Source organism: Microbulbifer aggregans (assembly GCF_001750105.1).
GTDB lineage: Bacteria > Pseudomonadota > Gammaproteobacteria > Pseudomonadales > Cellvibrionaceae > Microbulbifer > Microbulbifer aggregans.
Window position 1 is genome coordinate 3,137,231 of record NZ_CP014143.1, and the last position, 57,671, is coordinate 3,194,901.

49 protein-coding genes (2 of these 49 running past the window's edge) are annotated in these 57,671 nt (G+C 58.3%); 16 read left to right on the forward strand and 33 right to left on the reverse strand.

All coding sequences use genetic code 11. The features are described from left to right. Positions 1-1,450, reverse strand: partial view of an arylsulfatase gene (locus tag AUP74_RS13630; RefSeq protein WP_083260997.1) — the 5' portion only. It extends 107 nt beyond the left edge of the window; the window shows 1,450 of its 1,557 coding nt (coding positions 1-1,450); the start codon lies at positions 1,448-1,450; the stop codon falls past the left edge of the window. 102 nt (positions 1,451-1,552) lie between these two features. Then, positions 1,553-2,557, reverse strand: a complete 1,005-nt coding sequence (locus tag AUP74_RS13635) for an HAD family hydrolase (protein ID WP_069948049.1) — start codon at positions 2,555-2,557, stop codon at positions 1,553-1,555. Positions 2,558-2,927: 370 nt separating this feature from the next. Between AUP74_RS13635 and AUP74_RS13640 the strand changes: the two genes are divergently transcribed. From AUP74_RS13640 to AUP74_RS13665, 6 genes are all read left to right on the forward strand, one after another. After that, the gene (locus tag AUP74_RS13640) at positions 2,928-5,183 is read left to right on the forward strand and encodes a tetratricopeptide repeat protein (protein WP_226999799.1); all 2,256 of its coding nucleotides are present in this window, start codon (positions 2,928-2,930) and stop codon (positions 5,181-5,183) included. A 151-nt stretch (positions 5,184-5,334) separates the two neighbouring features. Then, entirely contained in the window at positions 5,335-6,339 is a 1,005-nt protein-coding gene (locus AUP74_RS13645; RefSeq protein ID WP_069948050.1) for an AraC family transcriptional regulator, read from the forward strand. Positions 6,340-6,583: 244 nt separating this feature from the next. Continuing rightward, positions 6,584-7,582 (forward strand): AraC family transcriptional regulator, encoded by a 999-nt coding sequence (locus AUP74_RS13650; protein WP_069948051.1) that lies wholly within the window; start codon positions 6,584-6,586, stop codon positions 7,580-7,582. 101 nt (positions 7,583-7,683) lie between these two features. Then, the gene (locus AUP74_RS13655) at positions 7,684-9,189 is read left to right on the forward strand and encodes a flavin-containing monooxygenase (protein ID WP_069948052.1); all 1,506 of its coding nucleotides are present in this window, start codon (positions 7,684-7,686) and stop codon (positions 9,187-9,189) included. Between the two features lie 190 nt (positions 9,190-9,379). Then, positions 9,380-9,904: a hypothetical protein gene (locus AUP74_RS13660; RefSeq protein ID WP_069948911.1), complete on the forward strand. Its 525-nt coding sequence runs from the start codon at positions 9,380-9,382 to the stop codon at positions 9,902-9,904. A 291-nt stretch (positions 9,905-10,195) separates the two neighbouring features. After that, complete coding sequence (locus AUP74_RS13665; protein ID WP_226999800.1) at positions 10,196-11,764, forward strand: phospholipase D family protein; 1,569 nt, start codon at positions 10,196-10,198, stop codon at positions 11,762-11,764. Positions 11,765-11,818: 54 nt separating this feature from the next. Here AUP74_RS13665 and AUP74_RS13670 read toward each other — a convergent pair whose 3' ends face one another. From AUP74_RS13670 to AUP74_RS13700, 7 genes are all read right to left on the reverse strand, one after another. Further along, a complete protein-coding gene (locus AUP74_RS13670; protein WP_069948053.1) occupies positions 11,819-12,268 on the reverse strand; it encodes an OsmC family protein in 450 nt (149 codons plus the stop codon). Positions 12,269-12,498: 230 nt separating this feature from the next. Further along, positions 12,499-14,493, reverse strand: coding sequence for an alkyl/aryl-sulfatase (locus AUP74_RS13675; protein WP_226999801.1), 1,995 nt, complete (start codon positions 14,491-14,493; stop codon positions 12,499-12,501). Positions 14,494-14,549: 56 nt separating this feature from the next. After that, positions 14,550-15,845 (reverse strand): OmpP1/FadL family transporter, encoded by a 1,296-nt coding sequence (locus tag AUP74_RS13680; RefSeq protein WP_069948055.1) that lies wholly within the window; start codon positions 15,843-15,845, stop codon positions 14,550-14,552. A gap of 29 nt (positions 15,846-15,874) precedes the next feature. Next, positions 15,875-16,669 carry a hypothetical protein gene (locus AUP74_RS13685; RefSeq protein WP_069948056.1) on the reverse strand — a complete coding sequence of 265 codons (795 nt, stop codon included), beginning with the start codon at positions 16,667-16,669 and terminating at the stop codon, positions 15,875-15,877. 255 nt (positions 16,670-16,924) lie between these two features. Then, positions 16,925-18,082 carry an acyl-CoA dehydrogenase family protein gene (locus tag AUP74_RS13690; protein ID WP_069948057.1) on the reverse strand — a complete coding sequence of 386 codons (1,158 nt, stop codon included), beginning with the start codon at positions 18,080-18,082 and terminating at the stop codon, positions 16,925-16,927. A 17-nt stretch (positions 18,083-18,099) separates the two neighbouring features. Next, positions 18,100-19,023 (reverse strand): DMT family transporter, encoded by a 924-nt coding sequence (locus AUP74_RS13695; RefSeq protein ID WP_069948913.1) that lies wholly within the window; start codon positions 19,021-19,023, stop codon positions 18,100-18,102. Between the two features lie 66 nt (positions 19,024-19,089). Next, positions 19,090-19,599 carry an Lrp/AsnC ligand binding domain-containing protein gene (locus tag AUP74_RS13700; protein ID WP_067080512.1) on the reverse strand — a complete coding sequence of 170 codons (510 nt, stop codon included), beginning with the start codon at positions 19,597-19,599 and terminating at the stop codon, positions 19,090-19,092. A gap of 140 nt (positions 19,600-19,739) precedes the next feature. Between AUP74_RS13700 and putA the strand changes: the two genes are divergently transcribed. Next, positions 19,740-22,886, forward strand: coding sequence for a bifunctional proline dehydrogenase/L-glutamate gamma-semialdehyde dehydrogenase PutA (gene putA / locus AUP74_RS13705; protein ID WP_069948058.1), 3,147 nt, complete (start codon positions 19,740-19,742; stop codon positions 22,884-22,886). Between the two features lie 548 nt (positions 22,887-23,434). Here putA and AUP74_RS13710 read toward each other — a convergent pair. The 8 genes from AUP74_RS13710 to AUP74_RS13745 form a co-directional block, all read right to left on the reverse strand. Further along, entirely contained in the window at positions 23,435-23,827 is a 393-nt protein-coding gene (locus AUP74_RS13710) for a hypothetical protein (protein WP_069948059.1), read from the reverse strand. Positions 23,828-24,037: 210 nt separating this feature from the next. After that, positions 24,038-24,733: a hypothetical protein gene (locus tag AUP74_RS13715; RefSeq protein ID WP_069948060.1), complete on the reverse strand. Its 696-nt coding sequence runs from the start codon at positions 24,731-24,733 to the stop codon at positions 24,038-24,040. Continuing rightward, positions 24,726-25,241 carry a DUF2878 domain-containing protein gene (locus AUP74_RS13720; RefSeq protein ID WP_069948061.1) on the reverse strand — a complete coding sequence of 172 codons (516 nt, stop codon included), beginning with the start codon at positions 25,239-25,241 and terminating at the stop codon, positions 24,726-24,728. The genes AUP74_RS13715 and AUP74_RS13720 overlap by 8 nt, the downstream gene beginning before the upstream one ends. A 23-nt stretch (positions 25,242-25,264) precedes the next feature. After that, complete coding sequence (locus AUP74_RS13725) at positions 25,265-26,548, reverse strand: SAM-dependent methyltransferase (RefSeq protein ID WP_083261001.1); 1,284 nt, start codon at positions 26,546-26,548, stop codon at positions 25,265-25,267. After that, positions 26,545-27,318 carry a DUF1365 domain-containing protein gene (locus AUP74_RS13730; protein WP_083261002.1) on the reverse strand — a complete coding sequence of 258 codons (774 nt, stop codon included), beginning with the start codon at positions 27,316-27,318 and terminating at the stop codon, positions 26,545-26,547. Before AUP74_RS13730 ends, AUP74_RS13725 begins: the two co-directional genes overlap by 4 nt. Further along, positions 27,318-28,568, reverse strand: coding sequence for an NAD(P)/FAD-dependent oxidoreductase (locus tag AUP74_RS13735; protein ID WP_069948063.1), 1,251 nt, complete (start codon positions 28,566-28,568; stop codon positions 27,318-27,320). The genes AUP74_RS13730 and AUP74_RS13735 overlap by 1 nt, the downstream gene beginning before the upstream one ends. After that, positions 28,559-29,344, reverse strand: a complete 786-nt coding sequence (locus tag AUP74_RS13740; RefSeq protein WP_069948064.1) for an SDR family NAD(P)-dependent oxidoreductase — start codon at positions 29,342-29,344, stop codon at positions 28,559-28,561. Before AUP74_RS13740 ends, AUP74_RS13735 begins: the two co-directional genes overlap by 10 nt. A gap of 3 nt (positions 29,345-29,347) precedes the next feature. Further along, positions 29,348-29,785, reverse strand: coding sequence for a nuclear transport factor 2 family protein (locus AUP74_RS13745; RefSeq protein ID WP_069948915.1), 438 nt, complete (start codon positions 29,783-29,785; stop codon positions 29,348-29,350). A 228-nt stretch (positions 29,786-30,013) separates the two neighbouring features. Here AUP74_RS13745 and AUP74_RS13750 point away from each other — a divergent pair, with 228 nt between their 5' ends. Together AUP74_RS13750 and AUP74_RS13755 are read left to right on the forward strand one after the other, a co-directional pair. Next, positions 30,014-30,595: a sigma-70 family RNA polymerase sigma factor gene (locus AUP74_RS13750; RefSeq protein ID WP_226999802.1), complete on the forward strand. Its 582-nt coding sequence runs from the start codon at positions 30,014-30,016 to the stop codon at positions 30,593-30,595. Between the two features lie 7 nt (positions 30,596-30,602). Then, a complete protein-coding gene (locus AUP74_RS13755) occupies positions 30,603-31,301 on the forward strand; it encodes a ChrR family anti-sigma-E factor (protein ID WP_083261004.1) in 699 nt (232 codons plus the stop codon). A gap of 81 nt (positions 31,302-31,382) precedes the next feature. Here the strand turns inward: AUP74_RS13755 and AUP74_RS13760 are convergent, their stop codons facing one another. Then, on the reverse strand, positions 31,383-34,973 hold the full coding sequence (locus tag AUP74_RS13760; protein WP_083261005.1) for an indolepyruvate ferredoxin oxidoreductase family protein: 3,591 nt from the start codon (positions 34,971-34,973) through the stop codon (positions 31,383-31,385). 312 nt (positions 34,974-35,285) lie between these two features. Here AUP74_RS13760 and AUP74_RS13765 point away from each other — a divergent pair, with 312 nt between their 5' ends. Continuing rightward, positions 35,286-35,771, forward strand: a complete 486-nt coding sequence (locus tag AUP74_RS13765; protein ID WP_069948065.1) for an Lrp/AsnC family transcriptional regulator — start codon at positions 35,286-35,288, stop codon at positions 35,769-35,771. Positions 35,772-35,848: 77 nt separating this feature from the next. On the opposite strand, the gene AUP74_RS13770 is transcribed toward AUP74_RS13765, so the two are convergent. After that, a complete protein-coding gene (locus tag AUP74_RS13770; protein WP_226999803.1) occupies positions 35,849-36,130 on the reverse strand; it encodes a DUF2905 domain-containing protein in 282 nt (93 codons plus the stop codon). 46 nt (positions 36,131-36,176) lie between these two features. On the opposite strand from AUP74_RS13770, the gene AUP74_RS13775 reads away from it, so the two are divergent. Together AUP74_RS13775 and AUP74_RS17525 are read left to right on the forward strand one after the other, a co-directional pair. Continuing rightward, positions 36,177-37,841 carry an amidohydrolase gene (locus AUP74_RS13775; RefSeq protein ID WP_069948066.1) on the forward strand — a complete coding sequence of 555 codons (1,665 nt, stop codon included), beginning with the start codon at positions 36,177-36,179 and terminating at the stop codon, positions 37,839-37,841. Between the two features lie 322 nt (positions 37,842-38,163). Next, complete coding sequence (locus tag AUP74_RS17525; RefSeq protein ID WP_145924404.1) at positions 38,164-40,266, forward strand: autotransporter domain-containing protein; 2,103 nt, start codon at positions 38,164-38,166, stop codon at positions 40,264-40,266. Positions 40,267-40,370: 104 nt separating this feature from the next. Here the strand turns inward: AUP74_RS17525 and AUP74_RS13785 are convergent, their stop codons facing one another. The 8 genes from AUP74_RS13785 to AUP74_RS13820 form a co-directional block, all read right to left on the reverse strand. Continuing rightward, the gene (locus AUP74_RS13785; RefSeq protein ID WP_069948068.1) at positions 40,371-42,608 is read right to left on the reverse strand and encodes a M3 family metallopeptidase; all 2,238 of its coding nucleotides are present in this window, start codon (positions 42,606-42,608) and stop codon (positions 40,371-40,373) included. Between the two features lie 454 nt (positions 42,609-43,062). Next, positions 43,063-44,115: a glycosyltransferase gene (locus AUP74_RS13790; protein ID WP_226999804.1), complete on the reverse strand. Its 1,053-nt coding sequence runs from the start codon at positions 44,113-44,115 to the stop codon at positions 43,063-43,065. Positions 44,116-44,128: 13 nt separating this feature from the next. Next, positions 44,129-44,821 (reverse strand): YrbL family protein, encoded by a 693-nt coding sequence (locus tag AUP74_RS13795; RefSeq protein ID WP_069948069.1) that lies wholly within the window; start codon positions 44,819-44,821, stop codon positions 44,129-44,131. Further along, the gene (locus AUP74_RS13800) at positions 44,818-45,858 is read right to left on the reverse strand and encodes a glycosyltransferase family protein (RefSeq protein ID WP_069948070.1); all 1,041 of its coding nucleotides are present in this window, start codon (positions 45,856-45,858) and stop codon (positions 44,818-44,820) included. Before AUP74_RS13800 ends, AUP74_RS13795 begins: the two co-directional genes overlap by 4 nt. A gap of 331 nt (positions 45,859-46,189) precedes the next feature. Next, a complete protein-coding gene (locus AUP74_RS13805) occupies positions 46,190-46,879 on the reverse strand; it encodes a glutathione S-transferase family protein (protein ID WP_069948071.1) in 690 nt (229 codons plus the stop codon). A 34-nt stretch (positions 46,880-46,913) separates the two neighbouring features. Beyond that, a complete protein-coding gene (locus AUP74_RS13810; protein ID WP_226999805.1) occupies positions 46,914-48,281 on the reverse strand; it encodes a class II 3-deoxy-7-phosphoheptulonate synthase in 1,368 nt (455 codons plus the stop codon). Between the two features lie 136 nt (positions 48,282-48,417). Continuing rightward, the gene (locus AUP74_RS13815; RefSeq protein WP_069948072.1) at positions 48,418-49,608 is read right to left on the reverse strand and encodes an amino acid aminotransferase; all 1,191 of its coding nucleotides are present in this window, start codon (positions 49,606-49,608) and stop codon (positions 48,418-48,420) included. Between the two features lie 27 nt (positions 49,609-49,635). After that, on the reverse strand, positions 49,636-50,133 hold the full coding sequence (locus AUP74_RS13820; protein ID WP_069948073.1) for a MarR family winged helix-turn-helix transcriptional regulator: 498 nt from the start codon (positions 50,131-50,133) through the stop codon (positions 49,636-49,638). 309 nt (positions 50,134-50,442) lie between these two features. Here AUP74_RS13820 and maiA point away from each other — a divergent pair, with 309 nt between their 5' ends. Beyond that, the gene (gene maiA / locus AUP74_RS13825; protein ID WP_069948074.1) at positions 50,443-51,072 is read left to right on the forward strand and encodes a maleylacetoacetate isomerase; all 630 of its coding nucleotides are present in this window, start codon (positions 50,443-50,445) and stop codon (positions 51,070-51,072) included. Between the two features lie 169 nt (positions 51,073-51,241). Here maiA and AUP74_RS13830 read toward each other — a convergent pair whose 3' ends face one another. After that, entirely contained in the window at positions 51,242-52,264 is a 1,023-nt protein-coding gene (locus tag AUP74_RS13830) for a mechanosensitive ion channel family protein (protein ID WP_226999806.1), read from the reverse strand. 70 nt (positions 52,265-52,334) lie between these two features. Then, positions 52,335-53,501: a dipeptidase gene (locus AUP74_RS13835; protein ID WP_069948075.1), complete on the reverse strand. Its 1,167-nt coding sequence runs from the start codon at positions 53,499-53,501 to the stop codon at positions 52,335-52,337. 146 nt (positions 53,502-53,647) lie between these two features. Here AUP74_RS13835 and AUP74_RS13840 point away from each other — a divergent pair, with 146 nt between their 5' ends. Continuing rightward, complete coding sequence (locus tag AUP74_RS13840; protein WP_069948076.1) at positions 53,648-54,124, forward strand: LEA/WHy family protein; 477 nt, start codon at positions 53,648-53,650, stop codon at positions 54,122-54,124. Between the two features lie 204 nt (positions 54,125-54,328). On the opposite strand, the gene AUP74_RS13845 is transcribed toward AUP74_RS13840, so the two are convergent. From AUP74_RS13845 to AUP74_RS13860, 4 genes are read right to left on the reverse strand one after another with little or no spacing between them, the layout of a single operon-like run. Further along, positions 54,329-54,703: a hypothetical protein gene (locus AUP74_RS13845; RefSeq protein WP_069948077.1), complete on the reverse strand. Its 375-nt coding sequence runs from the start codon at positions 54,701-54,703 to the stop codon at positions 54,329-54,331. After that, complete coding sequence (locus AUP74_RS13850; protein ID WP_069948078.1) at positions 54,696-55,250, reverse strand: RNA polymerase sigma factor; 555 nt, start codon at positions 55,248-55,250, stop codon at positions 54,696-54,698. Before AUP74_RS13850 ends, AUP74_RS13845 begins: the two co-directional genes overlap by 8 nt. Positions 55,251-55,261: 11 nt before the next feature. Then, positions 55,262-56,176 carry a DUF6249 domain-containing protein gene (locus tag AUP74_RS13855; RefSeq protein ID WP_069948079.1) on the reverse strand — a complete coding sequence of 305 codons (915 nt, stop codon included), beginning with the start codon at positions 56,174-56,176 and terminating at the stop codon, positions 55,262-55,264. A 39-nt stretch (positions 56,177-56,215) separates the two neighbouring features. Further along, a complete protein-coding gene (locus AUP74_RS13860) occupies positions 56,216-56,512 on the reverse strand; it encodes a hypothetical protein (protein WP_069948080.1) in 297 nt (98 codons plus the stop codon). Positions 56,513-56,605: 93 nt separating this feature from the next. Between AUP74_RS13860 and AUP74_RS13865 the strand changes: the two genes are divergently transcribed. Both AUP74_RS13865 and AUP74_RS13870 read left to right on the forward strand, forming a co-directional pair. Next, positions 56,606-57,208: a DUF924 family protein gene (locus AUP74_RS13865; protein WP_083261137.1), complete on the forward strand. Its 603-nt coding sequence runs from the start codon at positions 56,606-56,608 to the stop codon at positions 57,206-57,208. After that, positions 57,208-57,671: the 5' portion of a LysE family translocator gene (locus AUP74_RS13870; RefSeq protein ID WP_069948081.1), read on the forward strand. 157 nt of this gene lie beyond the right edge of the window; only the first 464 of its 621 coding nucleotides appear in the window; it begins with the start codon at positions 57,208-57,210; its stop codon lies off the right edge, out of view. The genes AUP74_RS13865 and AUP74_RS13870 overlap by 1 nt, the downstream gene beginning before the upstream one ends.

Consider the following 57,671-nt stretch of genomic DNA (forward strand, 5'->3'; position numbering starts at 1 on the left):
ACGTGGCCGCCATCTGCTGTAACGGCACCAGGACAAATGCCCGCTCAAGCAGCCAGTTGTAATAGCCGTTGGCATTATGCTGGGCGCGTTCCATCGGGTCCCGACGCAGGTTGAAGATCAATGGAATACGCAATTCCGTGAAGGGCTCCATCCATACGCCAAAGGCCTGGCCACGATTTTCCAGAAATACCGCTTTCCAGCCGTCATAGCGCATCGCCACAATCTGGCCGTCGTCATTGACGTAAATAAACTCCTTACGCGGTGATTCGTCTGTCTTGCCGGTAAAGTAATCCAGCATGTTGTGGCCATCGATGTAATTCCGGTACTTGCGGCCATTCAGGTTGACCCCCTTGAGCAACTGATCCTTGATCTTGGTGTTGCCCGCCACCGCGGCAAACGTCGGCAACCAGTCTTCATGGCTGACGATGCCATTGAGCGTCTTGCCTGCGGGAAATTTTCCGGGCCAGCGAGCGAAGGCCGGCACCCGGTAGGCCCCCTCCCAGTTGGAGTTCTTTTCACCGCGGAAGATGGTGAGACCTGCATCAGGCCAGGTATTGAAGTGAGGGCCGTTGTCGGTGGAGTAATAGACGATGGTGTTATCCGCAATCTTGAGTTGATCCAACAGGTCCAGCAACTGGCCCACCTGCCGATCATGCTCGACCATGCCGTCGGCATACATATTACTTTGCGGGCCGGCAAGATTCTTGTGATCTTCTTTGACATAGGTGGGGAAATGCATGCGGGTGGCGTTCCACCAGACAAAGAAAGGCTTTCCAGCATCAACTTGCTTCCGGATGAAATCCATGGCTTCAGCGAGAGTTTCCTCATCCACGGTTTCCATGCGTTTCTTGGTCAGTGGGCCGGTATCCTCAATTTTTCCGTCTGCGGTGGCCCTGATCACGCCGCGGGGGCCGAACTTCTTGCGGAACTCCGGGTTCTTCGGATAGTCGCGGTGCTCGGGTTCCTCCTCCGCATTGAGGTGGTAGAGGTTACCGAAGAAGACATCAAAGCCATGATTGGTGGGCAGGTGCTCGTCCCGGTCGCCAAAGTGGTTTTTACCAAACTGGCCGGTGGCATAACCCTGGCTCTTCATCACGGTGGCGATAGTGACATCGGTTTCCTGCCATCCCTCTTTCGCGCCTGGCAGGCCAACTTTCGTCATCCCCGTGCGAATCGGCACGTTGCCGCCGGTAAAAGCGGCACGTCCGGCAGTACAGGACTGCTGGCCGTAATAGTCGGTAAAAGACAGCCCTTCTTTAGCAATCCGGTCGATATTGGGCGTCTTGTAGCCCAGCATGCCCCGGTTATTGAAACTGATATTCCAGAAGCCGATATCGTCACCCCAGATCACAAGGATATTGGGTTTTGACTGTGCCTGTGCGGCACCGTGATAGATCAGCATCAAAATAATGGGCACCAGCAAGAGCCCACGTAACGAGGATAAGTACATCATTTCCTCCAGTATCTCAGCCTGCTGGTAAAAGAGCTCCCAGGGTGCAGGCGGCCACTGGGGGGTTAGCAAAACATTGAGCTGGCAGAAGGCCAGCCTGCGTTAGCGGTTCCCCCAAGGAAAGATCACTTTCCAGTCATCCTTCATGTCGACCACTGTCCACCCCGCCTTCGGGGCAGCGTCCAGCGCCTTGTTGAGTTGGCCTACGTGTGACTTACGGTCGTAGGCCCACGCCCGCTTGCCATCTGTGTGATGCACAAGCAGTCCGAAGTGCGGGCCCTCCCCGGCTGTGGCCCACTGCAGCATTTCGTAGTCTCCGTCGGAGTTCCCTGCCGCGAATACCGGTCGGCGACCGATATGCTGGTAGATGCCCACTGGTTTGCCAGCCTTGTCGTCGATCAGGTTCACCTCGGGCAGTTTGACGATGACCGGCTTGCCATCACGCTCTTCATACTTGGCTTTGAGACTGCTACCCACCACCTGCTCAGGTGGGATGCCATAGGTACTCTCGGCAAAGGCGCGCAGGAAGTCGATGCCGCCACCCGAGACGATGAATGTCTTATATCCGTTCGCCCTCAGATAATTGAGCAGCTCCAGCATCGGCTGGTAGATCATCTCGGTGTAGGGTTTATTGGTTTCGGGGTGCCGGGCGGTAGCCAGCCATTGCTTGACACTGTCCTGGAACTCTTCCCCGGTCATGCCGGTATGGGTGGCTGCGATTAGCTGCATCAGAGCCGGCTCGCCGCCTTCGAGCGCCTTTTTGGTGTCACCCTTGATAATCGAAGCGAAGGGCTCCTTCTGTTTCCATTCAGGGTGTTGCGGCGCCATTTGCTTTACTTTGTCGATGGCATAGAGCAACTGAAAATAGATCGGTTTCTCTGCCCACAGTGTGCCGTCGTTATCAAAAGTGGCGATACGCTGGCCTGCAGGAACAAAGTCTGGGCTGCCCTCCCCGGTGGTCTTTGTCACAAAGGAGACTATGGCCTGCTTGGTGTCTCCCTCATTCCAGGATGGCAGTGGATCTGCAGCCCTCGAGAGGCCCGGACTGGCTATGCAGGCCAGCAGAAGGATGAAGAAAATGTGATGAGAGGAGCGTTTCAGCATCATGGGGAGCCCTGTCGGTTGTTACAGCTAAAGCACAGGGTGGACGCACACCGGCGCCTGCTTTCACTTTAGCACCATATCTTTACCATCTTGGTTGCAAACCGACGGTGGTTATTCTGTGTCCCGAAAAGCCCTTTTCTGGCGCTCAAATCTACAATTGGGCGAGAGCAATGCCAGCGCACGATCTATACTCAATCTTCGCCAAAAAATAAGCCACTCGACGCCAGCGCTTGGCACCGCTCACATAGCCAGAGCCAGCCTCGTCAGATACGCGGCCTCCTCCATGCAAAGCACCCAGCGTATTTTCGTCCTCTTATTCTCTGTCATCCTCCTCGCCAGCTGTGAGCGAAACACCCCTGTTTCTGATAATGATGTGTCAGAGGCCCCGCCAGCTACCAACAGCGCCGTGGCCCAGCCTCCTGTGAATCTGGCGAAGACTGCAATCGAGGACGAAGCAGGGAAAACAGAACCGGAGTTCGTCGGTGCCGAGGCCTGCGCTACCTGCCATCAGGTGGAATTCGACCGCTGGCGAGATTCTCACCATGACCTGGCCATGCAGGTGGCCAGTGACAGGACAGTACTGGGTGATTTCGACAATGCGCAGGTCGATTACTTCGGCACCACTTCGCGTTTCTTCACCAAGGACGACCGTTTCTTTGTCCGCACCGATGGTCCTGACGGCAAGCTGCACGACTACCCCATCGCCTACACCTTCGGGGTCCACCCGCTGCAGCAGTACCTGGTGGAATTCCCCGGTGGCCGGCTACAGGCGCTGAGCCTTGCGTGGGACAGTCGTGACAAAGCACAGGGCGGTCAGCGCTGGTTCCACCTAAACCCCGATGAACACATCAGGGCCGGCGATGAGCTGCACTGGACCGGACTCAACTACAACTGGAATTTCATGTGTGCGGATTGCCATTCCACCAATCTGCAAAAGGGTTTCGACCTGGCCAGCCAGACCTATGACACCAGCTGGTCGGAAATGGACGTGGGCTGTGAAGCCTGCCACGGCCCCGGCTCCAAGCACGTGACGTGGGCTAATTCATCCGCAGACGTCCCCTCCAAGGAGATCGCCAACCGCGGATTTCCTGTCTCGTACAGTGAGCGCAAGAGCGCGAGCTGGGCCATGGATCACGACAACGGCATCGCACGGTTGGCGGCAAAAGCAGAGACTCAGGCCGAGCTGGAGACCTGTGCCCAGTGCCACTCAAGGCGTGCCACGGCTTTTCCCGGCGCAAAGGCCGGGGACGAGCTGCTGGACCACTTTAATCTATCGCTGCTGGATGCAGGGCTGTATCACGCCGACGGGCAGATCGACGATGAGGTTTTCGTATACGGCTCTTTCCTGCAGAGCAAGATGCATGCGGCCGGGGTCACCTGCAGTAACTGCCATGATCCCCACAGCCTTGAGTTGCGAGTGGAGGGCAATGGGGTTTGCGCCCAGTGCCATATGCCGGCCAGATTCGACACAGCCGAACACCACTTCCATCCGCCGGACTCTGCGGGATCACAGTGTGTCAGTTGCCATATGCCGGCCAAGACCTATATGCAGGTGGACGCCCGGCGGGACCACAGCTTCCGCATACCGCGTCCCGATCTATCCGATCGCCTGCAGGCACCGAACGCCTGCACCGGCTGCCACTCGGATAAGCCCAACCAATGGGCCGCCGATGTCCTGGAGCAGAAGTTCGGCAAACCTCTCGATCCCCATTTTGGCGAAGCGATCTATGCCGGGCGGCATGGGCTCCCCGGTGCAGAAGGCAAGTTGATGGCCCTGGTTGCCGATGACTCCCAGCCGGTCATTGTCCGCGCCACGGCTGTCAGCCTGTTACCGCGTTACTTGTCGCAACAATCGGCGCAGTTACTCCAGGTGATCGCGCAGGGTGATGAAAAACTGCTGAATCTCGGCCTGGCAAAATCGCTGGAAGTCGCCCCCGAGCAAATACAAGCAGCCCTTGCCATTCCCTTGCTTTACGAGGGCAAGCAGGTGACCGAGGCCCTGGCTGCCAATGCGCTGATCAATACCCCAGTGGAACGCCTGCCCGAACAGGTGCGCGCCCGGTTCAACGATGCAGTCAGTGCCTATCTGGCCTCGGAAAAGTTCAACAGCGACCGGCCGGAGTCCCTTTCCAACATCGCCGCCGTGCATGCTCGCAAAGAAAACTATGAGCAAGCGGAGGCATTTTATCGACGAGCGCTTTCCATTGCGCCTTACTTCACACCTGCCTATGTCAATCTGGCTGATATTTATCGAACTACGGGCAGGGAGAAAGAAGCCGAGGAGTTACTGGCCGGGGCTCTGACCAAGGTCAGTAACGACGCGCCGATCCAATATTCACTGGGTCTTTCTCTGGTCCGCCAGCAACGTAATGACGAGGCACTGGAGCACCTGAAACAAGCCGCACAGAGTGAAAGCACTTCCGCTCGTTTTATCTATGTCTATGCGATCGGTCAGCATTCGGCCGGCAAGACCAGTGCGGCCCTGGAGACCCTGGAGCGCGGGTTAGAACGGTTCCCCCACGACCCACAGATACTCTCAGCGCTGGTCTCGCTCAACCGTGAGGCCGGGAATCCGGAGAAAGCGGAGCAATACCAGCGCCGCCTGCAAACAAGCGCCGGAATACAGTAAGTGGTGGCACGTGAAGCCCCTTGAAGAAAGCCTGCACTCGTCCGATCGTGCGCTCTCATGCCCCCAATGACCACTACATCCCCCGACGATATACACTTCTAGCAGTCGGTCCTTCGATCTCAACTCGACCGAAACTAGCATTAGGCCCTTAATGGTTGCTCTCATTAAAACTACAGCGCTGTCCGGATACTGCGAACTGGTCAATGAGCTGGGCGGCGATCCCGCCCAGCTTCTCCGTCGCTGTCACCTGGATCCGGATGTCATCGCCAGCCGCGAGGGCGTGATCTCCCACAAAGCTGAGATCTGTGCCATTGAGCGTGCAGCAACTGAATTGCGCTGTGATGACTTCGGGCTCAAGCTTGCAGAAAGCCAGGATATCTACATCCTGGGTCCAGCAGCAGCGGTCGCCCTTAACTCTACCTGCGTTGCTGATGCACTCCGTAAAATCAATGAGTCCATGCACTGGTTCTCTCCAGCAATCGACTTGCGAATCGAGCGGGAAGTAGAGGATGGAAAGTCGTTGATCGTCTTCGACCAGGACCCTTCGCTCCCGCGCTGCAGAAATCCTCACGAGCAGGCGCTGGCCGTGCTCGCGACGATCCTGCGGACACTCGCCGGACAGGAGCTCCGTATTCTCGCGGTATACCTGAGCTTTCCATCACCGCTCCCGCAAAGCCGTTACCAGGATGTTTTTGATGCTCCGGTCCTGTGTGACGAACCACGGAGTGCGCTGCTTATAAGGACCCGGGATCTTTCCAAGTCACTGCAGCACCAGAACGATGAGCTACATCGGCTTCTCGATATTTTTACTGCAGAAGTGACCTCAGACTACTCGCTGGATCTCGGGCGTCAGGTCCGGCAGATGATCGAAAATCTGCTCCCAACACACAGCTGCAGCTTAAACACCATCGCTTCCCAGCTCGGCTTCACCCCCCGTACGCTACAACGGCAGCTGGCCGCACAGGGAGAATCGTTCGAACAGATGATGGATACGGTGCGCCGTTCGCTAGCGGATGATTACTTGACCGAGCATGAGATGCCCCTGGTTCAGGTCGCCGCCCTGCTCGGCTACTCCGAGCAGAGCACCTTCAGCAGGGCCTGCAAGCGCTGGTATGGCTGTACGCCGCTACAACGTCGACAGGCTCTGCTCCACTAAGGCCCCGGTCCGTCGCGGGTTGCGTTTACAACCGACACTACGCGAAACCGCAAAGAGCTTCTTATCGCCGCCCGGCCTGCACGCTCGCAAATGCGTGAAGTGACTGTGACCAGAGGCCTAGCCACGGCTGAATCCTTATACACTCCGTAGCGAAAACCCTTGTAGGCAACCTAGACTTATAGCCTTGGGGGCTGGATTTGAGATCGTAGAGGTTTTCGCAACTTTGGCTGCCAACGCTCTAATCATGACAACCTCCCTGTCGGGCTATTGGCAGCTTGTACAGCGCCTTGGCGGTTCACCCGACTCCGTATTGCGTCAGTGTCATTTGGACCCGCAGGCGGTTCACAACCTCGATGGAGTGATTTCTCACAAGGCAGAGCTCAATGCGATAGAGAAAGCCTCGCAGGCCCTGCACTGCCCCGATTTTGGCCTCAGGCTCGCGGAGGGCCAGGATATATATATCCTTGGCCCGGTGGCCGCAGTTGCGCTGACCGCTTCCAGTGTGGGCGATGCTATCGACAAGATTATTGATCGGCTCCACTGGTTCTCACCCACCGCAAATCTGCGTGTTCGAAGAGAAGTGAAACCCGGGCAGTCGCTGCTCCTTTACTATTCGGATCCCTCGTTGCCGAGGTACCGGACGACCCTGGAGCATGCCATTGGTGTGCTGCGGAATATCATGCGTAGTCTGGCCGGCTCCAGCTTTCGCCCCCGGGCCGTCTATTTCAGCTTCGAGTCACCGTTACCGACGCAAGATTATGTCGACTTTTTCCAGGCACCGGTGCTCTTCAATCAGGAGCAGAATGCCTTGCTGATAGACAGCAAGGTCCTCGATAAGCCGCTCAATCCACCCAGCCAGAGACTCCATCTGCTCCTGCGGCGCTATGCCAGGGAAATGCTCGCCGACAATGCTCTGCATCTCGGCAAGCAGATAGAACTCCTCATTGAAAATCTCTTACTCACAGGCAACTGCAACCTGGAAACGATCTCGAGCCAACTGGGTTACCTCCCGAGAACCCTGCAACGGGAACTCTGTGCAGACGGACTGTCCTTTGAAAGTATCCTCGAGAGCACGCGCCGTCGACTGGCAGACACCTACCTCAGAGAGAAGGACATGCCCTTGATCGAGGTTGCTTCCTTGCTTGGCTACAGCGAGCAAAGCACCTTCAGTCGCGCCTGCAAGCGGTGGTATGGCTACTCCCCGCTACAACGGCGCAAGCAGCTGACCAACCAGTCGCGCTGAACCTGACCATTCCGCCCCCACTGCTATTCCCATCGGCAAAGATCGATTAAGGTATTTGCCACGACATAACAACAATAGTGAAACGGAGTCTGCCACCTTCCATGAACCAGCAGCATTTCGACATCCTGATTATTGGAGCCGGCCTGTCAGGCATCGGTACCGCCTGCCACTTGCGCCAGCAATGTCCGGATCGGCAATTTGCCATTCTCGAGCGACGGGAGCGGATTGGCGGCACCTGGGACCTGTTCCGCTACCCCGGCATCCGTTCCGACTCCGACATGTTCAGCTTTGGCTTCAATTTCCGGCCCTGGAATGGCCTGAAGGTACTGGCCGATGGCGCATCCATCCGCAACTATATCGCCGATACCGCCAAAGAGTTCGACGTCACCGAGCACATTCGCTTCGGTGTCGACTTGCAGGAAGCCAACTGGGAGAGCTCCCAAGGTCACTGGACACTCCAAGGTACACAGAACGGAGCAGCGGTTACCTATACCTGTAATGTACTGATCTCCTGCACCGGATATTACGACTACCGACAGGGTTACCTGCCGCAATTCGACGGGATCGATCAATTCGACGGGCAAGTGATACATCCCCAGCAATGGCCGCAGGATCTGGATTATGCGGACAAGAAGGTGCTGGTGATTGGCAGCGGCGCCACCGCCGTGACCCTGGTACCCGCCATGGCAGACAAAGCCAGCCATGTCACCATGCTGCAGCGCTCCCCCACTTACGTGCTCTCGGTCCCTGCCGAAGACAAGATCTCCGCATTCCTGCGCAAGTGGTTGCCCGAGAGCCTGGTTTACCGCATGGCCCGCAAACGCAATATCAAGCTGCACCGCTGGATATTCAAAGCCGCAAAGCGCTGGCCTTCCCTCACCCGTCGCCTGATGCTGCGCGGTGTCCGCAAGGCCATGGGCAAGGATTTTGATATGCGCCACTTCTCCCCGGACTACAAGCCCTGGGACCAGAGGCTGTGCGCGGTGCCGGATGGCGACCTGTTTGAAGCAATCAATGCCGGTAAAGCCTCCGTGGTAACCGACGAGGTCGCGACCTTCACTGAAAGTGGCGTCCGCCTGAAGAGCGGACAGGAGCTTGAGGCCGATATCGTGATCACTGCCACCGGGCTCAACGTCCAGGTACTGGGCGGTATGGCCCTCAGGGTGGATGACCAGCCCGTGGAGATCAGCCGACGCCTCACCTATAAAGGCGTGCTGATGGAGGGAGTGCCCAATATGGCCTGGGTATTCGGTTACACCAATGCCGCCTGGACGCTCAAGGCTGACCTGTCTGCAGACTATATCTGCCGCCTGCTGAACCATATGAAGGCGACCGGACAGGGAGTATTCATGCCCGTCGACCGCGAGGGTTGTAAGGCAGAGGAGTCAGTGATGGCGGCCCTGAAATCCGGCTATGTCGCCCGGGCCGATCACCTGCTCCCGCGGCAGGGAACGAAGTATCCGTGGAGCCTGATGAACGATTATGAAAAGGACCGCAAGATCCTGCTGGAAACGCCGATCGACGACGGCATCCTGAATTTCTATAAGAAAATCGCCAAGCCGACGTCTGTTGAGCAACCCGCAATCGAGGAAAGCTGCACCAATTGATCGGTGTTAATCCCCGAGGGCAATGCACCCTCGGGGCGCACCCTGCACCTGTTGCGGCGACGGGTGCTCTCATCCCCGTGGTTAATACGCCACCGGCCACCCCTACCATCACATTTTGACTAGTCTGTGTGAGAGCCAACACGGCATCTCACGGCCTGGCTCTTCATTGGATCCCGGACCTGATACCGGCATGAGCACGCAGAACAACCGCAAACTCAGCGCTTACTATATTTTCGGCAAGGCCTTTTCCCTGCTGTTCCTTGCCATGTGCGCAGCCATCCTGATCTCCACCATCTTCACTTTCGGCGAATTCATTTTCTCAACCGCTGTCTTCTACAAGGAAGATGAACTTCCGGAACTGGTCATCAACGCCATCAGTAACCTGATCATTGCGCTCGCCATGTTCGAGCTCTTTCTGGTGATCAATGTTGACGAACATCCGGCATCAAGGCACCAGACCATGCACGTGCTGCTCGACTCGGCTCCGCGGTTTATTATCGTGGTATGCGTCGCCCTGGCCCTGGAGGGGTTGGTGCTGGTCATCAAGTTCAGCCAGGATGCCAACAAGGAAGAGCTGATCTACCCCATGGCCGTGGTAGTGAGTTCCGCGATTCTCCTCATCAGTCTCGGAGTCTTCCTCAAGATCTGCCCCCGTCCTTCCCAGGACGAGAGCCTGGTACCACCCACCGACCGAGGCCCCGAAAGTTCTGACTGAACATTCACGCTCAAACTAGCGATAGCCTGGACGGTGCCAGTGCCTCACAGAGAGTTGGCGCTGAAGTTCTCTACTTGTCTATGCTGAATAAATCGCACTGCTGACAGCCCGGTGGAGTTGCCTCATGATCATTGAAACCGGCCAGAGCGACCGGTGTGGCACAAGTAAACACCGGCGTCACGTTTACCACCGGTCACTTGGAATAAAGTCCTCGGTGAACTCAATGAGGCATGGAAAACACACAGCCACGTATCCCGTCAGCGACGACCACCTCCCTGGTGACCTTGAACAATGCTGAACTGCAAGCCTGCCCTACCCATCTTTATGCTTTCCAGCGTGCTGTTCTTGCAGGCGTGTTCAGAGGGCAGGCAATACGAATCCCGTCAGCAGGAGTCATCGCGGGCACTGCCACCGGCAACAGACACCCGGTTGGCCAACCTGATCAAGACCCAAAGCCTGAACCAACCCGACAGCCATTCCGGCTTTCACCTCACCCACGACGGACTTACAGCGCTGGTAGCACGGGCTGCTGTCATCGACGAAGCGGAAGTGTCTCTCGACATCCAGTATTACATCTTCAGTGATGACGTCTCCGGGCGCATCCTTACCGAGAAGTTACTCGAAGCCGCCGACCGCGGGGTACGCGTGCGCCTCCTGATTGACGACCTCGGCACCCGCATGACCAATTCCTGGATCGGGGCACTGGATCATCATGAGAATGTCCAGGTCCGGGTATTTAACCCGGTGGAAGGCAAAGGCGGCATCCGTCGACGCCTGGAGCAGCTGCTGGATCTCGGCCGGATCAATCACCGCATGCACAACAAGCTGATCGTGGCAGATGGCATCACCATGATTACCGGCGGACGCAATATTTCAGATGGTTACTTTACCAGTGCCGAAGTCGCATTCCTGGATGTGGACACGCTGGCGATCGGCCCCATCGTGGAGAGTGCTTCAAAGACTTTTGATGAATACTGGAACCATCCCATCGCGGTGTCGATCAGGAAGCTGGCACTGGCCGAAGACGACAAGCACTCCCTTATGGAGCTCAAGAAACACCTGGCCGAACACAAGTCGGAAGAAGCGGCCTCAGAGCTCCACAAGGCTGTGCGGGAGTCCGGATTTACGCAGGAGTTGCTGGGCGGCAAGATAGAATTCCACTGGGGGCCAGCCACGTTATACGCCGATCCACCAACAAAGGCCACCAACCCCGAGGAAGTCCCAATTGAGGAGTATCCCGGTTACCAGTTGGCCAAGATCATTCGTGAACTCGAGCAGAAAATTGAAATCAGTAATGCGTATCTGATCCCCGGCGAGCCAGGTATGAACCTGTTCACCGAGCTGGTGGAACGCGGCATTGAAGTGGAAGTCCTCACCAATGGGATCAGCTCAACTGACACAGCCATGGCTCACGGTGCCTATTCCCGTTACCGTAAGCCCCTCCTAAGCGCCGGGGTCCGGCTGTGGGAGCTAAAGCCCAGTGCCGAGCGAGAGGGCCGACTGCACTGGTTTAGCCACAAATCCCAGTCCACCTTGCATGCCAAAACTTTTGTCCTCGACGGGGATCGAGGCTTTGTCGGCTCCATCAATCTCGACAGTCGCTCGATGATCCTCAACACGGAAATCGGCGTCCTCATCGAAAACGAGGCGATCAACAGTCAACTGCACGATCTGTTCAAAGAGTGGGTTTCCCCCGAGAGTGCGTGGCGATTGAAGCTGGATAGCAGCGGCGATATCACCTGGCGTGCCGAAGATGAAACCGGCAAAGAGATCATTGAGAACAAGGACCCCAACAGCACATGGTGGCAACGCTTCCTGAGCGGAATCCTGGCCTATCTGCCGGTGGAGTCCCAGATCTGAAGTCTGTGGCATAGCCAGGTTGAGCGCCCGGGAATTCGGGCCTCTTCACCAAGGCTAAGAGGCAGAGGAGAGCCTCGAGCGCACCTTGATTTCTGAAGTCAGTGTCCGGTGCACCGGGCAGCGGTTAGCGATATCCAGCAGCTTCGCGCGCTCCTCGCCAGTCAGCTGCCCCTCGAGCGTGATCTCGCGGACGATTTCGTCAATCTTGCCCTTCTCCGTTTCACAGTCCGCACAGTCTTCAGCATGCACCTTCTGATGGGACAAAATGACGCGCACCCGTTCCAGCGCAATCTTTTTGCGATCCGCATACATACGGATAGTCATACTGGTACAGGCACCCAGGCCCATCAGCACATACTCATAGGGCCCCGGGCCCTCGTTGTTGCCTCCGTATTCTTCCGGTTCATCGGCTACCAGCTGGTGTGGGCCGGAGTGCAGAGTCTGGGTAAATTTGCCCTCTCCGGACTCCTCCACAGTGACAACGGTCGGCGTCGGTCCACCCATTACGATCCCCCTTTGCCTATCCTGAGCATGCACCTCCCTCCGCAGGGTGCGGAGGAGCTGGTTGCATACTTTATATAACCTGCTTCGACTGTAACAGCGCGACATTAAGGCTGAAAAGCCAGGTATGCTGAGATCTCGCTTTATGTCCTGCCCCTCTATTGAGGTTAAGGCATCAAAGCCGCCCCGAATGCCACCAAAGCCCGCTCTCGTCTCCTGGTTAATGTCCAGATTCAGGGCGTTACAATATTGAACCAGAAATCGAAGCTATCCAGATAGGACAGTAGCTCGTTTAGCTTGGCCTCACTACCGTCAACCTTGACGTCCCCCTTGGACCGGGCATCTTTCATCGTAGTCTGCTGGAGCACGATGTTATTCAGAGTTTCGCGTGACAGGGATAGAGTCGCATCCGCATCCTTGGCCTGCTTTCCTGCACTGTGATTGAGCACACCATTGACCATTTCCAGCCGGTATTTATCTTTGGTATCGGTGAAGTTGACATTGAGAACGATGCGCTTGCCCGCTGCCTTGGGTCCATTGAGCCGCATAGCAAGGTAGTCAAAGAACAGATCGAGATTCATCGCCCGCACCGTGTCCGGGCTGGCAGTATTCGGTGCGGGTAGCTGCTTGACACCGTTCCTGAGTTCCTGAGCGCCGGTGAGATAGAAGTTCCGCCACGGGCCACTCTCGGCCTGGTAACCCAGCTGCTCCAGCGCATCCGCCTGCAGGTTTTTGGCTGCCTGATTATTCGGGTCCGCAAAAACTGCATGATTGACTACCTGGGCGACCCAGCGATATTCCCCTTTATCGAAGTACTGTTGTGCCTTTTGCAGCAGCGAATCAGTACCACCCATCATTTCCACATAGCGCTTGGAGGCCTCAACCGGTGTCAGCACATGCAGTGTGGCCGGATTGCCGACAAACCAACCCAGGTAAAGTACATAGGTGGCCTTGACATCGTGATTGAGGGAGCCGTAGTAACCGCGGTTGGAAAAGTGCTTGGCAATGGCATCCGGCAACTCGATTCTCTCGGCAATTTCCACCATGGTGTAACCCTGGTTTGCCAGTCGTAGGGTTTCGTCATTGATATAACGGTACATGTCCCTTTGCAGGCCAAGGTGCTCGTTCAGTTGCTTGTTGCCCCACACCGGCCAATGGTGCATGGAAAACACCACCTGCGCCTCATCACCCCACATATCTTTGGCCGCATTGAGGTATTTGGACCATTTCAGGGGGTCACGGATCTTGGCGCCCCGAAGGCTGTAAGTGTTATGCAGGGTATGCGTAGCATCCTCTGCAGCATTCAGTGCCTTTTTCTCCTTGATGTAAAACAACATTTCCGACGGAGCCTCACTGTCTGGCGCCATCAGAAATTCATAGGTGAGACCGTCGATCGTGTGGCTTTCCCCTGTCTTACTGATGGTCACAGTTGGCGGGATCAGTGTTACCGTACCGGCCGACGTAGTCGTTCCCAGGCCGGCGCCCACCTGCCCTGTCGCATCTGCGGGCAACAGGTTGCCATACATATATGTGGCACGCCGGCTCATGGCATTGCCGGCCATCACGTTCTCCGCCACGGCTGCATCCAGGAAACCTTCCGGTGCATAGATCTTGACTTTGCCGGATTTCACATCCGCCTCATCCACTACACCGCGCACACCGCCATAGTGATCCACATGGCTGTGGGTATAGACAACTGCTTTGACCGGCTTTTTGGGCCGGTGTTTGTAATAGAGGTCCAGCGCTACTTTGGCTGTCTCTGCAGAAATGAGCGGATCAAATATCGTAATCCCCTCTTTACCCTCCACAATGGTCATGTTGGAGAGATCCTGGTTTCTGACCTGATAGATACCGTCCGTGACCTCAAATAGCCCGGAAATATTGATCAGCTGGGATTGCCGCCACAAGCTGGGGTTGACGCTATCCGGTGATGCGGCGCCCTGCTTGATAAAGTCATACTTTGTCGGATCCCAGATCAGGTTACCTTTCTTGCCCTTGACCATCTCCTGGGGTAGCGGAGCGATAAACCCCTTGTTAGCCAGATCAAAACTGGTTTTGTCAGAAAAAGGCAGGAAGTCCTTAATGTGCGATTGTGCTGCCTTGGTGGCGTTGCTTGCCGGCTTTGGCTTGTCGGCGCTCGTTGCCGTACCGACATAAAGCACTGCACTCAAACCTACCAACAGTTGTAGCCCGAGCGTTGTCTTCCATGAGCTTCTTGAAGGTGTCACTACTCTATCCCTGTTAACTAAAGTTTTCGGTGTTATCTGACGATCTCGCTCGCAGCTCATAACTCAAACTGAAATGATGCCCCGAAAAAATTCAGTGAGTAGTCGTCATAGCTGCCCTGCAGCCGAGGACTGAACGGCGGATCACCTTCCTGATCAATTGGTGTATCACCCATCCAGACCAGCGTGTAACCGACATCCATGCGCAAGCCAGGACAAATTTCCTTGCGAGCCCCCAGGCCCAAGCGCCACTGCTCATCCACGACCACATCTGCGGTGCGGAATTCGTTTTCCACCATGCTGCTGTCATAACCCAGACCCGCTGACAGGGCCCACCCTGCCAGGGTGCCGGAGCGGAGCTGATGCCGAATGCCGAGAGATCCGTGCCAGGTATCGTCGTAGTTGCGATTGACCGTGGCACTGGTCTGGTTTGGATTATCAATCACGATCCCCACCAACCCGAAGTTCGACCAGTTCTGCCAGTTGAGGTTGGCGTAGAGTGTGGTATCGCCTGAAAGCTGCTGCTGTAGGCTGGCGGTCGCCGTCTTCGGCATATCCATATCAATCGTTAGGCGGCGGCCGTTTAGCCGGTCGAAAACGGGTTCAAATAACGGCCCAAATCCACCAAGCTTCAGATTGTAGGAAAACTCCCAACTCACCTCAGTCGTCAGATCAAGTCCCAGTGTGGTGGAGTCCATCGGCTTATAGATAATGCCCAGGTTTCCACCGGGTGCCACATCGGTATCATCGTATTTCAACCTTGCATCACCCCCGAGTAGGCCGGCTCGTGGGCGCGACTCCAGACGGTAGTATCCCGTCATGAGGTTCAGGCCCAGTCCGACAGAGAGGCAGTCGTTTGCCTTCCAGCTGATAGACGGCATCAGGCTCATTCCAATCAGGTCAGTCTCGGTAACAAAGCGCCGACCGTGCCAGCCATTGTCGTAATCCAGCGAGCCGCCCAGGTTTCCGGCCACTGTAAAGCCCCAGCCAAAATCATCGTTGAGCCGGCCAGCAGCAAAGAAGCCTCCTCCGGGAAACCATTCGATGGCGTTACCCCCATCATTACCCGGGACGTTACTGTCTCCACCATTACTGAACTCGAGGTTGCCGTAGAGCAACTGTCCAGAGGCCATCAGCTGGGTTTCCTCTCGCCAGACAGTGCCCGCTGGGTTGGTGAAAGCTGTCGAGGCATCCTCTGGCATCGCCGCCCAACCGGCGCCGGCGGTTCCCAGCGTCGGTGTTCCAATTTCCCACACCATCAGGCCACCAGCTTTTGCCAGTGGAGCGACCAGTACGGCACCTATGGCGAGGGGCAGCGACAGGCTGCTGTGCTTGAAGAGTTTTACCTTTGCCATGCTCAGTTCCCTCTTATGAATTGTTGCCGCTAGTCTCCCGCGGGAAATAGCAAAATGAAGTTCAGTCGAAAGCCCATATTGTCGGCCCCCGTCTCGGGGCTATCGGCGTAATAGCGTGGACCGGCCTGAATCTGATAGGTCTGCTGACCGACCTTGAATACCTTGGCAACCAGGAATGCAACGGGCGCATTCCATTGCTCATTTTCCCAGTTGTACGTGGATTCGGTCTGCAGGGTGAAGGTCCAGGCATCCGGGGTCGTATAGGCAAAAAACGGCTGTACAAAGGTGCTATCCACATCATCCCGGTCGTCATCACCGGCAAACGACCAGATATGGTTTACCAGCGCGCCAATGGTCCAGCCGCCGGTCTGCTTCAGCACTACCCCAGTGGGCCCCGCGCCCCATTTCTCAGTGCCCAGCTGTGGTTCGGTTGCCGTGGGAATCAGAAATGCCGGTCCGATACCCCAGGTGATTCCATTCACAGGCTCGGCGGGGGAAAAGAACAGACTCTGGGTGGTGTCGCCCAAACCGGTTTTTTCCGGTGCCTGCGGAAACACATCTTCCTGATTGATGACCGGCACGATGGTGCGGCTGATCAGATTCCATTCCTGGTTCAATGAGATGGGGATCACCGGCTGGATATTCAGCGTATAGCGCCGCCCCTGGTCGAGCGGGCCGACGTCGTAATCGAAGTTACTTTGAAACGGTACGCTGATAAGACTGGAAACCGGATTGGCGAGTTTCTTCGCCAGATCCGCACTACCCTGCCCTTGAGCACCCGCCGCCAGTGCAGCCGCAAGCAGCGCGCATAACATCCTGTACATCGATCACTCCGTTGAGCGGACACGGGCACTTCCGCAAGAGACACAGTAAATTCAGTCTAGACAGTGATCGGGTTGCGCTGTGATCTGACGGAACCTATGCCATTGAGGGCCGTATCAAACGCGGATTAAGGTGTGAAAGGTAGAGAGGAATGCCGGAGCGACAGGCCCCATTGGGACGTAGCGGTAGTGTGCGGGCCGAGGTGCATTCCAGGGCTTGGCAGCCCCGCCGCCAAGTGGCAGCGGGGAGCTAACCGGTCAGCGCATCCCATCCAGCAAATGGCGGGCAATAATCAGGCGCTGAATCTCACTGGTGCCTTCATAAATGGTGGTAATGCGCACGTCGCGGGCCATGCGTTCCAGCGGGTAATCGCGGGTATAACCGGCACCGCCATGCATCTGCAGCGCGGTATAACAGGCTTCATTGGCCTTCTCGGTGGCAAACAGCTTGGCCATGGACGCGGCCGGGCCGAACGCCATGCCGGCATCCTTCTGCCACGCCGCCTGCAACAGCAATAGTCGGGCCGCTTCCATTTCTGTGTACTTGTCCGCCAGCTGCCACTGCAGGCCCTGGAATTTGGCCAGCGGCTGACCGAACTGTTCGCGCTCCTGAATAAAGTTGCGCGCGCAATCCAGTGCCTCGAGACCAATGCCGAGACCAAGAGAGCCAATACCGATACGCCCACCGGCAAGTTCGCCGGCGGCAATACGAAAGCCGCGGTTTTCCTCACCCATCAGGTTCGAGGCCGGGATACGGCAGTTGTCGAAGGAAACCTCATTGGTGACGGACGCTTTCTGACCCATCTTTTCTTCGGCCTTGCCGATCACCAGACCCGGCGTACCCGCCTCCACCAGGAAACAGGAAATGCCCTTCCCTTTTGGCGCGTCGGGATCGGTGACAGCCCAGACCACGAATACGCCGGCAAACTCGGCGCTGGAGATATACAGTTTGCTGCCATTGAGGACGTACTCGTCGCCGTCTTTGACCGCGCGGGTGCGCATGGCGGCGGCATCGGAACCGGAGCTGGGCTCGGTCAGGCAGAATGAACCGGCGGCGTACTCGCCACTACAGATTTTTGGCAGATACCTGGCTTTTTGTTCCTCACTGCCGACCGCCTGAATCACCTCCGCCACCATGTTGGTAACGGAAGTAGTGGTGGCCGTGGAGGCACAGCCGCGGGCCAGTTCGGTGATGGCGAGACTGAAAGCGATGGTACCGGCACCGGTGCCACCGAATTCGGGATCGACATTGATGCCCATAAAGCCGAGTTCAGCCAGCGCCTTGAGCTTTTCCAGCAACAGTTCGCGGTTGCCGGTCTTGTCCAGTTCGGCGGCGACAGGCTTGAGCTCGCTCTCGGCGAACTGGCGCGCGGCCTCCTGGATCATCTGTTGTTCTTCAGTCAGTGCAAAGTCCATACATCACCTCTGGTTCTTTATCGTTGTACTGCAGTCGTGATTCGGTTGCGGAAAAGACGGCGGATCAGCCCCTGCTGCACGGCCACACCGGCCATGATCAGCGCCAGGCCAATGCCCGTCGCCGGATGAATCGTCTCACCGACCAGCAGCGCGATCAGCAGCAGCGAGACCGGCGGTGAGAGATAAATCAGATTGCTGATCCGGGCTGTGTTATCGCAGGCGCGAAGTGCACCCTGCCAGAGCAGGAAGGCAATGCCCATCTCAAACAGGCCCACGTAGACAGCACCGAGCCAGCCCTGCACGGGCGGCCATTGCCAGTCGCCCTGCCAGATAACAACGCCGAACAGCCAGGGCAGACCGCAGAGAAAGCTGAGCAGCAGATTCACCGCTGCACTGCCCTTCACTCTGGTATTGAGCAGCCAGTAGCCGGCCCAGATCAGCGTGCTGAAGAGTGCCAGCGCGACGCCAGTGATCGAATCAAATTCCAGTCCAAACGGATTCCCGCGGGTAACAATCACCAGCACGCCGCTGTAGCAGATCAACCCGGCCACCACGTCCACACCCCGCAGGCGCTGGCCCAGTAGTGGTACAGAGAGCAATGCCAGTACGATGCCCCAGGTGTAATTGAGTGGCTGCGCCTGCTGCGCCGGTAACAGATCGTAGGCGTTAAATAAAACCAGGTAATAAAGGAAGGGATTGCAGAACCCCAGGGCCAGGTACCAGCGATAGTCCGCCCGCCAGCGCTGGCCAAGTTCACCCCACAGGTGCCGGTGGGTCACCACAGCACTCATCAGCAGCGCAGAGACGACGGCGGCGATGGTCACCAGCTGCAGGGGCGACACAAACTGCAGGGAAAGCTTGAACGCACTGGCCACCGTGGACCAGCAGAGAACTGCGGCCAGCGCGAGTATGTAGGCCCTGCGGTTATCACTGTTCGGCAAACCTGCCACCTCTCTGCCTCATTACTCCGAGGTGTAATCGCGTTGCTCGGAGCGTCTAAGCTTTTATCAACGTTTGCCGGACTTGGCCTTGGGTTCCGGGTCCGGAACAGCCACGGCTGTATCCGTCTTCACTTCCTGGATGACCACGTAAGTGTGGGTTTCCCGCACTCCCGGAATGGAGGCGAGCTTCTCGCCGAGGAAGCGCCGGTAGCCCAGCATGTCCTTGATGCGGATTTTCACCAGGTAGTCGAAGCCACCGGCAACCATGTGGCACTCCTGCACTTCCTCCAGGCTGGAGACATGGTCGTTGAAGGCCTCCAGTGCGGAGGTAGCGGTATCGGTCAGGGTCACCTGGATATAGACCACCAGGCCGGCATGTACTTTCAGCGGATCGAGCAGCGCTACATAGTCGCGGATGAAGCCTTCCCGCTCCAGGCGCTTGACGCGCTCAAGGCAGGGAGTGGGACTCAGATTTACCCGCCGCGCCAGCTCCACATTGGGCAGGCGTCCCTCGCGCTGCAGGATGCGCAGGATCTGGCGGTCGATGCGGTCAAGATCTTCCAACTGACGTGACATAGCAACATACCCTACTGGTGATTCGGCAAATAGGCGCTAGATTTAACCACACTTTGCACCAAAATGGCGATTAATTCTGAAACAATTGCCCCATAATCCGACTTTTATTCTGGCCCCATTTTGAGAGTTCGGGAGTAACCATGTCGAAAGAATTCGCCGGAGAACTGCACAGCGCGCGCCAGCTGGCCCGCCAATATCTGCACGCCGACGAAAACCAGTGCGTCAGCGAGCTGCTGGCGGCACCGCGCCCCAGCGAGACGACCCGCGCGAGGATCCTCGAGACCTCCCGTGATCTGGTGCGGGAATCCCGCAAGCAACGCAGCAAGCGCGGCACCCTGGACGCGTTCCTGCAGCAGTTCGGCCTCTCCAATAAGGAGGGTGTTGCCCTGATGTGCCTGGCGGAATCCCTGCTGCGGGTACCCGACGCGGATACTGCCGACAAACTGATCGCAGAGAAAGTGCATTCCGGCAACTGGTCCAGCCACCGTGGCCAGTCTGACTCCCTGTTCGTGAACGCCTCCACCTGGGGCCTGATGCTCACCGGCAGCATCGTCGAGCTGGACCCGGACATTACCGAAAAGCCCTCCCACTGGATGAAGCGCCTGGTCAGCCGCATGGGCGAGCCGATGGTGCGCACCTCCATGATGCAGGCAATGAAGATCATGGGCGGCCAGTACGTTCTCGGCCGCACCATTGAGGAGGCTCTCAAGCGTGGTCCGGCGGAAAACGAGCCCGGCACCCGCTTCTCCTTCGATATGCTCGGTGAAGGCGCCCGCACCATGGCGGACGCCCAGCGCTACTTCGACGCCTACATGATGGCCATCGAGGCAATCGGCAAGGACAACGACAAGCGCGACGTGGTGGAGGCCAACGGCATCTCCATCAAGCTCTCTGCCCTGCACCCGCGCTACTCGGTCCTGCAACGTGAGCGTGTCATGCAGGAGCTGCTGCCGAAGGTGAAGGAACTTTGTCTGGCCGCTGCCAAGTACGACATGGGCCTCAACATCGATGCCGAGGAAGCCGATCGCCTGGATATCTCCCTGGATATCTTCGAGGCACTGGCCCGCGACCCGGAGCTGCGTGACTGGCAGGGGCTGGGTTTCGTGCTGCAGGCTTACCAGAAGCGCGCCCCGCACGTGGCCGACTGGCTGATCGCCCTGGGCCGCGACACTGGCCGCAAGGTCATGGTGCGCCTGGTAAAAGGCGCCTACTGGGATACCGAGATCAAGCACGCCCAGCAGATGGGCCTGACCGATTACCCGGTCTATACCCGCAAGTGCCACACCGACCTGTCCTACCAGGTCTGCGCCAAGAAACTGCTGGACGCCCGTGACGCTATCTACCCGCAGTTTGCCACCCACAATGCCTACACCGTGGGCCTGATTCTGGAAATGGCCGGCGACGAGGGCAACTACGAGTTCCAGCGCCTGCACGGTATGGGGCACCTGCTGTATGCCCAGCTGGAAAAGGTGCATGGCAAACGTGTACCGGTGCGGGTCTACGCCCCGGTGGGCGCGCATAAGGACCTGCTGCCCTACCTGGTACGACGCCTGCTCGAAAACGGCGCCAACAGCTCCTTCGTCAACCGTTTCATGGACGAGGCTACTCCGGTGGAAGAGCTGGTGAAGGACACCATCGAACAGAGCGAAAACTGCAAGCCGTTCCGCCATCCGCAAATTCCCGTACCGGCGGATATCCTGCTCGGCGGTGAGCCGCTGCCGCGCAAGAACTCCCACGGTATCGAGCTGACCGACCCGCTGGACGCGGAGCCCCTGCTCGAAGCCGTCAGCAACATGCGCGGCAAACAGTTCAAGGGCGGCCCGATCATCAAAGGCGTGATGGGCGAAACCGATGAACCGGTCCTCAACCCGGCCACCGGCGACGTGGTTGGCTACACCGCCAATGCCGACAAGCATCAGATCGACACTGCCTACCAGGCCGCGTCCGAGGCCCAGGTGGCCTGGGATCGTCTGGGCGGCGAGGCCCGGGGCAAGATTCTCGACCGCGTTGCCGACCTATACGAAGAGCACATGAACGACCTCACGGCACTCGTGTGCCTGGAGGCCGGCCGCACCCTGAATGACGGCATTTCCGAAGTTCGCGAGGCGGTGGATTTCTGCCGCTACTATGGCAACGGTGCGCGCCTGCACTTTGGCGAACCCCGCGACCTGCCCGGTCCGACCGGCGAGAGCAACCAGCTGTACCTGACCGGACGCGGTGTATTCGTAGCCATCAGCCCCTGGAACTTCCCGCTGGCCATCTTTACCGGCCAGGTGGTTGCCGCGCTCGCTGCCGGTAACGCCGTACTGGCGAAGCCCGCAGAGCAGACTCCGCTCATCGCAGCGCGGGCCGTCGAACTGATGCACGAGGCAGGTGTACCCAAGGAAGTACTGCACCTGATCACCGGTACCGGCGCCGCCGTCGGTGCACCGCTGATCGAGGACCCGCGCCTGGCCGGCGTGGCGTTTACCGGCTCTACCGAAACCGCGCGCCTGATCAACAAACAGCTGGCAGATAAGGAAGGCCCCATCACCCCGCTGATCGCCGAAACCGGCGGCCAGAACGTGATGATCGTCGACTCCACTGCCCTGCCCGAGCAGGTAGTGGACGATGTCATTCAGTCCGCCTTCCTGAGTGCCGGCCAGCGCTGCTCCGCGCTGCGTATCCTCTGTGTGCAGGACGTTATTGCCGACAACCTGCTCAACATGCTGAAAGGCGCCTGTGAGGAACTGAGCCTGGGTGATCCGTCCAAGCTGTCCACCGATATCGGTCCGGTGATCGACGAGAAGGCACTCGGCTTGCTGGAAAAACACCGCGAGCGCATGGCCAACGAAGCCAAGCCACTGTTCGCTTTCGACGAGGGGAAGAAGCCGTCCAATGGCACCTTCTTTGGTCCACAGGTAGTCGAGATCGAGGATTTCTCGCTACTGAAGCGCGAAGTGTTCGGTCCCTTCCTGCATGTGGTGCGCTTCAAGGCCGGCGAGCTGGAAGACACCATCCGCCGCATTAATGCGACCGGTTATGGTCTCACCTTCGGCCTGCATTCCCGGATCGAGGGCCGTGCGCACGCGGTATTCAAGCGCGTGAACGTGGGCAACTGCTATGTGAACCGCGATATGGTCGGTGCGGTCGTGGGCGTAAACCCGTTCGGTGGTCAGGGCCTGTCCGGCACCGGCCCGAAAGCCGGTGGTCCCCACTACCTGTTCCGCTTCGCCGAGGAGAAGACCAAGACCATCAACACGGTGGCTACTGGCGGCAATACGCAGCTGTTCTCCCTGCAGCAGTAATTTTCTCAGTAGAGAAAAGCCAAACGAAAAGAGCGGCCCACGGGCCGCTCTTTTTATATCTGGCTCAAACTGTCGGCTCACTGGTAGATGTGCAACCACAGATCATCATCTGTGCCCTTGTCATTGATGACCGACTTGAGCGCGTCTTCAGGAGACCGAATCCCCTACCCAACCCATTGGGGGTATCCGCCCCACCCTCTCAGATCCCAGCGGCTGAGCAGACCGCTCCCCCTGGAGCGCTCGTCTTCAAAGTCGCTGACGGCTACGGTCAATTCCGGCTCAGCAAACACGGGTTATGTGAACTTCGACCACACAAACTAAAGATTTTCGCGCCAATCTCATCGCCATTCCTCTCCAGAACACAGGGAGCGGAGGATCGACAACATGGGCACCCCAGCACGGGGTCGAACCCAGGGCAAAAAGCAAAACTTCAGGCAAAAAAAAAGCCGGGGCTAGCCCGGCTCGAAGAAAGTCCTGTGAGATTGCCGAATATCAACAGGTGAGTTGAAAGGTTTGACCGCCTTTTCTTGAGAAAGGTCAAAAAATAATCAATTTAATACGCGATATCCGCGACCGCGCAGACAGTTTCTGACGATGCGCCCTTCCTCTGAGTAGGAGCTGCCGACCCCTGACACCCCGCCGAGCAGAGCACCTGCGCCCGCACCGGCTGCGGCGGCGCTACTGGTATCACCGACGATCGCGCCCAGCGCACCGCCCAACAGTGCCCCACCGGCCGCCCGAGTCACACCTCGACGCCCCGCATCAGCGCGTGCGTAGTAAGCATTGGAGCGGCAGTCCATCAGATCGCGCTGGTACTGCGAGATGTTCACTCCCTGCGTATCGATCACGATGCCACCGGCGCCCGGAACCTGTTCCTGGGTGACACAACCTGAAGCCAGAATGGCGCCGAGGCCAAGAGCGGGGAGTATTGCAAATTTCATAGCGCAACCTCGTTATGTGATGCCGACGGTCTCCTACCGATGATTTACACGGCATGAGTCCGTTGCCGGTCCCGAAAGTTGCAGACATCAAATATGACGCCTCTTTCCACTTAGGTTTAGACGTCGGAGGGAATTCGCGCCAGCGACAGGCCAAAAAAAAAGCTGACCAAAAGGTCAGCTCAAAAGGGTTACTACCCTCCGGACGCAAGCTCAGTACTCGTAACCAATTCTCAGCCGCTGGCTGTTGCCGCGCGAATCGAGCACGTTGGTGACACCATCAAAAAGCTCCAGCCTACGGCTGTCGCGGTCATATTCCAGGTACAGTTCGCCGGCAAACATGCGCAGGATGGGCTGGTTCAGATCCACCCGCAGGCAGAGCTTGTCTGCAGTTCCACTACAGTTCACCTGACGGGCCCTAAGTCCAATAGCGCGGCCGTGCACCGGCGAGGCAAAGTCAAACGTCACAGCTTGACCGGAGGCAAGGCGGCGCCAGTTATTACGGACCACGGTATCGAAGCCCGCGTCGGCTACGTCCACCTCACCGGCGGAGAGAATCGCAGTCTCCCACTGGCTGTTGGCATCCTCGCGGTAACGCAGACTGACCTGCCCACCGCGTGGCTGTACGATGCGCTCCTCACCGTGGCGATAATCCTGCTGCACTACAGCCGGGACAGTGGAATCCACGCCACTGAGTCGTTTCTCGGCAATCCGGTACCCCTCTGGTGAGTAGTAGAGCACACTCCGCTGGCTACCCTGCGCCGGCAAATGGTATTCGCAATAAACCAGCCTGCCAGTCCTGGGGTCGGTCGCCAGCCCGGTTGCAAAGACGTCGCCCTCATAACCGCAGTCAGCGCTAGCACTTGCAGCACACAGGGTAAAAAATACGAATAACAGACCATTACGCATCGGGCACCTCACTGAATATCCGCCGGCGCGACAGCCAGGTCGTAAACGGCAAGAAGAACGCCCAGAGTATTACGAGCACACCGACGGAGAGGATCACCGGCTGGCTGAATTCGACAGTGCCATTCAGCCAGGAGCCGGTCCAGTAACTGAAAGGTCCGAAAAAAGCGCCCAGTGCAGCAGCCAACCAGGCACTCTTCTGCAGGAAAAACATGCTGTAGCGCAGGGCAGTGGCAAAGTTCACCCAGAGTAACAACAGCCACGGTGGCGGAAATGGTGAACCACTGTCGTTGACCAGAAGGCCGGTAGAAAACACCACCGTATCCATTGCCGCCCCGCAGATCCAGATAGTGGCCACCCAGAGCCACTCCCTGGGCTTATTGGCAACGATCAGCAGGTGGACGAGCAGGTTAGCCAGCGTAAATGCGGCGATGATCGCCACGCTGTCGACCAAAACGCAGAGGGGCCAGGCAATATCAAACAGGACAGCATTGACGACGAAGCGCCACATATGCCCTTCCCTCGCGTTCGAATTCAGGCGGGCAGCGCTTTACAGCGCGGCTTGGCAAACACGAACTGAGCCGTGCTGATCACGCGCTCAAGGAACCCGCCTTCGCAATAGCAGAGATAGAAGTCCCACATGCGAATAAACCGATTGTCAAAACCCTGCCGTCTGACGTCTTCGATTTTCTCGAAAAAGGCTTCACGCCACGCACTCAGAGTGCGCGCATAGTGGAAGGTGATGTCTTCGAGCCCAACAATCTGCATATCGGTATTGTCGGCGATGTGGTCGGCAACAACCTGATTGGAAGGGAGGCAGCCGCCGGGGAAAATGTAGCGCTGAATAAAGTCTACCTGCTTGCGGTAGCGATCATAGCGCTGGTCCTGAATCGTAATGGCCTGCATCACCATCAGGCCATCCTCTGCCAACAGGTGGCTACAGCGGGAGAAGAAATTACGATGGTAGTCGTGGCCGACTGCCTCAATCATCTCAATGGAAACGATCTTGTCGTACTGCCCTTCCAGGTCCCGGTAATCCTTGAGCAGCAGGGTAACCTGGTCTTCCAGGCCCTCACGGGCAACCCATGCCTTGGCATACTCGTATTGCTCCCGTGAAATGGTCGTGGTGGTAACCCGACAGCCATAGCGCTTGGCGGCGTGAATCGCCATTGCCCCCCAGCCGGTTCCGATCTCGAGCAGATGGTCGGACGGGCTCAGTTGAAGCTTGTGGCAAATACGCTCCAGCTTGTGAATGGAAGCCTCCGCCAGGGATGCGTCTTCACGGGGAAAAATCGCCGATGAATACATCATGGATTCATCGAGAAACAACCGGAAGAAATCGTTACCCAAGTCGTAGTGGGCAGCGATATTTTTCTTCGATCCCCGGCGGGTATTGGCATTCAGGGTGTGCAGCACTTTCAGGAAGGCCTTGCTGGCGAAACTCCAGCGAGAGTCCATATTCTCCAGCAGCGACATATTGCCAACCATCAGGCGGATCACGTCGACCAGGGCTGGCGAACTCCAGGCGCCTTGCATATAGGCCTCGCCGGAACCGACGGTACCATTGAGGAGGACCTGGGTATAAGTGCTGGCATCGTGGACTCGGATGATGGCACACACCTCGGCGTTTTCAGCCGGTTCACCAAATTGATAACGGTCACTGCCCTCTTCCACCACCAGGTTTCCGTGGCCGATGGTTTGCAGCTTTGCCAGTACCAGACGCCGAGCCAGAGACTCGAGCCAGCTCTCCTTAGCAGAGAGTTGCGACAGGCTGTCTGCCGGGATGGGATTGGTAGAGCTTGCTTGAACGGATTTCATCGGCGATTTTCTCCTGCATCGGCCCTCGCGGCGGGCCCCGGGTGTGAAAATAAGGGGACGCGCTTGAGCCACAACCTGAATGCCTGCCAGTAAATTGCGGTGATGACTTTTACGGTCATCAGTGGATACCGGATCAAAATTCCATTGAGCGCCGCAGTGGATATTTCCTGTCGGCGCAGGCTCAGCGTGGCGTCGAATACACGACGGTTTTCCTCAAAGTTCTGCAAGTAAACGGTCAGCCGCTCTGCCGGGCTGGCACTGCGCCAGCGGTACCCCTGCTCCATGGGCATGAACGGTGACACGTGAAAAACCTTGGCAAATTCTGCTTTCTGGACCCGACTGGAGTCGCGACAGTCGAGCACATAGCTGTGCCGCTCATTCCAGGGGGTGTTATGAACATCCAGCAAAATCCAGCGCACCTCTTCACCTTTATTATCGAAACAGTAATAGGTGCTGATAGGGTTCATGTTGTAACCGAAGTAGCGCCAGTTTGCCAATAACCTGATCGGGCCATCGGGCCGCTCACCGGTCTCGTCGGCGATTCGCTGCCGCACGGCATCATCCAAGGGCACAGCAGGATCACCTAAGAAGTCGGCCCGACAGAACCTGGCCGGGGCCCAGCGCGCAGTGGACCAGAAAGGAGACCTGGCAAGGACATCCTCCAACTCTGCAAGATCCAGATACATCATGAACACCCGGTAGCGGAACCGGTGTTCGCGGGGAGCAAAGCGGCGGTGCTGCACCCAGCCGCTATAGATGGCGCTCTCCATCAGAGGGATACTCCCAGCGCCTCGCATACGCGCAGTGCGCTTTTCACTCCATCCTCGTGAAAACCATTCGCCCAATAGGCACCACAGTACCAAGTACTATTCACGCCGTTAATCTTTTCCCATTGCTGTTGAGCCTGCATACCGGCGACAGAAAACTGGGGATGCGCGTACTCATAGCGGCCGATAATCTTATCGGGATCGATTGCGTCATCTGCGTTGAGCGTAACACAATAGGTCTTTTTACTATCAAGCCGCTGCAGAATGTTCATATTGTAGGTCAGCACCGGCAACTGGTCCGAGCCGCTCTGCAAGCGGTAATTCCAACTGGCCCAGCAGCGCTCACGGGTCGGCAGGACACGAGTGTCAGTATGCAGAACTACTGAGTTGGCAGCATAGGGGATGGCACTGAGAATCGCCTGTTCTTCCCCACTGGCATCGGAAAGACAGCCCAGGGCCTGATCCGAGTGGCAGGCAAACACCACGGCATCGAAGTGATGCTGCTCCCCTTTTTCAGTCTGCAATTCCACACCTTCAGCGGTGCGAATTACCGAGGCAATCGGGGTAGAAAGGCGAATTTTGTCCTCAAACCCCGCCACCATCGGCGCAATATATTCACGCGAGCCACCCTTGATCACTCGCCACTGGGGGCGGTTGAATATATTCAGTAGTCCGTGATTGAAGAAAAAGCGCACAAAGAAATCGACGGAGAAATCCCGCATCTGCGACAGGCTCGCGGACCAGATGGCCGAGCCCATTGGCACCAGATAGCGGTCACAGAACTCTGGAGAATAACCATTGGCTTCCAGATACTGTCCAAGAGTCATGCCTTCAGCCAGGTTTCCGCTCTGCCAGTCCCGCACCGCCTCGCGGTTAAAGCGCAGGATATCCCGCAGCATTCGCCAGTGACCGGGACGCAGGATATTCGAGCGCTGTCCGAACAGGCTGTTGAGGTTGTTACCCGCGTATTCGAATGTTTCGGAGTCAGAACAGACACTGAAGCCCATATCCGTGGGCTGGGACTCTATGCCCAGTTGATCCATCAGTTTGATGAAGTTGGGATAGGTCCAGTCGTTATAGACGATGAACCCTGTATCGACAGCGAGTTTGCGATCCCCCTCCTCGACGTCGATCGTAGCGGTGTGCCCCCCCAGTCTGTCAGCAGCCTCAAAAAGCGTAATATCGTGTTTCTTATTAAGAAGGTAGGCAGACGTCAGTCCTGCTATACCACTGCCTACAATGGCTATGCGCATGAAGATTTCCTTAACGTTCGTATTCTTGTCATTCTCGGAGCAAAGACGCGAAACCAGAGACTGCGGAAAAAGCCCAGAAACCGCAGTGGCCAGCTGAGTCGACGCGGGAAGTCGATCACGTGTTTTCCGCGCTCAAGGCCATTTTCAATGCACTCGGCGGCCGCTTCGGGTGTCATCAGGAACGGCATGTCGAAGTCATTCGACTCGGTCAGAGGGGTATCGATAAAGCCCGGACGGATATGGACAACCTGCAGGCAAACCCGGGAGGTGTCGGCGCGAACCGAATCGAGGAAATAGCCGAGCGCCGCCTTGGACGCGCCGTAAGCTTCGGCGCGGGGAAAGCCCACCACAGAAGAGAGACTACCCACGGCGGCAAAAACCGGCTTTTTGCTGTGCGCCAGAAGAGGCAGCGCCTGGCGCAGGGTATTCACGACACCGAAGAAATTGGCATCAAACACCCGCCGATAGCTCTCCACGTCGAGCGTCAGGCCATCATCGTATTCACAGGTGCCGGCACAGGCCACCACCATATCCAGGTGATCTGTCAGGCTCGCCAGGCGGTCACCCGCCTCCTCCATGGCTGCGTCATCGCCGACATCACAGTCCAGCACCCGGATATGTTTGGGCGCAGCTTTCTGTAGCTCGAGCAAGCTGTCGCGCCCACGGCTACTGACGATGATGAAATTGTTATTTCGGGCCAAGCGAAGCGCCAGCGCCTTGCCAATACCCGAGCTGGCACCGGTGATCCAAATGGTCTTGTCGCGAATCGCCGCCATCACTCAGCTCCCTGCGCCACCGAGGCGCTTTTTGAGTCCGCGCACCATGGTTCCCAGCAAGGGCACCTGTTCATACACCATGGCTCCGAGGTCGTAGAAATCCTCGTGGTAGTACACCCGCTCCCGGTAATGCAGCAGGCTGCAGCCCCTCAGCGTAAGGGGTTTGCCCTTGTTGAGCTGGCGATGGCTAAAGTGCATCTGCCACGGCAGGCAGGCACTGCCCCCACCCATGACCGACCGGTCAAACTCGAAACGGCAACTGGTCAAACCGCCATTCATGCCCGCGAAATAGCGCTTCAGGGCCGGTAAACCCTCGACCCGATGAACCGGGTCGCAAAAGATGACATCCTCGTCGTAGAGCCTGTCCAACAGGGACGGATCTGCGGCGACGGCGCCGAAATCGCTGTAGTACTGCTGGAGTTCTGTTATCAATCCGCTCATCTGCTCCATCAATTCCGTGACTCGCTAGTTGGGGACTTGTACGCCGGCAGGACCTCGCCGGATTTACCAGGGCTGTAATTAACGGCTCCCCCCGCAACAAAAGAAATTCCTATAAATGCTGCCCTTTAGAGATCCGACTGTACCCCGGCGCCGTAGAAGGTGTTCGACAAGTATCAAAAGATCGATAACATGGCGCAAGTTACAGCAATCGATAGTACAAGGAAGCCCGTGGAAATCCCGCAAAACCGTGATGACGACTGGAGTCAGCTGCTGGTTCGAGTCGGCAAAGAGCAGGATCGAGCCGCTTTCGAGCGCCTGTTCCGGCACTTTGCGCCACTGATCAAGGGTTTCCACTACAGCCGAAACACCCAGGCGTTCTGCGCCGAGGCGGCCGATGAGCTGGTACAGGAAGTGATGATCCGGGTCTGGCGCAAGGCGCCCAGCTTTGACCCCTCAAGGGCGTCGGCAAATACCTGGGTCTACACCATCATGCGCAACTGCCGTATCGATATGCTGCGCAGGAACAACCGACGCCAGGATTCTGATAGCAGCGATGTTGATGTAGACGACATCTGGGACGATACGGCAGACACGCAGCCTCTGCTGTTCCTACAGCGCAGGCGCGGTGAAGAGGAAATTGCGGCGGGGCTCGCCAGCCTGCCACCCGAGCAGAGTCATGTACTGGAAAAGGCTTACATGGAAGGAAAATCCCACAGTGAGATCTCAGCCGAGCTGGGGCTGCCCCTCGGTACGGTGAAGTCCCGGGTGCGACTGGCACTCAAGAAGTTGCAGGCAAGACTGAGTAAGTAGGTGGAATATGATTCGTCATCATCCCGACAATAATATGCTGTTGGAATACGCCGCAGGCTCCCTGCCCTGGGCTCTCAGCCTCGCCGTGTCAGCCCACTTGCAGCTCTGTCCGCAGTGCCGCCAGCAGCGGGAAAACCTCGACAATATCGGTGGAGCCCTACTGGGCGAGGGCGCGCCCCAGACTGTAGGCTCGGAAGCCTTTGACCAGCTCATGGGCCGCATCGATCGCGAGGACAAGCAAGAGATCGAGGCCGGCGAGGCTCCAGCTACGCCCGAGCGCGCACAGCGCACCGTCCGCAACACCGACCCGATACTGGCCGACCTGCCAAAGGTCATCGGCAAGCTGGTCAGCTCGACGGGACCGTTGAAGTGGAAGCGGGTATCCAGTGCCCTGCGCACTTCCCGCCTCAAAACCGGCCAGGACCACTATGAAGTCGCTTTCCAGCGCATCTGCCGCGGGGGCAAAGTGGCAGAGCACGATCATCGCGGACGCGAGGTGACGGTTGTCCTGTATGGCAGCTTCTCCGATAGCGAGGGCGTATACCGACGTGGCGACTTTCTGCTGCGGGAGCCCGGTGACGTACACCGCCCGATTGCCACCCAGGACCAGGAGTGCCTGTGTCTCTCGGTAGTTGAGGCACCGGTCAAGGTTACCGGCCCGCTCGGCTGGCTGATCAATCCCTTCCTCTCTTTCCGGCCGGCCTGAATGCCGACCAGGCAGCTTTACCAATAAAAAAAAGGGCCGGTCTTCACCGGCCCTTTTTTATTGATCGTTAAGTGCTGTGGCTCAACTGTGCGCCACAAAGGCCGCTTCCTGCGACTCTTGTGTCCGTACCCGCGTTGCACGACCACCAGCCTGTTCATTCAGCACTTTGGGCGCACCGCCCGTGCCATCGAACTGGTCCCGTAGTGCATTCCAGCGATTCCTGATCGCACTCATCTTCTGCTCCCGCACGTGCCCATAACCGCGAACCTGCTGTGGCAGTGACAGCAGCTCCCGGGCCACTTCCACTGATTCCAGGCTCAGGCTTGTGGCAACGCGCTCGATGGCGCCAGCGACTTCGCCGGCCCAGGCCCGCTCGGCCCGCCGTTCAGCGGTATAGCCAAACGGATCGAACAGTGTCCCCCTCAGCACCTTGCCCTTGGCGAGCACGGGCATCAGCCGTGCCAACCAGGGACCGAACACCATCTTGCGGATGCGGCCACTGCTGTCCGGCCGCGCCAGCAGCGGCGGAGCCATATGGAACTTCACACGGTAGTCGCCGGTAAAGGTCTCCTGCAACTGGCGACGGAATTCCACACCGCTGTACAGGCGGGCCACCTCGTACTCGTCCTTGTAAGCCATCGCCTTGAACAGGCTGGCAGCTGCTTCGCGGACCAGAGAGCCGTCACGGCGCCCCAGCCGGTGCTCAGCCTGCTCCAGCTTCTGGATGGCTCGACGGAAACGCTCACCATAGGCGGCATCCTGGTATTCCACCAGTTCTGCCGCCAGTCGCTCGACCAGCGCGGTCGCTGATTCCGCCGGCTCGACGAGCTGGACCGGCTGCGCCGGAGTGAGCAGCGCCTTCACCGCTCCCGGGTTGGCCACCAGCAGGCGTCCGGCCCGGAAGGCACGCAGATTACTCTCCACCGCCACGCCATTGAGTTCAATTGCCCGCTCCAGCGCCGCTTCGCCAATCGGCAGCAGGCCTTTCTGGCAGGCATAGCCCAGCAGCATCAGATTCGAGGCCACGGTATCGCCAAACAGTGCCTGCGCATAACGATTGGCATCGAATGCGGAATAATCACTGCATAAAGATTCGATGCTCTCTTTCGTCGCATCCGCCGGGAAGGCCAGCTCGTTGTCGCGGATGAAGGCCGCTACGGGGACCTCGGCCGTATTCACAACCGCGCGTAGACGGCCGACGGCAAACTTTGCCCGCTGGGAGGCAGCGGTCACCATGTCACATCCCAGCAACACTTCGGCGGCACCATCGCGGATACGCGCCGTGGTAATGCTCTCGGGGCTCTCCGCCACTTTGACGTGGGCAACCACCGCACCATTTTTCTGCGACAGACCAGTGAAATAGAGGGTTGTCGAACCTTTCTCTTCCAGATGAGCGGCCATGCCGAGCAACGCCGCCACAGTCAGCACACCACTGCCACCGATTCCGCCTACAAGAATGCTCTGCGGTACGGCCAAATCCGACTGGGGAGCCGCCGGCAGATCCTCGATGGCCTTGTCCAGGGAAAGTGCCAGGGTATCCACTGGCGGCTTGCGCAGCTCTCCACCCTCGACACTCACGAAGCTGGGGCAGAAACCGTCGGCACAGCGCATGTCCTTGTTACAGCTGGACTGGTTGACCTGGCGCTTGCGGCCATAGGGGCTTTCCAGTGGTTCGACCGCAATGCAACTGGACTGCACACTGCAATCCCCGCAGCCCTCACAGACGCGATGGTTGATCAGCAAACGGGTGTTCGGATCTTCCATCTGGCCTTTCTTGCGACGGCGCCGCTTTTCCGCTGCACACACCTGTTCGTAAATAATGGCGGTGACACCGGGCGTCTCCCGCAGACGTCGCTGGACGGCATCCAGCTCCGAGCGATGCAGCACTTCTACGGAGGACGGCAGCTGATTCTTGTGCTGTTGCCAGTACTCCGGCTGTTCACTCAACAACACCACGGTACCGACGCCTTCAGCCGCCAGCTGGGCAGCTACGGTGGGGGCATTCACCTCACCATCGGCGGGCTGGCCGCCGGTCATGGCGACGGCGTCGTTCAACAGGATCTTGTAGGTGATGTTGACCTTGCTGGCGACCGCCTGGCGAATAGCCAGAATGCCCGAGTGGTTGTAGGTACCGTCACCCATGTTCTGGAATATATGGCCGGCACTGGAGAAGCGGTGCAGACCGACCCACTGCGCACCCTCTCCGCCCATATGGGAATAGGTATCCGTGCGCAGCCCCTTGCCCAGGGCCATGATGTGACAGCCGATGCCAGCACTGCCCAGGCTGCCTTCGGGCAATTTGGTCGAGGTGTTGTGGGGGCAGCCAGCACAGAATACCGGCTCACGGGCCAGTAGACCCTTGGCCTTCGCCGCGGGCTTGCACGCACCGGTACTCAGGTTTCGCTCCGCAACTGGGGCCAGTTGCCGGCCGAACGCCGTATCGCCGAGCCAGCGCACTATGGTGTCGGCCACTCGGTCGGGCCCAAAACCCCAAACCGCGGGCAAATAATCGGCACCATCAACGCCCTTCTTGCCACTTACCGTCGGGCGCTCGTCATCGCGCCAGCCATAGAGAAGGGATTTGAGCTGGTCTTCCACCAGCGGACGCTTCTCCTCCACCACCAGCACACGCTCCATCCCTCGGCAGAACTCGCTGATGCCACGGGGCTCGAGCGGCCAGGTCATGGCAACTTTGAAAATAGAGATACCGGCCTTGCGCAGATCCTCTTCTGTCAGCTCCAGCAGCTGCAGAGCCTCCAGTAAATCGCCGTGAGCCTTACCGACAGTGACGATACCGAACTGCTTTCGCGGCGATTCGACGATCGATTTGTCGATACCGTTGGCATAGGCAAACGCCTGCGCCGCCGGCAGCCGCTCCTCGAGCATTCGGCGCTCGTATTCCAGCCGCTCTGCCGGCCAGTTCAGGTTCGGGTCGTAGTTGAGACCATGGGCGGGGATCGGGAAATCGGCGGGAATGTGAAAACTCGGCAACCCGGGCACCTGCAGGGAGGCGCCGGCCTCGACCGTCTCGGTGATCGTCTTGAAGCCGACCCAGAGACCGCTGAAGCGGGACAGGGCGATGCCCGCGAGGCCCAGGGTCAGGTATTCCTCGATTGAGGCCGGAAACAACAGCGGCATCATGACCGACTCAAAGATCTGGTCGGTATTGTGCGAGAACATGGAGGACTCGGCGGTGTGATCGTCGCCACACAGGGCGAGCACACCACCATGACGGGACGTACCCTGTACATTGGCCTGACGGAATACGTCGGCAGTGCGATCTACTCCATGGCCCTTGCCGTACCAGATGGAGAAGACCCCGTCCCGCGTCGCCTGCTGACGGTAATGATCCAGCAGCTGCGTACCCCAGATATTGGTGGCACCGAGGTCTTCGTTGACGCCAGGCTCAAAATGAATGTCGCGCTCGGCGAGGAGCTTTTTGTGTCGCCACAGGGCCTGGTCATAACCGCCCAGGGGCGAGCCCCGGTAGCCGGAGATGAAGCCCGCAGTGTTCAGGCCAGCGAGCTCATCCAGTTTCTTCTGCATCAGCGGCAGCCGCACCAGCGCGTCGATTCCTGTAAGGAAGACCCGCCCGGAATCACGGGTAAATGCCGCCTTCAGGGAGTATTCGCGATCGAAACCCAGCTCCTGATCGCTCTCGACCATCGCCATGGAGTCACCTGCTTAGAATTATTGCTATGGGCAAGAAAGTACCACTGGCAGGAGAGGCAGGTCATACCAAATTCGGTCGACATGGGGCATAATTCAGGCACGAGTCACCAAATATGGGCTGGGAGATGCAACAAATCACTCCAGCCTGACCAGATAGCGCCACCGGTGCCACTGGCCGCCAAAGCCGGAAGACCGGCTGGACACAGACAGGAAAATGCGGATCGGAACTGCCTCGGTAAACAAGCAGACTGCCCAATCCCGAGTAGCAAACGCGCACAATCAAGCGAGTCTGAGAGAAGAGCGAGTTCGACTATGGCTTATACACTGGATGCCATCGACAAGAAGATCCTGGAAATCCTCCAGGAAGATGCCACGATTCCCAACATCGAGCTGGCGGAGAAAGTCTGCCTGTCCCCGTCCCCCTGCTCCCGTCGGGTGAAGAACCTCCACGAGCAGGGATTTATCAAACGCGCCGTGACGCTACTCGAGCCGCAGAAAGTGGGCCTGCCGGTGAGCGTGTTTATCCAGGTGACCCTCAATCACCAGGTGAAGAAAGAGTTGCAGGACTTCGAGTCCGTCATCGCCCAGTGGCCTGAGGTGATGGAGTGCTACCTGATGACCGGCGATTTTGATTACCTGCTGCGGGTCGTGGTCCCCAACCTGCAGGCCTACCAGGAGTTCCTGGACAAGAAGCTCACCGAGCTGCCGGGCATCGACCATATCAAGAGCAGCTTCTCTCTCAAACAGGTCCGCTACCGCACCGAGCTGCCCCTGGAGCAATTGCTCGAGCAGCCCTGAGACTCCGCGCCCGCTCGTCCTGAGTGGGCCTCCCCCCTCCCCTACTGGCCCGGCCCCGGCCTGCGGCTCCAAGCCCATCAGCGCCGAAAGAAACTCAGCAGCAAACTGAGAACCACGCTGAGGATGATCATGGAAGTGATAGGGATAAAGACCCGACTGCGTTCGGACTCAATGCGGATATCCCCAGGCAGGCGCCCAAACCAATTGAAAAGCCACGGGGCGAAATGCATCAGCACCCCGATAACCAGCAAAATAGCTCCGGCAATAATAAACCAACGGGACATAATGAATTCTCGCTCCTGATGATCCGAAACCTCCGGCGTGAGGCGCACACTCAATTGCCAGTCAAAAGAGACCACTGCTACTATCGAACACCCGGTCTCGCAGGTCAAAAAGGATAAGAAAATGTCTCTACCAAGCCCGCTCAAGGTCATTGCGACCGCGCTCGCGCTCACCCTGTCCTCCGCGAGCGTTCTAGCAACCAGCTTGATCCACAACGTCAACGGCTACCACACAACGGAACACTCGCTGGAGCAATTCGAAGCGCTGGCCTTTGATCAGGGTAAGGTGCTGGCAACCGGCGATTTCCAGGCACTGGCTGAAAAGTTCCCGCGGGCTAAAAAGATTGATGGCCAGGGACGCACCCTGCTGCCGGGACTGATCGATGCCCACGGGCACGTACTCGCGCAAGGTCTCCTGCAGAGCCAACTCGAACTCCGCGACCTCGACTGGCAGGAAACGCTGGCGGCTATCAAGAAGTACTCCGGCCAGGTGGAGCCCGGGCAGTGGCTTCAGGGCAGAGGCTGGAATCAGGTCATCTGGGCCGGAAAAGAATTTCCTGAGCGCAAACACCTGGACGCGCTGGAGATTGACCATCCGATTTGGCTCCGCCGTATCGACGGCCATGCGGGCTGGGCGAACAGCAAGGCCCTGCAGCTGGCAGGCATCAACCGCGACACCAAAGCGCCGGAAGGTGGTGAAATTCATCGTCTGGCCAACGGCGACCCCAGCGGCATACTGATCGATAACGCCATGGCGCTCATGGAGCGGGCTATTCCGGCACCTTCTCTGCAGGAGAAGAAAGCGGCGCTGACACAGGCTTTCGAACTGGCATTATCCCTCGGGTTGACCGGCATCCATGATGCGGGCGTCGATGAAGAGACATTGGAGGCTTATCGCCAACTGGCAGCGGACGAGGCCATTCCGCTTCGCTTATACCCGATGATCTCCGCCGCAGAGAAAAACCTGCAACAATTGCTGGCCGCAGGGCATATCGGCACCCCACAGGATCGCCTCTACGTGCGCAGCATCAAACTCTACACCGACGGGGCACTCGGCAGCCGCGGCGCGGCACTACTGGCACCCTACCACGACAGACCGAACGAGAAAGGTCTGCTGCTGTACCCTGAGAGCGAGGTTCTCTCCCTGCTCAAGCTGGCGACGGACAATAACTTTCAGGTCAACACCCATGCCATCGGTGACCGCGCCAACCAGCTCGTCCTGGATCACCTCTACACCCTCCATGACGACAAAGACCAGAAGCCATTTCGTCACCGGGTCGAGCACGCTCAGGTACTGCAAGTTGCGGACATTACCCGCTTCACCGAACTCAACCTGATCGCTTCCATGCAGCCGACCCACGCCACCAGCGACAAGAACATGGCCGGCGATCGCCTCGGTGAGGCACGACTGGAAGGTGCCTACGCCTGGCGAAAGTTTCTCGACCAGGGAACCCGTATCGCCGCCGGATCAGACTTCCCGGTGGAACCGGTTAACCCGCTGTTCGGTATCCATGCCGCAGTCACCCGCCGCGACCGGAAAGGCAACCCGCAGGCCGGGTGGCGTATGGAAGAGGCAATGACGCCAGCAGAGGCATTGCGTGCGTTTACCCTGGATGCCGCCTATGCGAGTCACCAGGAAGCGGTGATCGGCAATCTGGAACCGGGCAAGTTTGCCGACTTCATTCTCCTGGAGCGCAACATCTTTGAGATCGACCCGCAGAAGATCTGGCAGGTCGAGGTAGATGAGACCTGGGTAGAAGGTGAGCGGGTATACCAGCGACGGCCGTAGCACCTCTCTCAGGCCATGCTCCCAAGTCTGCTCCGTCCACCCTGGACGGAGCTGCCAGTGCTCGCGACCGCAGCAATGAGCAAACGCCGCCGGCGATGACGCACAACCCTCCTTAGCAGCAGCATCCCCCGGCACTCCAGGTCCACCAGTGCCACACTGGCAGTTCTTTGCTCCAACGGTTTACCAACGATGCGTCCGAGACCAAACAGGACAAACTGCTCTGGCGTAAATAACTCGAAGCTCGTTGATTATGATGTCTCTGGGGGAGGGCCATAAAGCAGGCAAAGTCAGGCGCCCGACACCGACGTCTACACTAATTGATATGAAAAGGAATTCATTTTCGAGGCTCGTGTGTGCCATCGGCCTCGCCTCCATGGCTGTTCCGGCGGTCGGAGCAAACTGCAATTCCACCGGCAGGCTGATCTATGTTGGAGCAACATTCGACCAGACTCGCTCTGTATGGCTATCACTCACATCTCCCGGTAGTTTTGGCCTGCAGGTCGTAAATACAAAGGATATTGTTGACCAGTGGAGCCGCGCTAACGCTGGGCCGCACATCTCAGTTTCCCCGGTTTTGGTGTTCAGTAACGGCGGCACTCATGCCCTCCTTGATCTCAGCGGCGATAAACCCTGCACCATCGACAACCAAAACCAAAAAGCCGACCCAATCATTCTTCCACAGTTCCCGGGAACCAAACCGATACCACCTATCGGAGTAATTCCCCCGCCGGACTTCGTTGGAATTACTCCCGAGGTTCCTGTTGCCCCACCGGGAGTTGGGATCACGCCTGAAGTGCCTGTCATCCGCCCCCCAGCGACTGGCATCACGCCCGAGGTGCCGACCCTCAGACCGCCCGGTACAGGAATTACTCCAGAGGTGCCAACCCTCAGGCCGCCCGGTGTCGGTATCAGGCCAGAGATTCCCATCGCACCTGAAGTCCCAATCTCGCCGCTGCCACCCACCGGAATTACTCCCCAGGTTCCGGTGGATCCTGAAACTCCAGTAGCAACATTGCCACCCACTGGTGTTACTCCCGAAGTCCCCGTCGACCCAGAGAGTCCAATCGGAACGCTGCCACCCACCGGGGTTACGCCTGAAGTACCCGTCGACCCTGAGAACCCGATCGCAACACTGCCACCCACCGGTATTACACCGGAAGTACCCGTCGACCCTGAGAACCCGATCGCCACGCTGCCACCCACCGGAATTACGCCGGAAGTACCCGTCGACCCAGAGAACCCGGTCGCCACGCTGCCACCCACCGGTATTACACCGGAAGTACCCGTCGACCCTGAGAACCCGGTCGCCACGCTGCCACCCACAGGTGTAACGCCTGAAGTACCCGTCGACCCAGAGCGACCTATCGGCACGCGCCCTTCCGAAGTTGAAGATGAGGTAACTGCAGCTCAGGAGCGGGATAAAGCTCCTCTACGATGGGTTGTTTGCGTGGACCCGCTGTCCGGTCAATACGTGAACGCGACCTACGCCGGCAACCAGGTCTATTGCCCCGATGGTTACCGGGGGCAATGGTATGAGTCATACGACACCGGAAAGTCCGACCTTCCCCTTGCCGCCCACTTCTCCGGTGAATACCTAACCCAAACCGTGAGGGAGTCCCAAGATTGGGATCTCTGGAGTGATGTGGACCATACCGAACTGAGGGATCGAAGGGGGAACAGGAACTTCGATTCAAATGAGTCCCGCCTGAGCTTTGGAGCACACCGGTCAATTGGAAAAAGCAGCTTCCTTGGTGGTGCGGTAGCAGTATCCCGCTATGAAGGTGAGGGCTTCAGAGGGTTTCTGGAATCTCGCTCTGATCGCATTTCGATCGGCCCATATTTTGGCCACTACCTCAGTAACAGCCTGGCACTCAACTCCAATCTCAATTATTCCTACACGGAATCAGAGACATCTCTGGCTTCTTTTCGCGGCAACAGTGAAACAGATGAATGGTTCTTCAACATCGGCATTGAGGGCTATTACCCCTGGCAGGAATGGGGATTCCAGCCACGCGCCTACCTAAATTATTCATATGCGGAAACCGAAAACTCCAGCCTGCGCGGCCTCTTTCTTGGAGAAGTACTGGAATTGGATACCAGGGACACTAATAACAGTATCAGTTACTCGGAGACCAGCATGGTTATTTTCCGACGCTTCTCCCTTAACAGGCAGAGCGTCGCCGCGGCATATATAGAACTCGGGTCAAGGATGGCGTTTGAACTGGCTAACGATGTCGATGTCGCCCGTGGAATCACCAGCGGCGGCTATCAGGCAACCTCGAAATTCAGTGGCCTGGCCAGGGTTGGGGCACAGTGGTATATGTCGGAGTCCAGCTTCATGGAAGCCGAAATCTCACAGGAAAATATTTCGGGGGAAGGTCTGGAAGTCTGGCGTGCACGACTGTTGTTCTCGCATACCTTTTAGCCACCACTAATCGACCGGGATTCGAAGCCAACAAAAAAGGCCGCGATGCTTTCACATCGCGGCCTTTTCTATTGTGCAGCATTACTACTGCTGAAAACCAACCGTCAGTCCTTTACGGCAACAGTGGTTTTCTTCGCCTCGGACTTCTCTTCCGGGACCGGGAAACCGCGGTCACGCATCAGAGCCTCGATACGGGCATCGCGGCCGCGGAAAGCGCGATACGCCTCTGCCGGATCTACCGCATTGCGTGGTGCAAACAGGTGATCAACCAGTTTCTTGGCCACGGCCTTGTCATAGAAACCGCCTTCGGCTTCTGCAAAAGCTTCGGCTGCATCGGAGGTCAGTACATCGGCCCACATGTAGCCGTAGTAACCCGCGGAATAGCCCTCACCAGAGAAGATGTGGCCGAAGTGCGGTGTACGGTGACGCATCACCAGCTCATCCGGCATGCCCAGCTTTTCCAGGGTCTCACGCTCGAACTTGTCCGGGTCGATACCCTCGGGATCAGCGGTGTGGAACTTCATGTCCACCAGCGCAGAGGCCAGGTACTCGGTGGTAGCAAAGCCCTGATTGAACTTGGACGCCTTCTTGATCTTGGCTACCAGCTCCTCGGGGATCGGCTCACCGGTCTTGTAATGCACCAGGTAGTTGTCGATGACCTCATCAGTGGACAACCAGCGCTCCAGCAGCTGTGACTGGAACTCGGTGTAATCGCGAACACCGCCGTTCAGGGTCGGGTAGCTCACATTGGACGCCAGGAAGTGCAGCGCGTGTCCGAACTCATGGAAGAAGGTGGAAGCATCGTCCCAGCTCACCAGCACGGGCTCGCCCGGTGCACCTTTGATGAAGTTGGAGTTGTTGGAAGACAATACGTTGGTCTTGCCGTCGAAGGTGGTGTGATCGCGGTACATCGTCGCCCACGCACCAGAACGCTTGCCGGTGCGGGCAAACGGATCCAGGTACCAAAGGCCGATATGCTCGCCGGAGGTCTTGTCGGTAACTTCCCAGACTTTTACATCTTCGTGGAAGACCGGCACGCTGCCCTCTTCTACCGGGCTGAACTCGAAGTTGAACAACTCGCCGGCGACGTAGAACATCGCCTCACGCAGTTTGTCCAGCTGCAGGTACTGCTTCACCTCGTCAGAGTTCAGGTCGTACTTGGCCTTGCGCACTTTCTCGGCGTAGTAACGGTAATCCCACGGCTTGATGGTGATATCCGCACCCTCTTCGTCCGCCAGGGCCTGCATGTCGGCAACCTCTTCCTCTACACGGGCCACTGCAGCCGGCCATACGGCCTCCATCAGCTCCATGGCGCGCTCGGGGGTCTTGGCCATACGGTCCTGCAGACGCCATTGCGCGTAGTTTTCGAAGCCCAGCAGTTCTACACGCTCATCACGCAGTTTCAGAATCTCGGCAATGATGGCGTTGTTGTCGTGCTCACCGCCGTTATCGCCACGGCTGTAATAGTTGTTCCAAACCTTTTCACGCAGCTCGCGGTTATCGGAATAAGTCAGGAACGGATCCATGGAAGAGCGCGTGTTGGTAATCGCATAGTTGCCCTTCTGGCCCTGCTCCTCAGCCAGGGCAGCTGCAGCCTTCACAAAAGACTCCGGCAGGCCACTCAGCTGATCGCTGCGCAAGAACAGGGTGTAACCCTCTTCATCCGCCAGCACATTGTTTGCAAACTTGGTATGCAGCTCAGCCAGGCGCTTATTGATTGCTGCGTAGCGCTCTTTGGCCTCCCCGGTCAGGGTGGCACCATTATTGGCGAACTGGTTGTAAATAAGCTCGACCACGCGCTGCTGCTCGGAAGTCAGATCAGAGTCAGTGCGTACGTCATAAATGGCTTTTACGCGCTGGAACAGCGCATCATTCTGGATGATCTTGGACTGGAAATCTGCCAGTTTCGGGGCCAGCTCGCCCTGCACCTTGCGGAACTCCGGGGAGGACATATTCGCCGACCAGATACCGTAGTAGGCAAATACGCGATCCAGCTCAGCTCCACTGCGCTCGAGTTCGGCAATGGTGTTGGCGAAGGTAGCCGGTTCCGGGTTGGCGGCGATGGCATCGATCTCCCGCAGGTTTTCGGCCATCGCGAACTCCATCGCGGGCTTCAGGTCCTCGACGCGCATCTTGTCGAACGCAGGGACACCGCCGTAGGGGCCGGTCCACTCGGCCAGGAGCGGATTGCTGGCGACCACGGAGCTCTTGGCATCAGCGGCGACGCTGGCCTGAGCCTGGACATTCTCGTCCACAGTCGGGGCCTGCGAGGCCTCCTTGCTACAACCCGCGGCAGCAGCGATGGCGGCGGCGACGGAAAGCGCGATCAGTGATTGGCGCATCGGCTAGTTCCTCTCTCTTGTTAGAATACGGTCACATATAAGCGCCCGAGTTTACCCGGATTTTTGCGCCAACCGCCATTAACCCGGGCCCGAACCCATCCCGTGCACGGCAAAACGACACTTTTTCAGGACGACCCCCGCTGCGCTGGTGAACAATTGCGCCGGAAGGTTGATCTGAGGTGATTTACACTAGTTGATAACGACTTATTACGTGCAGTATATGAAACTGCAGGTACCACTCTTTGGATGAAGGCGCCCAGAAGGGACTACCTGGCCACGCTTTTTTGAGGGGGATTGGCTGTGGAATCAGCCAGAGAGGAGCAGCTCCGGTTCGGACTTCACGGCCGGACACGGCAGTGAGCAACCTGCATCCAGGCGAAGCTTTTCATTCCCGGACCCGTTTCGGTTACGGACGAATTGGGGAGCCGCTTTATCGAGAATTGTCTCAGTCCTGTCAGGGCCTGTGCTTCAGCGTGTCAAAGAGATCAATGTACTGATCGACAATCACCGCACGGCTGAAATGCTTTCGATAGTGCCGTTGGCCCGCTTCTGACAGCTGCCTCAGTGCGGCCTCGTCAGCGATCAGACCCGTGATTGCATCAGCGAGCGGCCCGGGCTGATCCACAGGAGTGATAATGCCGTTGACTCCCGACTCGATTAACTCCCCCGGCCCCTGAGAGTCCGTCGCGATTACAGGACAACCATGGGCCCACGATTCCATGATCACCGATCCCAGCCCTTCATGCCGAGAGGGGCAGATAAACATATCCGCGGTTCGCATCAGCGCGGTCACGTCAGCTCTCCAGCCAAGGAAACGCACGCGGTCGCTGAGTCCGAGCTGCCCGCACAGCTGCTTTAGTGCCTGCTCCTCTGGGCCGGCACCGGCCAGCCACAGGATGGCATCAGGGACCTTTTGCAGTGCCTGCAATAGCGTGTCGAAGCCCTTATTAATATGAAGCCGACCAGCGGCGAGCAATAACGGACGGTCAGTAGGCGTATCGAAACTGTCGCGCGGCAGGGGCGCCACATCGCCCTCATCCGCAAAGTTGGGAATATAGAAAACACGGTCGGCCGGCATCCCTTCCCGGACCAGGTAATCGCATATGCCCCGGGAAATACCCAGCCAGTAATCACAGTGCCGGTAATACTTGAGGTTGTAGTAGTGCCCGAGGCGACTGACGAGGGTGTAATCCCCCTTCGGCGTCAGCTTACTGGCACGGCTCATCCAGGTGAGCACGATATCGGGCTGGAAGGCGCGCAGGGCCCGGCGGAAGCGGAAGTGATCGACCTTGTGGAGCGGGCCTCCAAAACGGAAGCCTTCTGCTGTCACGCCTCCGCTTCTCAGTGACTCGAGACGATGCTCGTGCCCCCGAATAAAGGCCTTTTGAGTGATAGTTCCGCTCTGCTGCAGTCCCTTTGCCAGACGCGTAAAGAAGTTTTCCGCACCGCCTTGATAAGCACCTGCCAGCGCCTGGGCAACCCGCGGTGCTTCCATATTAACTGCCATAACGATTTCCGTATCATGGAGAAGTCACGCCATCATGCATCAGTAACCCGTGATAACCGGGGAAAGTGGCCTGGTGCCTCTGACCAAGCAATGTCTTGATGCGCCCGTGCATGACGGCAATTTTCTTTTCGATTTTTTTTCGCTGAATCGATGGCGGCAACAGGCGGATGGGGAGTAGTCCGGCACTGCCCAGCCCGTCAATCACCACCAGCCTTTGAATCGCGCCCTCGCTATCACGCTGGACGACAATATTGTGTAACAGGAGGTGCCTTGACGGCACCAGGTTGGTTTCCCAGAACTGACACAATTCAGTGACCGCCCTGCGGCATTCTTCAGTGAAGGCCTCATCCCAGATCACTTTTTTCAGTGTCTGGGAGATCGCGCCGTTACCATCCCTGATCAGTTCAGAGACAAGCCCCCGCCCCATATCCGTGTCGACGAATCCATAGCAGCGACTGACATGGCGGAACACAAGCTCACCGTACTGCTTCTGCAGAGCCGACATCACCCGCTCTTCCTCTAAATTGTCGTCGAACGAGGAGAGAGGCTTCAGGTTCTTGGGAAAGCCCTTCTTGCGGCGGCGGTCCGCCAGAGTGAAATCCGGCCGCCGTACCTTGATACAGAGTGACTCATCCACGGGGTGAATGAAGCAAAGTCGATTGCCACCCCGAGCAAAGGGCTTTTCGGGGGCCAGCTTGATGGTCATTGGCGCAGCCCTTCCTGCACAATGTCCCGAGCCCACACATAGTCATGGGTGAAGGGCTGCGACAGCGAAGCCTCGACGATATATTGCGCATAGAGCCGGGAATTCATTTCCGTATGAAAGAATTCACGTGCTCGTGCAGCCCATGAGCGCCGCTTTGCATCGTCATTGTGGAACTCGCGAACCTTGCGCAGCAGATCCTCCTGATCGTCAAAGTACACAACCGACTCCGCGGGCAGCAGCTCGTCAAAACGTGGGCTACTGTGGGTGAACTGGAGAATTCCATTACCTGCCAACTGGGCCATACGAGCAGAGGAATACCAGTAATGTCCCTCCTGTCGATTCAGGTTGAGCCCCATGCGGGTATTGGCTAGTGCCCGATCGTAATCCCGCCCCCAAACTGGTGGCTCACCGAAACTGCCGTAAGTTCTGAAATTGAGCTCGCCTTGCAGTGAATCCTTGAGCCACTTCACCAGTTCCAGGCGTTTCGTGAGATTGGTGCTGTTACTGCAAAAGAGAAGATCCGTTCCCAGATCGGTCCTGCCTGCGTTGTTCATGCCCTCCTTTGCCGGGTCCACCGGGTTGGGCATGTGATAGACCCTTGCGCCCAGCCCCTCAAACTGAGCGAGTTCCGGGCGGCCGGTAGAGACAAAGACAGCGTCCGCAACGCGGGCGCGGTGCTTGATACGCTCCACATTGCTGGGTACGAACAGCGGATCGTTGTTGCAGTGTGCGATGCTTACGGAGGGATTGCGCCTGCGAATCTCAGCCAGCGTGTCGTTGGTGATAATGTCGCAGTGCCCGGCAATGACCAGGTCCGGATCAACCGCTTCCACGGTCTCCAGCAGTCGACGATTCGCCCTGGTCTTACCCAGGTCACGAATCCCCAGAGGCGCCTCAAAGGCGGCGACATCCCGATCACTGAAAGTGTGGACGAAATGATCGTTCTTGATCAGGCCATTGGTAAGCTTTTGGGCCCAACTGACCCGTGTCTTCCCGTAACGGCGGAGCTGTTGGTACGCGATATGTAGTACGCGCATAAACCGTGATCCTTGTACGGTGTAAAGGGCAATCCTGCCCCTGATTTAACCGAATTTCTGCGCCAAATACCACCTATTGGCGTGCCTTGCCTCCATTCGCCTGGCGACCGTTGCTCCCTGCCCACGATGACAAAAACGTCCTGGCGCCTAAAACCACACAGAGGTGCTATAGGCCTGCATTCACATTTGATAACGACTTATTGCGTTTATTGAAAAGAGAGGGGCTGCCAGAGTTGCCGCGAAGATGCCAAAACATCAACACACAGCTGCAAGTCTTCTGGCCATCAACGGGAAAAAGGGCCTCCAGCGAAAGCTGGGGAGGGTGCTGGGTCTAGGTGGACTGGACGCGTCGGTCCTCGACCAGGGTACCGGACTGCAGTAATTCCCGTTCGTGATTGAATTCACGCCAGGGCTCGCGCAGGGCTCCATCAATCCATTCGGCCATTGCGGGCAGGTCGAGGAGGCGCCGGGCATAAGCGGTAGCCGCTTCGGGCAACGGCAACCCAAAACCCTGTACCCGCACGGCAACCGGAGCGAAAAAGGCATCCACCGCAGTAAACCGATCGCCCGCCAGGAAGGGACCGCCAAATCGTTGCAGGCCCTGTTGCCACAGCTCAGCAATGCGGGCGAGATCTTTCTGCAGCGCTGGAGTCAGCGCATTCAATGAGATGGTGACACCACAGTTCATCGGACACTGCCCGCGCAGGGCGGCAAAGCCGGAATGCATTTCCGCCGCGGCACAGCGTGCCCATGCGCGGACAGCCGTGGATTCAGGCCATACCTGCGGATAGCGCTCAGCGATATATTCGACAATCGCCAGAGAATCCCACACCGTGATGTCGCCATCTTCAAGACAGGGCACCAGGCCATTGGGGGAAAAGTGACGGAATTTCTCCCAGCTGCTGCCCTTATCAAACGGCACCAACTGCTCGTCAAAAGGAATTTCCAACTGGCGCAACAGGATCCACGGACGCAATGACCACGACGAGTAGTTCTTGTTGCCGATGAAGAGCCGGTACATGTCCCCTCCCCCGCCAGTTTTTCGCTTTACGATTTCAGCAAGCGCGCCCTCTGCGTAACCAGTCCGATACCTGGAAAGCAAGCTCCAGCACCTGGTCGGCATTCAGACGCGGGTCGCACTGTGTTTCATAGCAGGTAGCCAGATCTTCCTCGGAAATCTTCCAGGCACCCCCAGTGCACTCGGTGACGTGCTGCCCGGTCATTTCCAAGTGGATACCTCCGGGATGGCTACCCTCAGCGCGGTGCACGGCAAAGAAGTCGCGGATCTCCCGCAGGATCTTGTCGAAATCCCGGGTTTTGTAGCCACTGCTGGCCTTTACCGTATTGCCGTGCATCGGGTCGGCGCTCCAGACCACCTTGCGCCCCTCCCTCTGCACTGCCTGCACCAGGGCTGGCAGTTTGTCACCGAGGGTCTCGGCCCCCATGCGGGTAATCAGGGTCAGTCGGCCGGCTTCATTGGCCGGATTGAGACGGTCGATCAGGCGCAGCAGCTCATCCGGCTGCATGCCCGGCCCCACCTTGACGCCGATCGGGTTCCATACCCCCGACAGAAATTCCACATGAGCGCCATCAAGCTGTCGGGTCCGCTCACCGATCCACAGCATATGGGCCGAACAGTCATACCACTTGCCAGTCTGGCTGTCGGTTCGGGTCAGCGCCTGCTCGTAATCCAGCAACAGGGCCTCATGGGAGGTGTAGAGCACCGTCTCGCGGATCGCCGGCGTATTTTCAGAGTTCACGCCACAAACGGCCATAAACTCCAGTGCTTCCTGCAAGCGCTCCGCCAGCTGGGCATATTTCTCCCGCTGCGGGTTGTTTTCCAGGTAACTCAGGTTCCAGCCGTGTACCTGATGCAGATCCGCAAGCCCGCCCTGGGCGAAGGCACGCAACAGATTCAGTGTGGCGGCGGACTGGTTGTAAGCAGTCAACATGCGGCCCGGGTCCGGACGGCGGGCCGCCTCGGTAAAATCGATGCCGTTGATGATGTCGCCGCGGTAACTGGGCAGCTCCAGCCCATCGACCACTTCGGTATCCGACGAACGCGGCTTGGCATACTGACCCGCCATACGGGCCACTTTCACCACTGGCATATTGCCGGCAAAGGTGAGCACCACAGCCATCTGCAGTAGCACTTTAAACGTGTCGCGGATGCGATTGGCGTTGAAGTCGGAGAAGGACTCCGCACAGTCCCCCCCCTGGAGCAGAAAAGCCTTCCCCTCCGCGACCTGTGCCAGCTGACGGCGGAGATCTCTCGCCTCCTGGGCAAAGACCAATGGCGGATAGCCTGACAGCTCACTCCGGACTTGCTCGACATGTTCCGGGGAGGTGTAGCTGGGCTGCTGCCTGGCCTCGAGTTCACGCCAGCTTGCAGGAGTCCAGATTTCCGGGGCGGGGTTTGGCACGGCTTGCTTACCTCAAACGTCCATCTTGTTTGCAAAAAGAAAAAATCCCGCTGACTGGTGCGGGACGACTACCGCTATTTTCAGTCAATGCCCGGGCCGGCGGCAATGCCAACCCGGGGACTGTACTCAGGGGCAATCAGAGAACGGCAGCAACCGCTTTGCAGAAGTATTCCATATTACCCTGACTCAGGCCGGCAATACTGATACGACTGGAGTCCACCATGTAAATGGAGTATTCCTTCTGCAATTGCTGCACCTGCTCGGCAGAAATTCCCAGGAAGGAGAACATGCCCTTCTGGCGCTGAATAAACGAAAAATCGCCGGGGGCGCCGGCGGCAGCCAGGCTCTCGACCACGCCCGTCCGCAAGCTGTTGATACGCTCGCGCATCTCGGTCAGTTCGGCCTCCCAGTTGGCGCGCAGACCAGCATCGGTGAGAATCGATTCCACGATCGCAGCGCCGTGCGACGGCGGCATGGAATAGTTGCCACGGACCACATTAAGCAGCTGGCTCTGGCCATTGTCCGCCGAGGCCGCATCGTTGTAGATCGCCAGCGCCATACCCACGCGCTCTCGGTAGAGGCCAAAGTTCTTTGAGCAGGACACTGCCAACAGCATCTCCGGCACGGATTCCGCCATCAAGCGAAGGCCCCAGGCATCATCGCTGAGACTGTCACCGAAGCCTTGGTAGGCCATATCGATAAACGGCGTGAAGCCCTGCTTCTGTGCCATCTCAACGATAACCTTCCACTGCTCACGGCTGAGGTCTGCACCGCAGGGGTTGTGGCAGCATGCGTGCAGGAGAACGAGGTCACCCTCACCAACGTTCTTCAGAGTCTCCACCATTTCATCGAAACGGAGGCTGCTGGTGGCGCGGTCGTAATAGGGATAGGTTTCAATCTTCAGGCCCGCATTGCCCAGCAGGGGCACATGATTGGCCCAGGTGGGGTCGCTGACCCAAACCCGCGCACCGGGACGGGCCCGGTTGACCAGCTCAGCCAGCACACGCAGTGCACCACAGCCACCGGGGGTCTGCACAGACCGCACCCGGTTCGCGATCAGCGCCGGATGCCCTTCGCCAAGCGCAAGCTCCTGCATGGCGCTATTGAAACCCGGGGTCCCCGCCGGACCGATATAGGACTTGGTCTCTTCACTCTGCAGGAGCCTTGTCTCAGCCTCTTTCACTGCCTGCAGTACCGGAGTGTGGCCACTCTCGTCTTTATAGACACCAACACCCAGATCGATCTTGTTGGGGTTTTCGTCGACACGGTAGCTGGCGAGCAGACCCAGGATCGGATCCGGTGGCAGGCTGGTGAATTTCTCAAACATGGGACTTCTCCTTCAATTCGGGTTACTTCAATCGATCAGCCCGCGCTCGGCCCAGGCCTGTGCGCGATCCATCAGTTTTTCGATAATGCTGTCGAGCTGCTGGCGCTCGTCGGTGCTGAGCGAGGCCATCAGGTCGTTTTCATACTGCTGTGCCAGCGGGACGATCCGTTCATAGACTTCCCGGCCCAGGGGGGACAGGTTGAGCACTTGCCGGCGGCGGTCCGCGGGATCTTCACTACGGGTGATGTAGTCGTTCCTGAATAGCGCTGCTACCGCGCGGCTGATCGCCACCTTATCCATCGCGGTCTGCTCTACCAGATCCGCTGCGGAAAGATCCGGGAAGCGGCCAAGAATCGCCATTACCCGCCAGGCCGGAATGGTAAGCTCGAATCGCTCGCCATAAGCCTGGGCAATAGCGTTACTGACCCGGTTGGAAAGCACTGAAAGCCGATAGGGTAAAAACTTTTCCAGACGCAAGTCGTCCGGGGCGCCGACCTCTTCGTGCCGGTTCTTGTCACTGTTCATCGCAGTTGCTCTGCCTCTCCTGCTTGCCTCTCCGGGTATGCCGCTCGGGCGCCCGGTTGTACGAGGTTACAAATGTAACTAACATTGGTTTCAATTGTAACCACTATAGCGGGACGTAAACGTGGAATTCTCTCTGGAGAACCACGCTGTCCAGCCAGGGGCCAGGGGCGACTCCGGCGATAAACGGTGGCGCATTATACGGCCTGCGACGACATTTTTGTTAACCGAAACTTCGTCTGGCGCTTTTTATTTGCGCAAACTGCTCACAATAGCCCTCGAAATCAATCAGGATTCGGAAAGAACAACACCATGGAATTACACGGCTACTTTCGCTCTTCTGCCAGCTACCGGGTCCGCATCGGTCTGAACCTGAAAGGGCTCAGCTTCGAGTACAAAGCGGTCAACCTGCTAAAGAATGAGCAGCGAGCGGAAGAGTACACGCGACTGAACCCCCAGGGCCTGGTTCCAGCACTGGTGGACGGTGAACAGGTGCTGACGCAGTCGCTGGCGATCCTGGAGTGGCTGGACGAAACCCATCCGCAACCTGCACTGTTGCCGGACAGCCCGACTGAACGCGCCCGCATCCGGGCTCTCGCCTATGGTATCGCCTGTGATATCCAGCCGATCCAGAACCTGCGCATATTGCGCTACCTGCAATCAGAATACGGGCTCAGCGATGAGCAAAAGATGGGGTGGATTCGCCACTGGATTCACGAGGGCTTTGCCGCACTGGAAAATCAATTGCACCCCGCCCCCTTTGCCGCTGGCGACAAGCCGGGCCTGTTCGAATGCTGCCTGATGCCGCAGATATATAGCGCCGAGCGGTTTGGCATGGACATCGCCGATTATCCGGCCATCCACCGCATCATGCTCGCCTGTAACGAAATCCCGGCCTTTATCGAGGCCCGACCTGAGAACCAGCCGGACAGCACGCTCTGACCCGGCGCCCGCCTCCCTACAACTCCGCGCCAGCTGGAGAATGTGCCTGGCACAGTGTTGGCGCGGCAACGGCAGGAAAGTCTCTCCCACCGCCCTGATGCGCGATGCCCGATGTTAGTTGAGCGCCCAGGGGATTCAGCACACCCCCACAACGAGGGAGCCCAAGAGGTTATCCGGCAGTTCCTTCCTTGCCGGAACCTGGCGACTGCTCATCTCCTTTCACCACATTCAGGGGTTCCTTGAAAGTCAAAGTACGGTAGGGGAATGGAATTTCGATCTCCGCCGCATCCAGCGCTTTCTTGATCACGGTAACCACTTCACCAATGGATTCACGGACCTGGCCTGGTGTAGAGCCGGTCCACCACGTGACCTCGATATCGATACTGCTTTCCCCGAAGCCCTCCGGGAAAACCTGCACCTGCTCGTCGTCGCGGACAGTCCGGCACTCCTTCATCGCCTTCGCAATCACCTTGACCGCCTCCTCGATGTCCTCGCCATAGGCCACCCCGGTCGTGATGCTGACTCGACGCTTGACCCGATTGGTCAGAACTTCACAGGGATTCTTGAACAGAAAGAGATTCGGCACGATAACCAACTCCCCGGTCATGCGGCGGATCGTAGTGTTGCGCACCTGTACTGACTCAACCCGCCCGACGATGGATTCACAGGCGATGACATCCCCCTCTTCAAAGGGAAAACGCCAGAGAATCAGGATTCCGGCAAAGAAGTTCTCGAACATGTCCCGGAAGGCGAAGCCGATGGCCACCGACAACAGACCGACTGCACCCAGAGCCTTGGCTGGCGTAAGACCGGGGAAAAGCACCATGGCGGCGAAGAGCAGGCCCAGCAACCAAATCACGATGGTGAGCAGGCGAACAAACAGGTCCTGGAGGGATTTGCGCGAAGTGGTGCGCTGAAACAGGTGCCACCCGAAGCGCCGCAACAGTATCACGATCAGCCAGGTGGCAATCAGAACCATGAAGCTGGCGATGACAAAAGGTGTGTGTGCGAGAAAGTCTTTCCAGACATCGTTCAGTGAGGTGGCAACCGTCTGTGCCGCCTCTGATACCGGCTCAGGGGTGATTTCCTCCAGCCCCTCCAGAGCGGACGAATCTTTCTCTTCGCTCTCAGACTGACTCCTGAACAGAAGCCGGCGCAGCAGGTAAATCGTATTGTCCAGATTGCCAAACACCGGGGAGCCCCCTCGAATGCACCAACCTCATTTATAGTCGATCGGGCGTCGAGGCGGCTTCGGCCGCCGGTCAGCTCCGCGGCAGCTGGCTCAACAGAAAATCGCGCAGGTTCTCACCCATCACCCGCCGGATTTCAGTCTCGGTAAATCCCTGGCGCAGCATTTCCTCTGTCAGAACCCCCAGTTCGCCGGCATCGAAGGTTACCGCCACGGTACCGTCATAGTCGGATCCGAGCGCCACATGCTCAATGCCGAGCAGGTCGATGGCGTAGCGAATAGCCCTCACCACGCTCTCGGGGCTCGGATCGCAGACTGCACCATCCCAGAAACCGACCCCCACAAGCCCTCCTCCAGCAGCAATCTCTTGCATCAAGTCATCGCTGATATTGCGCGCCGAATCGCAATGCCCCTTCAGACCCGTGTGGGAGACGATCAGTGGTCGCTCGGTGAGGCTGAGGACGTCTCGCACCACCTGTTCCGAAGAGTGCGCCACGTCGATGATGACCGAGCGTCGCGCCATCTCCAGTACGGCTTCGCGCCCGAAGTCTGTGAGGCCGGCGCCACTCAATCCGTGAAGGCTTCCCCCGAGTTCATTGTCAAAGAAATGCTGAAGGCCCATCACCCGGAAGCCCGCGTCATAGAGCACACCGATGTTTTCCAGCTTCCCCTCCAGCGGATGCGCCCCCTCGATCCCAAGGATGGCTGCCAGTGGGGCTTTGCCGTCTTCTCTCAAGGCGAGAACCTTCTGCAGATCCCCGCGCGTCTGCACGGGACTAATTGCTGCAGGGTGAAGCGAGGCCAACCGATAGAGCCGCTCTGACTGGTACAGAGCCCGCTCGAGCAAACTGTCCCAGGTACGCGGCGGCCAGCCCTGAGCGACTGCCAGAAGAGTGATGTTGTCGCCGGCGTCGCTGGCATTTTTCTCGTAATTAAGCCCGCGTGGCGACTTCGTCACTGCGGTAAAGACCTGGATCGCGAGGTTACCGGTGCGGGCGCGCGGCAGATCGAGGTGGCCGTAATCCGAGGCATCAGCCAGATCCCGGGCCCAGAGGAAGCTGTCCGCATGTAAATCGCCCACCAGCAGAGATTGGTGCAACCGCGCCGCCTCGGCGGAAAGCGGGGGTTGGCCCTCCCCCAGATATTGATTGAGACCGGCATCCACCGCAGGCAGCAACAGCCAGCGCCACGAGACAAACAGCATCAACAGCAGGGATATCAGGGCAAGTTTGATCTTCATCGACGACAGGTACCTGAGTATTATGATTTTTCTGAACATTTAGGCGCAGCCAGGATCGTTTACCTACTCGGGCAGGTAAACCAATCAGGATTGGCGCGGTCTAGGATTGACAGGAATTTTACGCCAAGCGACCGGGGAGATCATTGATGCGCAGAAGTATTCCACTCTTACTGGCCCTGGGCCTCCTGCTGGGCCTTGCGGGCTGCGCCGTACTCTCGCCGTCGTTCCAGGAGCCTGAAGTGGAAATCGTGGCGCTGCAGCCCCTGCCCTCTTCTGGCAATGAACTGCGCTTTCGGATCCAACTGCGGGTATTCAACCCCAACAGCTCTGAGCTGGCCCTGTCCGGACTTTACTACACACTCAAGCTGGCGGGACACAAGGTGGTAACCGGCACTGCCAGCGACCTCAAGCCTGTTGCCCCGTATGGCCAGGAAGACATTACGGTAGACGCCACCGCCAGCCTTGTCGGCTCCCTGATGGCAGCCGCAGACCTGCTGGGCCGACCACGTGATTCCGTGCCTTACGAGCTGGAGGCGAAACTGGGGCTGCGCCGCTCCATTCTCCCCGCATTACGGGTCACAAAGCGAGGCGAGATCAGTCTCAATCAGTACGGTGCCCGCTAGCACTTCTCAGAGCCGGTGAGTCCGGATGCCTGTCATTCCATAACAGACACCCAGAGTCTCACCTTGCGGTTCGACGGCGTCAGTGACCGAAACAAACGGGAACCGGGTCAGTAATGAACTAGCGAGGGAAGGAAAGAGATCAGGCCGCCGGGCGGCGGCCATGTGCAGCAATCAGAAGGACCAGCAGTCCAAGGGGGCAGCCTATCAGTGACGGGCCGCCAGGATGCCGCCGGTCATGGCCGCCAGAGAGGCCAGCAAGCCGACACCCACCAGCGAGTACAAGCTGATCGATTGGCGTACCGCCTCGGTCAGGACCTCGTCGAAGGGGAACTGCCAGGCGACAATCGCCGACGCCGCCACCACTGCCGCATACTGAACGCGGGTCGCGCGCTTCTCAGAGCGTTTGGAGGGGGCGGGAAGTTTCGCCATCACCTGCTCGCAGAAGCCATCGTCGTCCAGATAGGGCTCGTCGAACTGCAGCTCGCGGCTCAGCCAGGCATCGAATTCAGGGTCATTGCCCATAAGGGCCGAATCTGTCATGCCAACGATCTTACTGTGTTTTTGATCAAAGCTATCCACTGACTACCTCCTCGCGCCACGCCTGCAACAGTGTCTGTAGCTTGGCCCGCGCGCGGTTAACGTGGGATTTTACCGTACCCAGAGGCAACTTCATAATACTGGCCGCCTCCTCGTGAGAAAAGCCCCGCTGCATGCACAAGTGCACAGCCTGCCGCTGAGGCTCACTCAACTCTTCCATGGCAGACTGGAGGTCCCGGGCCATGCCCAACTGCTGCGACTCCTCCACCGACTCGTCCGCCTGGGCCCGGTCCACCAGTTCCTGGTTCACTTCCGGAGCATTCTTACGTTTGTGGCTCATGACGAGGTTATAGGCGATGCGGTACAGCCAGGTGCTGAAACGCGCGTCTCCTCGAAACGCAGGTAGCGCTTTGTAGGCCTTGATAAAGGCCTCCTGCGCCATATCGTCCGCGAGGCCCTGGTCGCCATCGCACAGCTGACGGAGCGAGAAACGCAGCTGTGACTGATAGCGGCGGACCAGCTGGGCATAAGCCCGCTGGTCCCCATCCTCGACGATCCTGCGGATCAATTCCTCGTCATTGAGGTCCATAGGTCCTGCCCTTAACCCACCTGACCTTCGGAACGGTGATCCAGCTTCCAGTTGACGAACCGGGCCACACCGATGAAGAGCGGGATCAGACCCAGGCTGCCTACCCCCACGCCTGAGGCGATGGTCAACCAGATAAACAGGGCCAGACCGACTGCAATCAAGGTAAAGCCACGATCGCGCGCCTTGCTCGGGGATTCCCCCTCCATGGCATCCAGCAGTTCCGGCGGGATATCGCGACCCTCTGCAACCATGCGGTTGATGTTGTCCATCAACAGCTGCTTTTTGCGGTAGCTGTTGCGGGTTACCAGCCATACGATCAGCACCGGGGTGCCGAAAACTGCCAGTACAGAGACAATTGCGATCAACCAGTCCATATCAATCTCATCCTTTTCCCGCACTTCGTAGCGCTGCAGCGGTTTAAGGTCACCGGAAATCCCGATCTGGATATTCTTCGGTACACCATCCAGGGACTCCTCGACCACCAGGCCCTGCTCATCCAGGATGCCCTGTTTTTCCAGCTTCTCGTAGATCCGCCGGGTCAGGGCGCCGCCGAACTCCTCGCCCAGGTCGACCTGGACCTCGCTCCGCTCGCCGGTCTCATCGCGGGTGGTGATACGCAGGGTGCCGTCATCACCCCGCAGGATCCGCACCTGCTTCTCCACCTCGTCCTCAACCCGCTGGAGATGCCGTGCGTGACTTTCCATCTCGCGCGCCCGGCTCTCCATCTCCCGTGCATGAATTTCCATTTCCCGCTGCAGGCGCTCCATCTCCCGCTGATGCTCCCGGGTATCCGGGGCCTCGACAGAAGCCGGGGGCTTGGGCGGCTCGGGGGCCTCCTGGGCCCAGCTGGCCAGCGACATTGTCGCCACCAGGCCCAACAGCAGCCGGGAACCGACTGCGGCAAAGTTATTGTTTCTCGCTCTCATTATGGTGCTCTCAACCTGTGTTGCTTGGTGTCGATCTTCTTACAGCGCCGTCAGGGGCAGGCCCACCTGGTAGCCCAGCGCACCGCCCTTCACCGGGGGGCGGTCGGCAATTCTTACCGGATACGCCGGCTTACCGACCTCTTTACTGCCCTGCTCTTGCTGGCATTCATTGAGCTTGCGAGAGAAAACCTCCTCGGTCTTCTGCGAAAGCTCGCGCTCCACCTCATCCATGGGAATGGAGAGCTCGGCGGCTGCGGCCGGCAACGCGCTCAGCAAGAGCGCCAGCGCGGCGTAAAATTGTACCTTGTTGGAACGTCCTGTATCAGTGCTTTTCATGATTTCGCCTCCTGGCTGAATTCCTTGTACACCAGTAAGATGGGGCGAAATCACCGATTGGATGCACCGGTGGCAAAAAATTTCGGAGAATCCATGGCTCACCCCTCAGAAGTACTGAAGTTCTGGTTTGGCACGGACCAGCTGGAAGCATCCGCAGACGAGCTGCACCAGAAGCTGTGGTTCACCCGCGATGAGACCTTCGATAACGAGATCGAGGAGCGATTCGGCCACCTGGTGGAATCCGCCATCGCCGGCGAACTGCACGAGTGGCGGAGCTCGGTGCCCGGCGAGCTGGCTCTCGTACTGCTGTGTGACCAGTTCACCCGCAATGTTTACCGCGACACCGCCCGCGCCTTTGCCGGTGATCCGCTGGCGCTGGACGTGGCTCTGGCCGTGATCGAGCGTGGCGATGACCGCGGACTGGGGCTATTTCAGCGGGCCTTCCTGGGCATGCCCCTGGAGCATGCCGAGAGTGAGGAAATGCAGCAGCGCTCAGTGGCCTACTTCAACCGCCTGCGCATGGACTACCTGAATGGGGCCATTGGGGCCGCTCAGGCAGAGAGCTTTTACCAGTACGCCCTCGCCCACCAGAAAGTCATCGACGAGTTCGGACGCTACCCACACCGCAATGCCTCCCTTGGACGCGAATCCACAGCCGCGGAGCACGCCTGGCTGGAACAGGGAGGTGGCTTCTGATGGATCTGATCGCCTGGTTGTCACTGGCCGGAATCTGCGCCCTCGGCGCCATGAGCCCGGGCCCCAGCTTGCTGATCGTACTGCGCTGCGCTGCTGCCGGTCCCCGGCAAGGGCTGGCGAGTGCCATTGCCCACGGGGCTGCCATCGCGCTCTATGCGGGCCTGACCGCTTTCGGGCTGGCAGTACTGGTCACCCATACCCCACTGCTCTTTTCCCTGCTGCAGTGGGGTGGCGCCGCGATGCTGGTGTACCTCGGCTGGAAGGCCCTGAGCGCCCCCGCCCCAGGCAACGCCAAGACCAAACAGGCGGTTGAGGAGCCGGTTTCAGTTCCACGGGCGGCACTGCAGGGCTTCGGGATTGCGTTCTTCAACCCCAAGGTTGCGATCTTCTTTACCGCTCTGTTCAGCCAGTTCGTCTCTGCCGAGCAGGCACTGGGCACCAAGCTGGGCATGGCCGGTCTTGC

Coding starts and splice junctions, on each gene's coding strand:
- AUP74_RS13785 (WP_069948068.1), bottom strand. CDS start 42,608: ATGCGCCAATCACTGATCGCGCTTTCCGTCGCCGCCGCCATCGCTGCT.
- AUP74_RS13665 (WP_226999800.1), top strand. CDS start 10,196: ATGCTGAACTGCAAGCCTGCCCTACCCATCTTTATGCTTTCCAGCGTG.
- AUP74_RS13760 (WP_083261005.1), bottom strand. CDS start 34,973: ATGGCGATGGTCGAGAGCGATCAGGAGCTGGGTTTCGATCGCGAATAC.
- AUP74_RS13720 (WP_069948061.1), bottom strand. CDS start 25,241: ATGTGGCGCTTCGTCGTCAATGCTGTCCTGTTTGATATTGCCTGGCCC.
- AUP74_RS13790 (WP_226999804.1), bottom strand. CDS start 44,115: ATGGCAGTTAATATGGAAGCACCGCGGGTTGCCCAGGCGCTGGCAGGT.
- AUP74_RS13860 (WP_069948080.1), bottom strand. CDS start 56,512: ATGAAAAGCACTGATACAGGACGTTCCAACAAGGTACAATTTTACGCC.
- putA (WP_069948058.1), top strand. CDS start 19,740: ATGTCGAAAGAATTCGCCGGAGAACTGCACAGCGCGCGCCAGCTGGCC.
- AUP74_RS13655 (WP_069948052.1), top strand. CDS start 7,684: ATGAACCAGCAGCATTTCGACATCCTGATTATTGGAGCCGGCCTGTCA.
- AUP74_RS13835 (WP_069948075.1), bottom strand. CDS start 53,501: ATGAAGATCAAACTTGCCCTGATATCCCTGCTGTTGATGCTGTTTGTC.
- AUP74_RS13840 (WP_069948076.1), top strand. CDS start 53,648: ATGCGCAGAAGTATTCCACTCTTACTGGCCCTGGGCCTCCTGCTGGGC.
- AUP74_RS13700 (WP_067080512.1), bottom strand. CDS start 19,599: ATGTCACGTCAGTTGGAAGATCTTGACCGCATCGACCGCCAGATCCTG.
- AUP74_RS13740 (WP_069948064.1), bottom strand. CDS start 29,344: ATGGCGGCGATTCGCGACAAGACCATTTGGATCACCGGTGCCAGCTCG.
- AUP74_RS13805 (WP_069948071.1), bottom strand. CDS start 46,879: ATGTACCGGCTCTTCATCGGCAACAAGAACTACTCGTCGTGGTCATTG.
- AUP74_RS13850 (WP_069948078.1), bottom strand. CDS start 55,250: ATGGACCTCAATGACGAGGAATTGATCCGCAGGATCGTCGAGGATGGG.
- AUP74_RS13725 (WP_083261001.1), bottom strand. CDS start 26,548: ATGAAATCCGTTCAAGCAAGCTCTACCAATCCCATCCCGGCAGACAGC.
- AUP74_RS13755 (WP_083261004.1), top strand. CDS start 30,603: ATGATTCGTCATCATCCCGACAATAATATGCTGTTGGAATACGCCGCA.
- AUP74_RS13680 (WP_069948055.1), bottom strand. CDS start 15,845: ATGGCAAAGGTAAAACTCTTCAAGCACAGCAGCCTGTCGCTGCCCCTC.
- maiA (WP_069948074.1), top strand. CDS start 50,443: ATGGAATTACACGGCTACTTTCGCTCTTCTGCCAGCTACCGGGTCCGC.
- AUP74_RS13795 (WP_069948069.1), bottom strand. CDS start 44,821: ATGACCATCAAGCTGGCCCCCGAAAAGCCCTTTGCTCGGGGTGGCAAT.
- AUP74_RS17525 (WP_145924404.1), top strand. CDS start 38,164: ATGAAAAGGAATTCATTTTCGAGGCTCGTGTGTGCCATCGGCCTCGCC.
- AUP74_RS13690 (WP_069948057.1), bottom strand. CDS start 18,082: ATGGACTTTGCACTGACTGAAGAACAACAGATGATCCAGGAGGCCGCG.
- AUP74_RS13645 (WP_069948050.1), top strand. CDS start 5,335: ATGGTTGCTCTCATTAAAACTACAGCGCTGTCCGGATACTGCGAACTG.
- AUP74_RS13745 (WP_069948915.1), bottom strand. CDS start 29,785: ATGAGCGGATTGATAACAGAACTCCAGCAGTACTACAGCGATTTCGGC.
- AUP74_RS13685 (WP_069948056.1), bottom strand. CDS start 16,669: ATGTACAGGATGTTATGCGCGCTGCTTGCGGCTGCACTGGCGGCGGGT.
- AUP74_RS13670 (WP_069948053.1), bottom strand. CDS start 12,268: ATGGGTGGACCGACGCCGACCGTTGTCACTGTGGAGGAGTCCGGAGAG.
- AUP74_RS13730 (WP_083261002.1), bottom strand. CDS start 27,318: ATGGAGAGCGCCATCTATAGCGGCTGGGTGCAGCACCGCCGCTTTGCT.
- AUP74_RS13820 (WP_069948073.1), bottom strand. CDS start 50,133: ATGAACAGTGACAAGAACCGGCACGAAGAGGTCGGCGCCCCGGACGAC.
- AUP74_RS13865 (WP_083261137.1), top strand. CDS start 56,606: ATGGCTCACCCCTCAGAAGTACTGAAGTTCTGGTTTGGCACGGACCAG.
- AUP74_RS13775 (WP_069948066.1), top strand. CDS start 36,177: ATGTCTCTACCAAGCCCGCTCAAGGTCATTGCGACCGCGCTCGCGCTC.
- AUP74_RS13735 (WP_069948063.1), bottom strand. CDS start 28,568: ATGCGCATAGCCATTGTAGGCAGTGGTATAGCAGGACTGACGTCTGCC.
- AUP74_RS13815 (WP_069948072.1), bottom strand. CDS start 49,608: ATGTTTGAGAAATTCACCAGCCTGCCACCGGATCCGATCCTGGGTCTG.
- AUP74_RS13710 (WP_069948059.1), bottom strand. CDS start 23,827: ATGAAATTTGCAATACTCCCCGCTCTTGGCCTCGGCGCCATTCTGGCT.
- AUP74_RS13855 (WP_069948079.1), bottom strand. CDS start 56,176: ATGAGAGCGAGAAACAATAACTTTGCCGCAGTCGGTTCCCGGCTGCTG.
- AUP74_RS13660 (WP_069948911.1), top strand. CDS start 9,380: ATGAGCACGCAGAACAACCGCAAACTCAGCGCTTACTATATTTTCGGC.
- AUP74_RS13635 (WP_069948049.1), bottom strand. CDS start 2,557: ATGATGCTGAAACGCTCCTCTCATCACATTTTCTTCATCCTTCTGCTG.
- AUP74_RS13715 (WP_069948060.1), bottom strand. CDS start 24,733: ATGCGTAATGGTCTGTTATTCGTATTTTTTACCCTGTGTGCTGCAAGT.
- AUP74_RS13765 (WP_069948065.1), top strand. CDS start 35,286: ATGGCTTATACACTGGATGCCATCGACAAGAAGATCCTGGAAATCCTC.
- AUP74_RS13800 (WP_069948070.1), bottom strand. CDS start 45,858: ATGCGCGTACTACATATCGCGTACCAACAGCTCCGCCGTTACGGGAAG.
- AUP74_RS13650 (WP_069948051.1), top strand. CDS start 6,584: ATGACAACCTCCCTGTCGGGCTATTGGCAGCTTGTACAGCGCCTTGGC.